Genomic DNA, 55,226 nt, shown 5'->3' with positions numbered 1-55,226 from the left:
CTGGGCCGATCGGTCAGTCCTCGCCGAGGATGCCGTAGACCTCACGCCGCGCATTGTTGAGAATCTCGCTGATGCGCTGCTGCTGGTCGGCGGTGGCGGTGTGCGCGGATTGCGCGACCGCGCCGAACAGCTGGCCGATGGCCGACCGGAGGTTCATCTGACCCGGGTCGGCGCCTTCGGCGATCTCGTCCCACGGTGCGGTCTCGATTTTCTCCGCCGCCGCGCGTCCCGCTTCGGTCAGCTCGAAAAGCTTCTTGCTGCCGTCGGTTTCGGTTGCGGTGATCAGGTCTTCGTCGGCCAGCAGTTGCAGCGTCGGGTACACCGACCCAGGGCTGGGCTTCCAGATTCCATTGCTGCGCTCGGCGATCTGCTGGATCATCTCGTAGCCATGCATCGGCCGTTCGGCCAGCAGCGTCAGGATGGCTGCCCGCACGTCACCGCGCTTGCCGCGACCGGGGCCGCCGCGACGCCATCCGCCGCGTCGCCCGCCCGGGCCGAAGCCGAACCCGGGGCCGAAGCCCGGCCCGAAGCCGGGGCCAAAACCCGGGCCGAATCCAGGGCCAAAGCCCTGATCGCCGGCTTGGTCGCGGAGGTTTTCGAAGAATTCCCGTCGGGCGTGTCGCCGGGCGCCATGCAGGGCGCGCCGTTGCCCGGGGCCTTGCCCAGGTCCGAAGCCGGGGCCGAAGCCGAATCCGAGGCCGGGGTGACCGGTGAATCGTCCGTCGGGGGGAGTGAATGGGTTGCTCATTGTTGTAGTCCTCAATGTTCTCGGGGTAGCGCTCCGTCTGGTGCGCCTCGGAATATCACGATATATCGTAAACGATCGCGATGCAACGATTGATCGGGTCGGAGCTCGGCAAATCGCCATCCCGTTGGGCCTGGCCTATACGGAATGCTCCGAGCGGACCTCGTTTGTATCCGACGGGCGACGGGTACGAACTCGGTGATGAATGCAAAGAACCCCAATGTGACGTTCGACAGCCACCCCGACAGTGCGGCGGAGCCTGCGCGGCACGACGGTGACCGGAACCGGCCGGTGTGGCCGTGGGTGAACTGGGGTTTAGCCCTGTCGACGGTGCCGGCCGCCGCGATCGTCATGCTCTTCGCGCTCGGCGCGGTGATGAGCACCGACGGATGCACCGACCGCACCTGCCCCAACCTGGGCCACGGCGGGATCGATTTCGGTGTCGCGTTCTACGGCGCGCCGATGGTGGCTTTTGTCGTCATCCTCATCACGTTTTTCACGGCCAAGCGCCGCGGCGGCATCGCGGTGCCCCTGTGCGGATGGGCGCTGCTGGTCGCCGATGTGGCGCTGATGGCTGCCACCGTCGCGAGCTAGCCGAACCCCAAATTTAGCGCGGCGGGGAAAAGCCGCCTGTTTGCTGTCCCTGCGCCGGTTCGGGCGAAGCCTGTTGTGGCATGCTCGCTGGCGGTGCGGCGGGCCAGCCGGACGGCCCGGGAAACTGGGGTGCGGCTGTCCAGGGGCCGGTCGGTGGTGCCGTCGGGGGCATGGCAAGACGCAGGCGTGCCAGCTCGCGGCGGTGCCGTTCGGCCAGGACGGCGGCCAATAGCAGCTCGGGCGGAACTCCGGGCGGGGGCGGCGGCGCGATCCGGGACACCACATCACCGGCGATTCGGGATGCCATCTGCACGCGCAGCTGGGGGTCGAGTTGACGTGCCCGGGAAAGGAATTGGCGTGCGACTTCGGCTTGCCCGGCATCCAGGTTCGACAATTGCAGCGACGACGCCCACCACGCCAGCGACGGCGGCATCGCCGGTGGCGGCCCGAGTCGCGGCCCGCGTTCACTGACAACGACCGTGCCGGCGAAGATGTCGCCGACACGTTTGGCCTTGGACGAAAAAATGCTGCAGATGACTGCGGGGCTGCCCGCGAGCATCCAGATCTCCACCACCGAAGCCAACGCACGAAAAAGGGCCTGCCGGAAGCGTTCTGGGCCGCCGTCGTCCGACACCACCCGCAGGCCCATCACGATCTTGCCCACCGAACGTCCCCGGGTGGTGGTCTCAAATGCCATCGGATATCCGACCATCACCAGGACCGTGAAGATGATCAGCACGGCCTCGCTCAGCGCGTCGTCGAATTGCGTCAGCGTGGTCGCCCACAGCATCAGCCCCAACACGTATAAGAGGAAAATCACGGTGATGTCGATCAGCGTGCTCAGGGCTCGCACCGGCAACTGGGCGATCTGCACGTCCAGCACCACTGCGTCCCCGGTCACCACCTCCGACATAACACCGAACGGTACAGGTGTTGAGCGGCTGCAGTCGGCGACCCCGAAACGGCGATTAGGCTGCGCAGGGTGGACGTCGACGCATTCGTGCTGACCCATCGCGGAACCTGGGACCGGCTTGACCGGTTGATCAAGAAGCGCAGGTCGCTGACGGGCGCGGAAGTCGACGAACTAGTCGAGCTTTACCAGCGCGTGTCCACCCATCTCTCGATGCTGCGTTCGGCCAGCACGATCGGGTCGGATTCGCTGATGATCGGTCGGTTGTCAAGCCTGATCGCGCGTGCGCGCTCCGCGGTGACCGGTGCTCATGCGCCACTCAGCAGCACATTCACCCGGTTCTGGACGGTGTCCTTTCCGGTGACCGCGTACCGCGCCTGGCGGTGGTGGTTGGGCACCGCGGCGGCCTTCTTCGCCGTCGCGGTGGTCATCGCATTCTGGGTGGCGTCCAACCCCGAGGTGCAGGCCGCGGTCGGAACACCCAGCGACATCGACCAATTGGTCAACCACGATATCGCCGACTACTACAGCGCACACCCCGCATTGGCGTTCGCTCTGCAGGTCTGGGTGAACAACTCCTGGGTTTCGGCCCAGTGCATTGCGTTCTCGGTGCTACTCGGACTGCCGATTCCGATCGTGCTGTTCCAAAACGCCGCCAACTTGGGGTTGATCGCGGGCCTGATGTTTCACGCCGGCGAGGGCGACATCCTGCTGGGTTTGCTGCTTCCGCACGGGCTGCTGGAGTTGACCGCGGTATTCCTCTCCGGGGCGGCGGCGATGCGGCTGGGGTGGTCGGTGATTTCGCCCGGAGACCGGCCCCGCGGACAGGCGCTCGCCGAACAGGGCCGGGCCGTCGTGTCGGTGGCGGTGGGGCTCGTCGGGGTGCTGCTGGTGTCCGGGTTGATCGAGGCATTGGTGACGCCGTCGGCGCTGCCGACGTTTGTTCGCGTCGGTATCGGGATCCTCGCCGAGGCGGCGTTCTTGACGTATGTCATCTACTTCGGGCGTCGAGCCGTGAAAGCCGGGGAGACCGGCGATGTCGACGATGCACCGGATGTGATCCCCACTCGCTGAGCCGACGTCTACAGGCGCCCAGTCGCTTTCATCGCCAGGTAGCGGTCGGCCAGGGCGGGTGCGAGTTCGGTGGGCGGCGCATCGACGACTTCCACTCCGCCTTGACGCAGCCGTGTCGCGATCGCGCGGCGGTCATTGCGGGATCGTTCGGCGGCCGCGGCGTCGTAGACCGCTGCCGCATCCGAACGCCCGCTGGCCATTTGGTCTACCCGCGGGTCGGAGACCGCGGCGATCATCAGATGGTGCTTGCTGGACAGCTGGGGCAAAACCGGGAGCAGACCCTCGTCGAGAGCGGTGGCGTTGAGGTCGGTCAGCAGTATCACCAGCGACCGCCGCCGGATGCGCCGGTTGACGGCGGCGACCATTGCGCGCCAATCGGACTCGACGAGCGTCGGTTGCAGCGGCGCCATCGCGTCGACGAGCTGGGCGAGCAGCTCGGTGCGCGACGCGCCGAATACGGCGGCCCTGCTCACCCGATCGTGGGCGAGAAAGTCGACATGGTCGCCGGCCCGCGACGCGAGTGCGGCCAGCAGCAGTGCGGCGTCCATGGCCCAGTCCAGACGGGGCCATCCCGCTGGGTCTGCCGCGGTCGGGTCGACTCCGACTCGGCCCGCCGCCATACGCCCGGTGTCGAGCACGATCACCACCCGCCGGTCGCGTTCGGGCCGCCAGGTTCGGACCATCACATCGGCGCGGCGCGCGGAAGCCCGCCAGTCGATCGACCGCACATCGTCGCCGACGACATACTCGCGCAGCGAGTCGAATTCGGTTCCCTGTCCCCGTATCAGGGTTGGCAGCAGCCCGTCGATCTCGCGCAATTTGGCCAGCCGCGAGGGCAGGTGTTTGCGCGACAGGAAAGGTGGCAGCACCCGGACCTGACCGGCGACGGGCTGCGAGCCCTGCCGCCCCGCCAAGCCCAGCGGCCCGATCGATCGGGCGGTGACGACTGCGGCCCGCTGGTCGCCGCGGCGGACCGGCCGCAGGTGAGTCTGGAGGTGCTGACGTTGCCTGGCGGCGATTTTGACCGCGTGAATACGCGGTTCGGCACGCGCGCTGGGCGGCCAGCCATCGCGGATCTGTCCGCGGAAGCGGCGGGGGCCGTCGTTGTGGATCTCCAGGTTCACATCCACCGATTGGCCAAGCCGGGCCGAGCTGTCCGGTGAACGGATATAACGCAGTCTGCGGGTGCTGGCCGCCAGCGCGATGTCGACAGCTACCGCTGCTGCCAGCACCACAAGCAGCACCTCGAAAACCTTTGCCGGCCAAGGAGAGAGCGCGATCGGCAGGACGCAGATCAGCGCCGCGAGGCCGGTGCGTCCGGTCAGGATCACTAGCGGGGCACCGGAACCGACGCCAAGATACCGTCGAGCACTCCGTCCGCCGTCGCGCCCTCGAGCTCGGCCTCGGGACGAAGCATCACCCGGTGCCGCAGTGTGGGGCGGGCCATCGCCTTCACGTCGTCGGGCGTGACGTAGTTGCGTCCGGACAGCCACGCCCAGGAGCGTGAGGTGCCCAGCAGGGCCGTTGCCCCACGCGGTGACACACCTAGCTGTAAGGCGGGCGAGGAGCGGGTGGCTCCGACGATGTCGACGATGTAGCCGAGCACCTCATCGGCGACCAGAACCTGTTGCACCGCTTGGCGACCGGCCGCCAGCTCGGCGGGCCCGGCCACCGGTTTGATCGCGGACAGGTCGCGGGGATCGAAGCCGTGCGCGTGGCGGCCGAGGATGGCGATCTCGGAATCACGGGATGGCAGCGTCACGTTCAGCTTGAGTAGGAAGCGGTCGAGTTGTGCTTCCGGCAACTGGTAGGTGCCCTCGTATTCGATGGGGTTCTGGGTGGCGGCGACGATGAAGGGGTCGGGAAGCGGCCGGGATTCACCGTCCACGCTGACCCGCCGCTCTTCCATGGCCTCGAGCAGTGCGGCCTGCGTTTTGGGCGGGGTGCGGTTGATCTCGTCTGCCAGTAGCAGATTGGTGAATACCGGGCCCGGCCGGAACGCGAACGCGGCGGTGCGTGCGTCGTATACCAGTGAACCGGTGACATCGCCGGGCATCAGATCGGGCGTGAACTGTACCCGCTTGAATTCCAATCGCAATGCTGCGGACAGTGCTCGGACCAGTAGTGTCTTCGCCACTCCCGGAACACCTTCCAGCAGCACGTGTCCGCGACACAGCAGCGCGATCACCAGGCCGCTGATCACCCCTTCCTGCCCGACGACGGCCTTGGCGAGTTCACCGCGCAAAGCCAGCAGTGCATCTCGCGCCGAGTCGGCGTCCGGGGATGGTGCGGTAACGGCTTGCGAGGTGGACGGGGATTGTGTCACGAGTTGGTGACCTGCCTTTCGATTTCGTCGAGCGCACGTGCGAGTTGGAGCAGGTCGTTGTCGGTGCCCGGCGGTGGGCCGAACAGCTGATGGGAAACAAATCCCGCGTCGATCCCGGTGCGCTGGGCGACGGTCATCGTCACCGCCTGCGCTTGCGCACCGGTGCCCAGGCCGAGCCTTGGCAGCAGCCGTTGCAGTGTCGCGGTGCGCAGTGCGGCGGCGGCGCGATCGCGGGCCCGGCGGGATCGGTACAGCCGGCCGCGGCCCTCCACGGTCTCCGATGCGCGGACCACGACGGGCAAGTCCTCAGCCACCAGCGGGCCGGGACGGCGGCCCTTCCATAGGGCAACTAGCAGTACCACCACCCAGAGTTGCCAGACGATCCAGTTCACGTTATCCGGAATCAGGTCGAAAATTGAAGTCGTGGAAGAGCTTTCACCTTCTATATGGGTGGGCGCGTACCAGATGAGGCGTGGCCGGTCGCCCGCGAGGTTCATCGCCAGGGCGGCGTTGCCCGCCTGCGCCAGGGCCTCGTTGGTCATGAAGTCGCTGCTGCCGACCGCTGTGACGGTGCGCCCGTTGTCCCGGAAGCGGATCAGTATCCCGTCGTAGCAGCGGGTGATTACCCGGTTGTCTTTGACGTCGAAGGTGTCGCTCGGCCCGAATCGAACCGATCCGGCCCGAGTAGCCTCGCGCAGAGAGCAATTCGGATCGCTGTCAAAGCCGCTGGCGCCGGAGGTGCGCACGCCCGGCAGCAGCGCCTCGCGGGTCCGCGCGGTCGGCTCGACCAGGAGCACGTCGCCGGGTGCCTTGGCCAGCCGCTCCAGCATGTCTTCCGTCAGGTACTGGCTCTGCGCCAGCAGGATCAGTGTGTCGGGGCGGGCCGCCCGTTCGACGTCGGCGACGCTATCGGCCACCACAACGTCGACACCGCCGTCGCGCAGCAGGGCCACCAGCGCGTGGGCCCCGTCGGGTCCGGTCGACACCGGGTCCATGCGAGCACCCGGTCGCGGCGCGGTCAGGTACGCACCGATCCAGGCGATGAGCGCGAGCGCAACCAGCGCGAGCGTTACCCCGCGCCACGACCGCCGTCGTCCGCTGGTCGCGGCCACGGGCCGGGACGTGATCGTGGCCATCATCGCACCTGCGCCCACGATTGAACCGGGGCTTGATACCCGGCCGCGGCTGCAGCGGCAGGCGCCCGCATGCGCAAGTGGTCGTCGAGGTCAACGATCAGCTGATAGGCGGATTGGGTCCCGGGCACTTCGCCGTAGGTGACATCGTTGAACGCCGTTGCTGCCCTGGACAATTCGTCTGTCAGGTGGGGCAGCACCTCGCCGGCGTCGCGCGCCAGCTCGTTGGCGGTACGGCCGGGCGCGGGATTCAGTACACCGGTCTCTTCGAGCTGACGGGCGATGGCGCGCAATCTGTGACGAATGGCCGCGGTCCAATTCCCCTCTGCTGCATAACGTTCCGCGGTATCACGGTGTTGCGCCGCGGTGAGCTGGACGGCTTCGAACAGCCGGTAGTCGCCGCGTCGCCTACTGCGCATGGTGCGGCGAGCGATGTGGACGGCGACGATGACCGCGATGGCCAGCAGGGTAAGCAGTACCGCGGTGGTCAACCAACCGCCGGGTATCGAGGCGCTTGTCTGCAGCAGCCGGTACAGCATCTCGTTGATCCAATCGAGAAGCTGTTGCATCGCGGACGCCTTGGTGTATATCGGTTTGCTGAGTTCGTCCTGTGCGGCTTGATGTGCGGCATCGCGGTCGATGTCGATAGAAGGCACTGTCGTCGCCGCTCAGCCCGGAAAGGGCCGGGTCAGCCAGAGGCTGTCGGTCGAGTCGGCTGCGTAGCGGCCGCTCGCGGCGCCGGATTGCAGTACCAAATCGAATGCCTCGGCACGGATGCGACGGTCGGTGTAGAGCAACACGACGACGCCTGCGTTGAACGGCGCCGTGATGATCTGGCCGATCGCCGATCCGACGGACGCGATCGCGGTGCCCAGCAGCAGGATTCCGGTGGACGGCATTCCGGCGAGCATCACCTGGCCGACGATGCTGAACGGTGCGCTGATCGCGCCGGACACGACACCGACCACGATGAACGTCAGCACCCGGATGCCCAGTACCCTCCAGAAGCCATTGCGAAGCAGCGCAAAGGATCTGGTGATCGCGTCGAGTACCGGCAGTCGCTCCAGCACGATCAGCACCGGTGCGAACAGCACGATCATGTACAGATACACCATCAGCGCGATCATGGCGATGAATAGCGGGACACCCAGCAGCACCGCCGCGGCCGCATTACCGATCGCCGCAATCAGCGCGATGACCACCGCCGACAGCCCGAACAGAACCCCGATGACGGCAGCCTCCAGCAGCGCGAGGCCGAGCAATGGAACCAGCCGCCCCCGGATTCTGACCCACGTCTCACCGATCGTGATCGGTGCCCCGAATACCGCGCGCCCGACGATGACGGTGAGCATTCCGGACAGCAGCATGCCGCCCAGCCAGGTGACCAGGACGCCGACCCCCATCGAACCGAACCACGCGCCGACGACTCCCCAGTTCATGTCCGCTGATCGGTCGCTCCTAAGCCCGCCGAAGGCGGCGATCGGTCCGACGGTGGCGATCAACGAAATGATCTGCATCGCCACGACGACTATCGCGGTCAACCCCAACGTGGCCTTCGGGTTGGTGCGGATGTAGCCGACCGCGCCGTTGAAGATGTCGCTGAGGCTCAACGGGCGAAGGGGGATGATTCCGGGTTTGATCGCTCCCGGGGCCAGCTGGGGCGAGCCGTACTGCGGGCCGCGCGATGGTCCGTAGCCGGGGGGCGCGCCGTAACCGGGGGGCGGGCCGTAGCCAGGTGGGGGCACATAACCATAGGGCGGGCCGTAGCCGGGCGGCGGGTAGCCGGATGGCGGCCCGTAACCAGGGGGCGGGTAGCCGGATGGCGGGCTGTAACCAGGCGGGGGCCCGTAGCTGGGCGGCGGACCGCCGTCGGCGGGCGGCATGCCGTAGGCCGGTGGCAGAAAGCCGTCGGGTGTGGGCCTTCCCGGCGGGGGACTACCCGGATAGCCAGGTGGTAGCGCGCTCACCGTGTCCGGCAGCCGTCGTCGTTGGTCATGGGCTCCATCCTGTCGACGGTCGGGGCATTTCTCAATCTTCCCCGGTTTCGCGCCCAGCCCCCCGCTGGCCTGCGCAGTCTCCGCGCCGTCCGGGCGCGTAGCGTCTCCAGCATGGCGGAACTCAAAGCCCGGCTTCGGGCGGACCTCACCGGGGCGATGAAGACCCAGGATAAGTTGCGGACCGCGACCCTGCGCATGTTGCTGGCCGCGATCCAGACCGAGGAAGTTTCCGGCAAGCAGGCGAGGGAACTCACCGATGACGAAATCCTCAAGGTATTCGCCCGGGAATCCCGCAAGCGTGGCGAGGCTGCCGAGATCTACACCCAAAACGGCCGCGGCGAGCTCGCCGCCAACGAGCACGCCGAGGCGCGAATCATCGACGAGTATCTGCCCGCGCCGCTCACCGAGGCCGAGGTAGCTGACGTGGTCGACACCGCCATCGCCCAGGTTGCTGAGGCGATCGGCGAGCGCCCCGGCATGAAGCAGATGGGACAGGTCATGAAGGCCGCGACCACGATCGCGGCCGGCAAAGCCGACGGTGCCCGGCTCTCGGCGGCGGTCAAAGAGCGGCTTTAACCGCTCGCGGCGGGTGGTTTGCGTCCGTCGGACCCGGGTACCCGTGCTGCTATGACCAAGTTCGGCTATACCTTGATGACCGAGCAGAGCGGGCCCAAAGATCTTGTGCAATATGCGGTTTCGGCCGAGCAGCGCGGATTTGACTTCGAGGTCTGCAGTGACCACTTCTCGCCGTGGCTGACGTCACAGGGGCATGCGCCCAACGCCTGGGCGGTGCTGGGCGCCGTGGCACACGCTACCGAGCGGGTGGACCTGTACACCTATGTCACCTGCCCGACGATCCGCTATCACCCCGCGGTCGTCGCCCAACAGGCCGCCACCGTGCAGATCCTTGCCGATGGGCGGTTCACGCTCGGATTGGGTAGCGGGGAGAACCTCAACGAACACGTTGTCGGCAAGGGCTGGCCCACCATCGATCGGCGCCAAGACATGCTGCGCGAAGCCATCAAAATCATCCGCGAGCTGTTCGGCGGCCGGCTGGTGAACTGGCGCGGCGACTATTTTCAGGTTGACTCCGCGCGGCTGTGGGACGTGCCCGAGATTCCGGTCGGTCTCGGCGTGGCGATGAGCGGCGCGAAGAGCGTCGAGAAGTTCGCCAAGCTCGCCGATCATCTGATCGCGGTGCAGCCCGACAAGGACCTGGTGGACTCCTGGCATATGGCCCGGCAGGCCGCCAACGGAACCGAAGGCGGCCGAGTGGTCGGGCAGATACCGGTGTGCTGGGATCCCGACCGTGACGCCGCGATCGAACGCGCGCATGACCAGTTCCGCTGGTTCGGCGGTGGGTGGGCGGTCAACGCCGACTTGCCGACGCCGGCCGGTTTCGCCGGCGCGACCCAGTTCGTGCGTCCCGAAGACGTCGCCGATGCCATCCCGTGCGGACCGGACCTGGACGCGATCGTGAACGCCGTCCGGCCCTACTGGGAAGCCGGCTTCACCGACATCGCGCTGATCCAGATCGGCGGTCAAACACAAGATCTGTTCCTCAAAGAAGCGGCAGAACCTTTACTAGCGGCGCTGCGGTCGGAATCGCCCTAGCCTGGCTATCCGCGAAGACCATCCGTGAAAGGAGAATACGATGCCAAACGAACTGCAGGGCAAGACAATCGCCATTCTTGCGACTGACGGCGTGGAAAAGGTGGAACTCGAACAGCCACGTGCGGCTCTGAAACAGGCCGGCGCCCGGGTCGAAGTTCTCTCGTTGAAGGCCGGGGAAATCCAGGCGCGCGAGCACGATCTCGAACCGGCGGGACGGTTCACGGTCGACCGTGCGGTCTCGGCCGCCTCGGTGGACGAGTTCGACGGTCTGGTTCTTCCTGGCGGCACGGTGAACCCCGACAAGCTGCGCATGGACGCGACCGCCGTCTCGTTCGTCCGTGACTTCGTGGGCTCGGGAAAGCCGGTCGCAGCCATCTGTCACGGGCCGTTGACGCTGGTGGAAGCGGGGGTAGTTTCCGGACGAACCCTCACCTCCTATCCCAGCATTCGGACCGACCTGCGCAATGCGGGCGCGCGTGTCGTCGATGAGGAAGTCGTCATCGACGGCAATTTGATCACCAGTCGCTCGCCGGCAGACCTGCCGGCCTTTTGCGCGACCCTCATCAAGCAATTCGCGCACGCTGCAACGGGTTAAGCCAGCGGCAGGCGGGTTGGCCGTTTCAACGCATTGTTTGTGGGAATTATCCACAAACAATGCCGTGATCGCCACGGTGATTACCCGAGAGGCCCACCGTTGACCAGCACGTATCCCCTCACTCCTGACCTTTTGGCGGTGCCTGCGGTGTATCAGCCTCAAGACGACTCTCGATTGCTGGTTAGCGCAATGCAATACAGCGGATTGATCCCCGGTCGCCGAGTCCTAGATCTGTGTACGGGAAGCGGATTTGCCGCGATCGCCGCGGCCGAAATGGGTTGTGCCAGTGTCACGGCATTCGACATCTGCCCGCATGCGGTGCATTCGGCCGAAGGCAACGCGATTATCGCGGGAGTCGACATCGACGTTCGGCAAGGCTCACTGATCGCCGCCCTGGGGTGCGCGCCGTTCGAGGTGGTGGTGGCCAACCCGCCTTACGTGCCGACTCCGCCGGAGGACGACATCGACATCGTCACGCCGGGTATCGGCCCGTCGTGGGCATGGAATGCCGGTTCCGACGGGCGGCTGGTGCTGGACCCGCTCTGCGCGTCGGCGTCAAACCTATTGTGCGACGGCGGTTCCCTACTGCTAGCGCAGTCGGCTCTGGCTAGTGTGCACCGTTCGCTGGACTGCTTGCGATCGACCGGATTGGACGCCGAAGTGGTTGCCTGCCAAAGAATTCCATTTGGCCCCGTGCTGATGCAGCGGGCCGGCTGGCTGGAGGAGATTGGCCTGGTGCGGCGCGGCTGCCGGGAAGAGGATCTGGTGGTGATCCGGGCGGACAAGCTATGAGCGGGACGCGGGTGCGCGTGGTGCCCAAAGGCCCGATCCTGGTGCAGGGGCCAGTGCGCATTGAAGTCGATGACGGCGCCGTCGTCGAATCCGACCGATTCATGGTGGCCATCTGCACCTGCGGGCGGAGCAGGGAATTTCCGTTGTGCGACACCAGCCACCGGCGCTGCCGGCAGGTCGAAGGCGTTGGCGCAAAGCCTAATTGAGGGCTAATTGAGCGGTCGCCGCAGCGACGAGTGATCCTGTTTCCAGGATGTCAGCATCTTGTCCGCCAGGCGATCTTCGACCACCGTCAATGCGCGCATCCCGAAAATGACGTCGTGGTCCAGCTGGGGATCGTGTGCGACGAGATCGCCGACCACATCGAGGCGTACCACCTGTTCGTGCACGGCGTCGGCCTCGACATGTTCGCGGTAGAACGCGCCGCAAGCCCGCGGTGCGCCCATCCGTTCCAGGGCTTCGGCAATTCGTCGGGAGCCGGGCGACGACGTGATCTCCGTGGCGGCGAAATGCCCGATGGCCGCACCACGCAGCCGGCGGTGCAAACCGAACAGCGACATCAAGTTCACCACGGCAAGCGCTTCGGCGGGGACGGCGTCGAGGTAGCCCAGATAGGTTTCGTCCAGATCGGCCGCCGTCAACAGATCCGCGAACAGCTGCTGGTGTGCCCGCTGACGCTGCCCGGCGCCGTACTCGTCGAATTCGATGGCCACGAATGCCGCCTTGGCGCCGCCCGTCAGCCGGGGAATCGCCCAGGCGTGCGGATCGCCCTCTTTGAGGTGATACATCGATCGATGCACGAAGTATTCGCGCATCTGCTCCCACGTCCCGGTGTCGCGCAGGTAGTAGGAGGGGCCGGTGCCGTCAACGGGTTCGACGGAAATCGCTTCCATCTCCACAGCCGAGGTGCGGTTGGGTTCGATGGGACCGACGTCGCGGCGCACACCGGCGAGAAAGGCACGCTCGAGTTCGGCGCGCAGGTGCAGCAGGTCGGGGTTCCACTCCCAGGCCGGGTCGACGCCGGCAAAACCCCGGTAGTGCAGCTCGTAACACATGCACAAGGCCAGTTGCAGGTCGAGGCCATAGGGATCCGAATCGCGCACGGATGCGCTGACCCGCGCGAGATGATCTCCGGACGGAGGTCCGGCCAGCGCGAGTTGCACAGCCGTGGACAGCGGGCCGTGTGCAGCCGGTAAGGCGGGTTCGAGCGTGGTAGACGCACGGGTCACGCCGTGGGATACCACGATCGGAGTTGCCGCAAACGGTGTAAGCGCGCCGGCTTGACGCCACGCTAGCGGCCGCCGGACCAGTGATCGACCCCCGCAGACCCTGTCGGGAGCAGGAACGTGATGTCGACCGTGGTTCCGGTGGGGGTGCTGTCGATTTCCATCGTGTCGCTGATGGCCCTCATCAGGATGAGGCCCCGTCCGCTGTTGCCCGGGTTGATCGCCGGCGGTTTCCAGGAACCGTGGTCGGTGATGCGGGCGCGGACTTCGCCGTCTACGGTTTTCACTTCGAGCAGGGTAATCCCGATGCCGTGCCCGCGGTACGCGTGCTCGACGCAGTTGGTGCACGCTTCGTTGACCACCAGCACGATGTCGTCGACCAGTTCCCGCGGGACGTCAGCGGCTCTGAGCCAATCGGCCAGGCGATGCCGAATACTGGCCAATTCGTCTGCGATGGAGTTTGTTTCGATCCGCAGCGGCGCCTGCTGGTGTCGGTATATCACCATCGCCACATCGTCATCGTATCCCGTTGCCGGAGCCAGCTCACGAAGCACCGCATCCGCGACGGCATCCAGTGGCAACGCCATCGTCTCCACCAAAACATCTGCTGCGCGAATGATTCCGTCGTCAAGTGACTCGTGCTTGCGTTCGACTAGGCCGTCGGTGAACACCATAAGCGTCGAACCGGACGGCAGTCGCCGGGAAACCTGCGGGCGAGGTTCGTCGCGCAGGACCGCGAGCGGCACCGACCGGGCATCCGTCAAGACCGTGGTGCCCGACGGTCCGGCGACAACCGCCGGCATGTGACCGGCGTTGCTGTACTCCAAGACGCCCGATTCGGTATCCAGGATCGCCAGAAAAACGGTGGTGCAGTAGGCATTCGGAATGAGCGATGCCGCCAGGTCGAGTTGCTCGAGCAGCAGCGCGGGTTGGGCACCGTTGATCAGCAGGGCCCGCGCCGAGCTGCGCAACTGACCCATGATCGCGGCGGCCGGAAGCCCCCGACCCACGCAGTCGCCGACGACGATGCCGATGCGGTGATCGCCGATCGGCAGCACGTCATGCCAGTCGCCCCCGATTTCCAACGGCGGGACGGCGGGTTCGTAGCGCATCGCGAAGCCCGGCGGCGGCTCCACCGGTGGGAGCATCGCGCGTTGCAATGTCAGCGACGTCTCGCGGGCGCTCTCGAACTGCCGGACATGCTGCATGGCCAGACTGAGGTGACCGATCAGCACCGTGAGCAAGAGTCGATCCTCTGCGCTGATCCAGCGCGGTGCACCGAGCTCCAGCCACAAGGCGAGGTCTCCGCTGCCGGACAACACCGCGACCAATCCCTGCGTCTTGCCGGGCTTGTTCGGCCGTTCGATGGTTTTGGCGGTCAGCGGCAGCTGTTGGCGCGCGTCCTGAAATACGTCGCGCAACCAGGGATCCATTCCGCGCCAAGTTGTTTCGGCGGGCTCGCCTGCCACCTGAACGGAAGGCTCGCCGTCGCCGGACGGCCAGGTCACGGCGATCACGCGCTGTACGCCAATCGCCGTACGGCATTCGTCGAGGGTGATCGCCAACAGCTCTGCAACGCTTTTGGCTATCGCCACCGCGGTGGCCAGGCGCAGGACCGCGCTCTCTCGCGCGGCGAATGCCCGTTCCGCGGTGACGTCGCGAATCGTCCCCACGAAAACCGATTGGTCGGTGTCGGTTTCCTTGACGGCGTTAATGCTCACCATCACCCAGGCAAGATGCCCGTCTCGATGTCGAATCGGAGTCTCGTACTGGGTGCCGCCCTCGCTCCGGACGCGGGATTGGTGTTCTCGCGCGGTCTTCTTGTCGACCAGCCATGGATGCGGCCACCGGTAGGGCAAGCCCTCGGCCGGATAGCCGAGAATCTCGATGAAGGCGTTGTTCATCTCGATGATGGAGCCTTCCTGATCCGCGACGAAGAAACCCTCTTGCAACGAATTCACCAGGGCCGTGCGGAATTTGTCGCGGTCGGCAAGCCCATCGGCGCGGGCACGTTGTTCGGCGTAGCGCTTGGTGCCGTCAAGGAAGCCCCGAGTCGCGACGTCGAGCGGTGCCAGCGTCTGTAACAGGAATTCCAGTGCGACCGGTGCGTCGATTTGGATGTCCCTTGACAGTTCGAGGACTAGCCGGACGTGGTTCTCGATGATGTCGAGCATGCTGATTTGTTCTTGCAATGCCCGGCGGCCGAGCTCGTGGGCGACGGTCAGGATGTCATCGTCGCTCGCGTCCAAATAGGTTCGCAGCGCGGCGAGATATTGAGTGTGGAACTCCTCTGCAGTGGTCATGTCGAGGTTCCCCGGTGACGTGCGGCGAGCACCATGGCGTCGTCGGTTTCCTTTGCGTGTTTAGTCAGAATGTGGTCGGCGATCACCGTGGCGGAAGCGGCGAAGTCGATGTGGTCCAGATGATCCTCGGCGATACCGTCGCTGGCTAGGACGATCAAGTCGCCGACCCGCAGCGAAACCACCTGGGCAGGCCGGATTTCCGGGATTCGATAGCCGACGATGCCGGCGGCGAGGCGCGCACTGGATCGAATGTGGACGCCGGTCACATCCTTGGAGACGAGGTGGGCGCTGACGTTTCCGACCCCGGTCCAGGTGAGTGTATTGGCCGCGAAATCCACCCGCGCCAAGGTCATCGCGACTCCTCTGGTTCCGTCCAACACGCGATGACAGAGCTGCACCAGGACTTCCAGCCGCTCGCCCGCGGACCGCTGCAACGCATCGACGGCGCGCGTCGCGGCGGCCGCGGCGTCAGGACCGTGACCGAGGCCGTCGATTACACCGAACAGCGCGGCACCGTCGTCGATACCGGTCGCGATCTTGCGGTCGCCGCTGGTGTTCTCGCCGGGTAGTGGGCGCCCCACGTTCGCCCACTCGATCGGTCCTAGTCGTCCGTTTTCACGCACGGCCGGGAACCCACTTCCACATCTCGATGACCGTCCCCTTGCCGAGTGCGGATTCCACGATCAGTCGGTCCATCAAACGGCGCGCCCCCGGCAAGCCCATGCCCAACCCGCGACCGGTCGAGTACCCGTCCTCCATCGCCCGCTCGATGTCGGCGATGCCCGGACCGTCGTCCTCGGCGCGAACCACCAACGCCTGGCGGTTCTCGCGCTCGGCCACCATGACCCGTACGACGCCGCGACCCGCGTAGCTGGTGATATTTCGTGCGATTTCGGAGATGGCGGTGGCGATCATGGTGACGTCGGTAAGCGTGAAGCCGAGGTCTAGCGCGAGCTGGTGTCCTGCTTTGCGGGCGTCGACGATGTCGTCGGGGTTGTTGATGTCGACGACGATGTCACACGCCACCGTCGCGCCCGATCGTTGATTTCCTCAGCCCGCGTTGACGATTCAGCAACGCGATGCCTTCTTCGAGATCCAGGGCGGTGTGCATGTCATCGAAGGTCAGCCCCAGCTGGACCATCGCGAATGCGACTTCTGGGGACAGACCCACGATCACGGTATTGGCGCCGCGCAGCCGGGTCATGTGCGCGATCGTCCGCAGTGACCGGGCGGCGAATGAATCCATCACGTCGATGGCGGTGACGTCGACGATGATGCCCTGCGCGCGGAACCGGCTGACCCGCTCCATCAGGTCGTACCGCAGTCGTTCCGTGTCGGAGTCGGAAAGGGCCGCCTGCACGGTGGCGATGAGAATAGAGCCCTGTTTCAGGATGGGTACTGGCATCTGGCGCCCGCGTTCGTTCTGCTCACCCGGTCTGCTCGCCGGTGCGCGTGACTTCGTAGCCCAACAGGCGCTCGGCTTCCTCGATACCACCCTGCAGGTCACCGACGGCGTTCATCTTCGACAGGTCCAGGCCGATCGTCACCAGCGTCAGGGCGATTTCCGAGGATAAGCCGGTGATGATCACGCTGGCACCCATCAACCCGGACGCGTCGACCGTCTGTACCAGGTGGTTTGCCACGGTGGAGTCGATCGTCGGCACACCGGTGATGTCGATGACCACGACCTTTGCGCGGTTGGCGCGGATGGCCCGCAGCAGCTGTTCGGTCACCTGACGGGCGCGCTGACTGTCCAGCACACCGATGATGGGCAGAATCAGCAGCTGCTCACGCACCTGCAGCACCGGTGTCGAGAGCTCGCGGATGGCTTCCTGCTGCTGGCGGATGATCCGCTCACGTTCCTGCACGAACGACACGCCCACGGTATTGGCGATGCGGTTGGCCGCCGGCTCGTAGGCGTCCAGCACCCGGTTGAGCATGTCGAAGTCGGTCTGGTACTTCTCGAACAGCGAGCGGGCCAGGACGTCGCGCAGCAGCAGCACGATACCGAGCACCTCGTCCGTCTCCACCCCGCGCGGAATGATGCGTTCCGACAGGTCGCGGGCGTAGTCCTGCAGCGCCTCGACGCTACCCGTCTCGAGCACCTCGACGTAGTTGTCGTAGACGGCGGTAGCCTCGGAAAAAATCTCCTCGGGCGTCATCGCGGTCAGCAATTCCGCCTCGGTGATCCGGCGGGCCCACTCCTCGCGCAACGCGGTGCGGTTCTGCCGCAAATGCTGAACTAACTGGGGAAGAAGACCTTCGCTGGAGATACTTGCGGTCGTGCCGGTGCTGCTGGAATCTGACATCTGGCCTCCCGGGTGCCACGTCGCGCTCCGCAGTGCGCACGTTCTATGGGGAGACTAGCCTGATTGGACGCGGGGCAGGTGTTGAGGTCTTCTTCTTCTCGCAGTTCGCATGGCAGGTTAGGCTTGCACCACAATTAAGGCCCGGACGAAGGATCGCCATTGTCAGCTCCTGATTCGATCACCACGTTGGTTGCGGACCACGATGGGGTCTCCGTGGTCAGTGTGAGCGGTGAAATCGATTTGGTCACCGCTCCGGCCCTGGAGCAGGCCATCGGCACGGTCGTAGCCGAAGGGCCGTCGGCGCTGGTCATCGATCTTTCCGCGGTGGAGTTCCTCGGCTCGGTCGGACTGAAGATCCTGGCGGCGACCTACGAGAAACTCGGCAAGTCGGCGGAGTTTGGCGTGGTCGCGCGGGGTCCGGCGACCAGACGCCCGATCCACCTGACCGGTTTGGACAAGACGTTCCCGCTGTATCCGACGCTGGACGACGCCTTGACCGGAGTGCGAGACGGCAAACTCAACCGCTGACGTCACTCCCACGTCGTAGCCTCGGCGATGGCGATATGCCCGTGAAGTCGAGCGAGGTAGCCATCGCCCGATAGCTATCCCGATGCGCCCGGTACGCGGCGCCGTGCCCGCCAGGTTGGGCCAGTAACGTCCGCAACCGAAGCACGGTGATTTCATTCAGCACATACCCGGCGTCGGTCGGCGCGGCGCTGAGTCGGTCGATCGCGGACCGCGCATCCTCGACGTCTTTGGCCAGCGCCTCGCCTCAGCAGTGTTTCCACGAGCGCGGCCGTGGCCAGTGCGCTCCAGATCCACCTGTCGACGTCGGCCAGATCATCGCGGTTGCCCGGGCCAAGTCGACGGCGGCGTCGACCTCGCGCAGCCGCGCTTTCTCCCGAGCGATATAGCTGTCGGCGAACGGAACGACCGACAAGGTGAACTGCTGGCCCAGGGCGCGGGTACCGGCCTGCGCCAGCTACGGCACACCGTCGGCGGGCCGACCTGTGTGGCGATGTCCTCTAACGGACAACGTCGGTGAGCAGCAGGATCACCTGCTGCCCGGCGCATGGTTTGCTGGCGTGCCCTGCAAACGCGGCCGCCGCGTTCGGTGCGATGATCGCGAACATGGATGTCGATCACCCGGAGGACGACCAGCGCTGGGATCGCGACACGCGTGGCGAAACCGAAACCGAGCGGCTGGATCGCAACTGGAACAGCCTGTTGCAGGAGCTGCGCGTCGTGCAGACCGGCGTCCAGCTGCTCACCGGTTTCCTCTTGACGCTGCCGTTCCAGCAGCGGTTCGACGTGCTCGACCACGAGATGCGGATCGCATATCTGGTGACGGTGGGATGTTCGGTGGGAGCGACGGTGCTGCTGATCGCCCCGGTCGGCATTCATCGGCTGCTGTTTCGGCGGCATCGCCTGCAGGTTCTCGTGTCGGCCGCGCACCGCTGTGCCTATGCCGGGCTGGCGCTGCTCGGGCTGGCGCTGACCGGGGTAACGGTCATCATCTTTGTCGCGGTTGCCGGGACGACGGCGGGCCTGATTGCGGGAGCGTGTGCGCTCACGCTGTTCACCACCTTTTGGTGGTTGTTACCGCTGTCGCTGCGCACCCACGGCGAATAGCAGTCAACGGCGGTGCGCGAGCGCCGCGATGCGGGTGGATTCCAGATGATCCAGGAGATCCTGCGGGTCGGCGAAGATCGGGGACGCCCCGGCCGCCTGCAATTCGCTGTCGGCGATGCCGCCGCTCAGCACTCCGATGCACGGTACCCCGGCGGCCTTGGCGGCATGTGCGTCCCAGACTGCGTCGCCGACGAACACCGCGTCCCCGGGTGCCACTCCGGCCCGGTCCAGCGCCACCTGCACGATTCCCGGCTCGGGCTTGGCGGTGTCGACGTCGCGGGACGATGTCGCCGCTGCGATCACGTCATCGCAGCCGAGCACCTTGCGCAGCATCTCGAGTTCGTCCTCGGGTGCCGAACTGGCCAGTACTACCTGCAGGCCCAGATTGGCGACGCGGCGCAGCAACTCCCGGGCGCCCGGCAACGGTGCCAGCAGGGACGAGAGCTGCCGGTAGTAGCGGCTGTGTGCATCACTGAGCCGTTCTTGCACATCCGCCGGGGCGTCGTCGGAAAGGGTGCGCACCAGCTTCGAGCCGTCCATCCCGATGCAGCGGTGGATGTGCCAGGCCGCCGCCGAGATGCCTTCCGACTCAAAGGCTCGCTGCCAGGCGTAGACGTGCAGATAGTTGGAATCGACCAGGGTTCCGTCCACGTCGAACAGGACAGCGGGAACAGTCATCGCTGCGGCATACCCGTCTGCAGGGCTTTGAACCGAACGCACCCCCCGAACGTGAACGGCGTTAGAACACGACGCATTTCGTGAGGGGTTGAGATGGATTATCCGGTTGACCACGCACCGACGACGCATCAGCGTGCCGGCGAATCGCTGAAAAACACCGCAAACGTTCCCGGCGTGGTCGCGGTCGCAGTCGCGGTGACCGCCTTGAGTTTTGGGCTGTATGAGTTGGCGGCGGGTGGCGGTGGCATAGCGGCGGTGGCCGTGATTCTGGCGGTCGTCTTCGGCGCTGCGGGCTTGGGATGGCAGATTCACGCCCACGAGGCCGAACTGCAGCTCGCCGCGGCGGGTTCGATCGCCCCGACGCCCCCGCCGAGCAGTTGATCATGTGCGCTCGGGCCTGCAGCGGGGTGCCCCGCGCCCTCGATTGTCGGGTACGCAATTTTCTTCGGTTTGACCAGTGTGGGGGGCCCCAGATTGGGGTATCGACTTTGCCACGGGGGAGTACATCGGACGTGCGTCATCCCGCCCCATTCAGCAGGAAGGTATGCCCATGAAGACTGCCAGCGACTACGACGCGCGCCGAGTGACCGACATCGACAACCAGGAGCCGTCCGAGCTACGACAACTGGATCCCAACTTGTCGGGGCCATCCACGGCAGTGGTCGACGAGGACCCCAACGATGTGCACTTCTTCGAGCTGCCCGGCGCGGATTTGTCCGGTGAAGAACTGGCCGTGACGGTGATTCCGCAGCAGTCCGACGAGTTCACCTGCACGAGCTGCTTCCTGGTTCAGCACCGACACCGGATGCTCCTGTCCAGCTCGGGGCTGCCCATTTGCACCGATTGTGCTTAGCGCGTCGAGAAATACAATCGATGGATGCACGGCGTACTAGTTTTTGACGGCCGGTGTGGGGTGTGTACCCGGGCGGCCAACGCGCTCGTTCGGTGGGATCGGACTGGCATGCTGCGCATCGAACCGATGCAAGCACCCGGGATGGCCGACCGGCTCGGGGTTACCGACGACCGAATGCTGGAATCGGCATGGTGGGTGGACTCTTCCGGCGCGATCTTCGACGGAGCGCACGCGATGAATGCCGCTCTGGCCGCGTCACTGGGCACCCGCGCCCCGCTCTGGATCTACCGAATCCCCGGCGTTGGCGCGGTGCAGAACGCCATCTATCACTGGGTGTCGGCACACCGCTATCGCTTCCGCGGTGCGACGCCGCTGTGCGAGGCCGAGCCGCAGCGGTGCGCGTAGTCATCGGGAGAATCCGGCGAACGGCTTCAGGCCACCCGGGTTGCCCGCACCGCGACCCGCAGACCTACGCCTGACCTCCCTTCGGTGGCGGCGTCAAACGCCGTGTGGGCGTGAGCTTTTCGATGCGAGAGCTGATTGCCGTGCTGAACACTGTTGCGTGAAGGCGAGTTCAGCAGCGTCGACGACAAGGCGGAACGGATAGTGCGGCGCTCGATCAGGCTTGCAGCCCGAGCACTGAACCCGGTGCGGCACCGCCCTCGCACATCACGCGCCGTCTAGTCTTGCGCCCATTCCCGCCCGCATATCCGGCACTGCCGGGTGACTTTCGACCAGTCCGGATCACCCTCGTCGGGCTGGCGAACCAGATGGGTGGACAGATCGCCGCAGCCGGGACAGGTGCAGGTCGCGAGGTACGGCTCGACGGGTTGGGTGTTCATCAGGTGCAGGTTTTCTGCCCGCGAGAACGGCACGATCGCCAGCAGCTCCGGGCGGGATCCGGCCTTCGGCCTGTCGAACCATAAAAGGCCACAAACCACCGTCGCCACGGCGCCGAAAATGGCCACGATGACCAGCGGGATATTCCAGGGCCAGTTCGGTGGGACCGGGGTGAACGCGAGGAACAGCATCACGGCGGAGATCAGGAAACTGATAATCGTGCCGGGTTTGGCGAATCGATAGCCGCCGACCTGCATCGCCTCCCATGCGTCGAGCTCCTGCTGCCGTTGGGCGATCTCCAAAAGGGTTGGGTGGTAAGGAAATTCATCGCTTGCCCGACGATCGGGAAGGTGGGCGACGCGCAGGCGAGTATCCCGCTGCTGGGTGATCGACCTGACCGATGCCATGCGGTCCAAGTTTAATGCGGGGCGCCCACCTCGGCGAGGTGACGCTTGTTGCGGCTCGCCGCACAGGCCGGCGTCCCGCGGCGTGCTAGCCACGCATACCCGGGTGCAGAACCCGGGTCTTGCAGTGGTCGGGGTGGCGGGATTTGAACCCACGGCCTCTTCGTCCCGAACGAAGCGCGCTACCAAGCTGCGCCACACCCCGCTTGAAGCCTCGACAGCCTATCGCACCCGCCCGTCGACTGCCCAAACCGCTGGCTGAGGGCTAGGTCCAGCCGCTGTTGCGCTCGAATTCGACCAGTGCCTCGGCGGGACCGGTGAGGTCGAGCCCCTGCGCGCCGACCCACTCGTCGCTGAAATAGGTGTCGGCATAGCGGTCGCCGCTGTCGGCGATCAGCGTGATCACCGAGCCACTGCGGCCCGCGGCGACCATCTCGGCCAGCAGGCCGAACGCGCCCCACAGGTTGGTGCCCGTCGACGGTCCCACCCGCCGCCCCAGCACGGCGCTGACGTGGCGTGCTGCGGCGATCGACGCGGCGTCGGGCACCGCGACCATCCGGTCCACCACATCGGGCAGAAACGACGGTTCCACCCGCGGCCGCCCGATGCCCTCGATGCGGGACGACGCCGGGATCACGAGGTCGTATTTCTCTTGGGCGTAGGCGGGAAAGAACGCGGAGTTCTCCGGGTCGACAACGCACAGCCGGGTGGCGTGTCGCCGGTAGCGGATGTAGCGGCCGATCGTCGCGCTGGTTCCGCCGGTGCCCGCGCCGACCACGATCCACTCCGGGATCGGGTGCCTCTCCTCGCGCATCTGCACGAAGATCGACTCCGCGATGTTGTTGTTGCCGCGCCAGTCGGTGGCCCGTTCGGCGTTGGTGAACTGGTCCATGTAGTGGCCGCCGGTCTCCTGGGCAACGCGCTGCGCCTCGGCGTACACCTCGCTGGAGTTCTCCACGAAATGGCAACGGCCGCCTTGTGATTCGATCAGTGCCAGCTTGGAGGTGCTGGTGCTCGCCGGGACCACGGCGACGAACGGCAGGCCCAGCAGCGACGCGAAATACGCCTCGGATATCGCCGTCGAACCCGACGACGCCTCCACGATGGTGGTGTGCTCGCCGATCCAGCCGTTGCACAGGGCATACAGAAACAACGAACGCGCCAGCCGGTGCTTGAGGCTGCCGGTGATGTGAGTCGACTCGTCCTTGAGATACAGCGCGACGTCGAGGTCCGTGGACCAGGCCGAAGGCAGCGGGTAGCGCAACAGGTGAGTGTCGGCGCTGCGACGGGCATCGGCCTCGATCAGCCGGATCGCATTGTCCGTCCAGCTTCGTGACAGGCCACGGACTGCGATCTGGGTCTGATCGTTCAACGCAGCGATGCCGCGGGCTGTGAGCGGCCCAGGTTGCTGCTCGAGTCTCGTCCACCCATCGGGGCGGCGATCAACGTCAGCAGCGTCGCTTCGGGCCGGCAGCAGAAGCGCACCGGCGCGAACGGGGACGTGCCCAGCCCCGCCGAGACGTGCAACTGCATGTTGGCGCCCCAGCGTGACGGCCCCTTCGCCCGGGTCCGGTCCAGGCCGCAGTTGGTCACCAGCGCGCCGTAGAACGGCAGGCACAGCTGGCCGCCGTGCGTGTGTCCGGCCATCACCAGCTGGTAGCCGTCGGCCGCGAAGCGATCCAGCACCCGGGGCTCGGGCGAGTGGACCAATCCCAGCCGCAGATTCGCCGCCGGGCTGGCCGGACCCGCGATCGTCTCGTAGCGGTCGCGGTCGATGTGCGGGTCGTCCACGCCCGCCGCGGCGAGATGCAGGCCGGCCACCTCGAATTCGCGGCGATTGTGGGTGAGGTCGAGCCAGCCACGCTCGGTGAACGCCGCCCGCAGATCCTGCCAGGGCAGTGGTTCTCCCTTTATCCGGTGGGACGGGTTGGTCAGGTAGTGCAGCGGGTTCTTCAGGCGCGGTCCGAAGTAGTCGTTGCTGCCGAAGACGAAGACACCCGGTCGCGAGAGCAGATCCCCCAGCGCCTGGACGACCGCGGGGACCGCTTTGGGGTGGGCCAGGTTGTCGCCGGTGTTGACGACCAGGTCCGGTTCCCAGCCGGCCAGCTCACGCAGCCACGCCTGCTTGCGGCGCTGGCTGGGCAGCATGTGCAGATCGCTGATATGCAGCACTCTTAGCGGTGTGGAACCCGGCGACAAGACGGGCATCGTTATCTCGCGCAAGACGAACGCGTTCCGCTCGACGACCGCGGCATAACCGACGCCGGCGACGGTCGAACCCAGCGCGACGGCACCGGTGCGGATCAGGGCGGGCAACACATCAGCCATGCCCGCAGTTTACTGCGGGCCGCTGAATCAGGAGCGTGTGTCGCGCCGGTGCGCGCCTATGGTGGCGGCTGCCCGGGTGGTGGCGGTGGCGCCAGCAGCGGGATGGTGATCGGCGGCAGCCCGGGGATTTCCACGACCTGCGAACCGATCGGCAGCGGCACACCGTCCGGCGGCGGCGGCGGGGGCGGCGGGATGCCGTTACTGACCTGAATGGTGACGACAGAGCCGGGAATCGTATTGCCGGCGGGCGACGTCCCGACTACCTCGCCCAACTTCGCTGTGCTGTTGACCGAATTGGTCTGGTCGGCGACCTGGAAGCCCGCCTCCTTGAGGCGTGAGCGTGCGGCGTCCACGTCCATGCCGGCGACGCTCGGCACCCGTGAGCCCGGTGAGCCTTCGACGTAGCGAGGATCGGTCGGCGGCAACTTGATGTCGCCGAAGCTCAGGGCGATCGGCTTCATTGCGGTAAACCAGGTCCGCGCCGGCTCGTTACCGCCGTACAGGTCGCCCTCGCCGCAGTGGCGCAGCGGGGCCGAGCACAGGTCCGTCGGGGAGGTGGAGTCGTCGTAGATGTAGTTCGCCGCCGCGTAGCGGCTGGTGAAGCCGACGAACCCGGAGGAGCGGTGGGCCTCGGTGGTGCCCGTCTTACCGGACACCGGAAGGTCCCATCCCGCGGCGCCGGCCGAACCGGCCGCGGTCCCGCCGCCTGTAGCGTCCTTGCTCATCGCGTTGGCCAGGGTGTTCGCCAACCCTTCGGGCACCACCTGGTCGCAGGTCTGGGTGGTCACGGCGACTTCGTTGCCATTGCGGTCGATCAGTTTGTCGATGGGGTTGGGCGGGCACCACACACCGCCCGAGGCCAGCGTGGCCGCGACATTCGACAGCTCCAGGGCGTTCACCTCGATCGGGCCGAGAGTGAACGACCCGATGTTCTGGCGTTTGACGAAGTCGGCCAGGCTCTCGTTGCTGTCGGGGTTGTAGTCGCGGGCGGTGCCGGGATCGGCGTAGGACCGCAACCCGAGTTTGACCGCCATGTCGACCGTGCGCGTCACCCCGACCTGTGAGATCAGCTTGGCGAACGCGGTGTTGGGCGAGGTGGCCAACGCCTCGGTCACGTTCATCGAGCCGCGGTAATTGCCGGCGTTGACCACGCACCAGGTGTCCTTGGGGCAGCCCTTGGCCCCACCGCTACCCAGGCCCTTGGACTGGAACCGCGACGGCACCTCGAGCGTGGCGTTGATGCCCATACCCATGTCCAGCGCGGCGGCGGTGGTGAAGATCTTGAACACCGATCCCGCGCCATCGCCGACGAGCGAGAACGGCTGCGGCCGCATGGTTTGGCCGGCATCGACGTCGAGTCCGTAGGTGCGGTTGCTGGCCATGGCCATCACCTTGTGCGAATCCTTGCCAGGCCTGATCACACTCATCACGCTCGAGATGCCCGGCAGGGTCGGACTGGCGAATCTGTCGATGGCCGCCTTGACCGGGATCTGCACGTCCGGGTCCAGCGTGGTGCGGATCAGATAGCCACCCCTGGCCACCTGTTCCTTACTTATGCCCGCGCGCGAGAGGTACTCCTGGACGTAGTCACAGAAGAATGCGCGGTCGCCGGCCGCGATGCAGCCGCGGGGCAGCTCGTTGGGCTGCGGCAAGATTCCCAACGGCGTTGCCTTGGCCGCACGCAGCGCGTCGGTCTCCTGCGGCAGGTTGTCGATCATCGTGTCGAGGACCAGGTTCCGCCGGGCCAGCGCCCCGTCGGGGTTGGTGTAGGGGTTGAGCGTGCTGGTCGACTGCACCATGCCCGCCAGCAGCGCCGCTTGCTCCCAGTTCAGATCCGCCGCGTTGATACCGAAGTAGGTCTGCGCCGCGTCCTGCACGCCGAACGAGCCGTTGCCGAAGGAGACAAGGTTGAGGTAGCGGGTCAGGATCTCCGGCTTGGTGAAGGTCTTGTCGAGCGTGAGCGCCATCCGGATCTCGCGCAGCTTGCGGGCCGGGGTGGTCTCGACGGCCGCGCGCTTTTCCGCATCGGTCTTGGCGGTCACCAATAGTTGGTAGTTCTTGATGTATTGCTGCTCGATCGTCGAACCTCCCCGGGTGTCGACATCGCCGGACGCGTAGCCGGCCAGCCCAGTCAGCGTGCCTTTCCAGTCCACGCCGTTGTGCTCGGCGAATCGTTTGTCCTCGATCGAGACGATCGCCAGCTTCATCGTGTTGGCGATCTTGTCGGTGGGCACTTCGAACCGGCGCTGCTCGTAGAGCCACGCGATGGTGTTGCCCTTCGCGTCGACCATCGTCGAGACAGCGGGTACCTGTCCCTCGAGCAGTTGGGCCGAGCCGTTGGCCACTACTTCGGAGGCCCGATTGGACATCAGTCCCAACCCGCCTGCCAAGGGAAACATCAGCGCCGTAACGACCACACTGGCCAGCGCGCAGCATCCAGCCAGCTTAAGAATCGTGAGAGTTGCCGGCGGGCGGTCTGACATGCGTACTACAGTAACCGCCCCTTGTCGCCCGACACGCCGTCGATCCGCGCAACGGATCTGGAACGCGTGACCAGCAGCTTTGCTGTGCATCGGGATGGGATGTTTTCGATCGCGTTACATATCAGCCACCCAAAAGGGGTACTCAATCTCATGACTGGGCTTACGCTCAATGACAAGACGGCACGCCCGTCCCAAAAAAAGCGTTATCAGACTGTTGCGCAATTGGCCCGTGACCACCTAACTTATACAGACGGTGAGATTCAGGTAACACCGATCAGCACGATGTGGTGCGGATCGCCAGCAACGGTCTGCCACCCAAGGAGGGCGGTCGTGAATAGCGACCGGGAGGAAGGGAACAGCTCGTGTCAGGAACACGACCGGCGGCGCGCCGAACCAACATTGCGGCAGCACAGGGGGTACTCCGCAGTGTAGAGGCTGAAGATCGAATCGCCTGGGTGTCCCAAGCGCTATGTCGGACCACTGACCCCGATGAGCTGTTTGTTCGGGGCGCCGCTCAGCGTAAGGCCGCGGTGATCTGCCGCCACTGCCCGGTGATGCAGGAATGCGGTGCGGATGCGCTGGACAATAAGGTCGAGTTCGGCGTCTGGGGCGGCATGACCGAGCGGCAGCGCCGGGCCTTGCTGAAGCAGCATCCCGAGGTGGTTTCCTGGTCCGATTTCTTCGACAAGCGCCGGAACCGAGGCGTCAGCTAACGCCCGTCGGGGTGGGCTGGTAGGCCCGAACTCGCTATTACATTTCTGTTACAGCGTTGAGCAGATTTACCGCGTGTCCAATAGCGATGCTAACGCGAACTCGCTTGTGTGAGATGGCAATTCGCCGCAATTAGTAGGCGCGTGTGCAATCGTCACCAGCCGCCCCATTTTTTGGCAACCGCTCAGCGGTTCGCGGCGCCGACCGCATCGCTCCTGGCAGAGGTGTTTTTTGACGGGTGTTCAGCCGTCCACAGTGCGGGCCACATCGTCGCCGACCGCGGTGATCTGATCGGCCAGCGCACGCAGGGCTTCCAGATCCGACACGTCGAACGGTAGTGACGGCACGCCGACGACCGGCACATTCGGGTTCGCCCCGGTGAATCGCGACAGTAGCCGGATCTCCCGCTTGGCGGTCTGGCCCCGGTCGGCGTGAATCGTGAGGACGGCCGTGGCCAACGCGGCGGCCTCGGGGTCTGCGCCAGTCTTCAGGGACTCGATGCCGTCGATTGCCCGCTCCACCGGCAATACGCACAACATCGGGTGGGTGCGATTCAGGATGAGGCCCGCCAGCGGCATGCTCTCCTGCGACAGCCGGTCGACGAAGAAGGATGCCTCGCGCAGCGCGTCGGGTTCGGCTGCCGACACCACTACGAACTGGGTGCCGCGCCGTTTCAGCAGCGAATAGGTGCGATCGGCCTTCTCGCGCCAACCGCCGAACGTGGCTTCCAGTGATTGCACGAAAGATCCGATGTCACTGAGCAATTGCGAACCCATAATGGTCGACAGTGCCTTCATCGCCAAACCCATTGCGCCGGTGACCAACCGCCCGATGCCCCGGCCCGGCGCGAGCAGCAGCCGCCACAGCCGGCTATCCATAAAGCTACCCAACCGTTTTGGCGCATCCAGGAAATCCAGCGCATTGCGTGACGGCGGAGTATCCACCACGATCAGATCCCAGCGGTCCTGCGCCAGCAGTTGGCCCAGTTTCTCCATTGCCATGTACTCTTGCGTGCCAGCGAGCGACGTCGCCACGGTCTGGTAGAACTGGTTGTTCAGCAGCGCTTGTGCCCGCTCTGGGCCGGAGTATTGGATCACCATTTCGTCGAATGTGCGGCGCATGTCGAGCATCATCGCGTGCAGCTCGCCGGAGACCTCGGGCGCCAGCGGGACCCGTTGCGGAGTATTGCCGAGATCGTTGACCCCCAGCGCTTGGGCCAGTCGTCTAGCAGGATCGATCGTCAAAACGCATACAGTGCGGCCGTATTCGGCTGCACGTAACGCCATCGCGGCTGCGGTAGTCGTCTTCCCTACACCGCCGGCGCCACAGCAAACCACGACCCGATTGGATCGATCGGCCAGGATTGCGGCCATATCAAGTGCTTTCGGTGTGACGCTCATCGAACTCCTTGCTGAGCAAGCGATTCCGACAGTTCATAGAGGCTGCCCAGGTCGACGCCGTCGGAAATTGCCGGCAACTCCAATCGCGGCACGTTCAAGGCGTCGAGCTGTTGCGCGGTCTCCGCGCGTGCCGTGATGCGGGTGGCGTGCTGGATGGTTTCGGTCAACAAGCCGGCGAAGTCGGTATCGCTGAGCTCAATGCCGGCCGTCTTCAACCCGGCTCGCACCGAGTCCGCGTCGACATCGCCTTCGGCGGCCTTTGCCAGATCGCCAGGCTCCAGGTACATCGGAATGTTGCGATTGACGATGACGCTGCCGATCGGCAGGTCCAGCTCGGAAAGTTCCTCGATGGCTTCCATCGTTTCCTGCACCGGCAGGGTTTCCAACAGCGTCACCAGATGAATGGCGGTCTGGTCGGAGTGCAGCAACTTCACCACGCCGTCGGCCTGCGAGTGCACCGGACCACCCTTGGCCAAGTCGGACACCGCCTTCGTGGTGTCCAGGAAGCGTGGGATCCGACCCGTCGGTGGCGAATCGACAACTATCGCGTCATAGACCGGGAGCTTGTTTTTGTCGAGGCGCACTACCGCCTCTTTGATCTTGCCGGTGAGCAACACGTCCCGCAGGCCCGGTGCGATTGTCGTCGCGAACTCGACCGCTCCGATGCGGCGCATCGCGCGTCCCGCGATTCCGAGGTTGTAGAACATGTCGAGGTATTCCAGGAACGCGGCCTCGATGTCGATCGCCAACGCGTTTACCTGGCCGCCCCGTTCGGCGGTCGCGATCTTGACCTCTTCGTAGGGCAACGGCGGAACGTCGAAGAGTTGCGCAATTCCTTGGCGACCTTCCACTTCGACGAGGAGGACTTTGCGGCCCCCCGCCGCCAGGGTCAGCGCGAGCGCGGCCGCGATGGTCGATTTGCCCGTCCCGCCTTTGCCGGTAACGAAGTGCAGTCGGGCCTTCGACAAGCGTGCCGGCCAGCCGACGGCAGCGCTGCCGCGAGAAATGGTTGCCACCATCGCATGCTAGCCCGAGCCCTTCTCGGCCCCGGCAAATCGGGTACCTACATCGGATCGCCTTCTACCGGGCTGGCCAGTGGTGTTCAAGTCCGACCGATAAGCTCGCGTCATGAGCCAACCGACCCCATGGGAATACGCCACGGTTCCGCTGTTGACGCACGCCACCAAACAGATCCTCGACCAATGGGGTGCAGACGGCTGGGAGCTCGTGGCGGTGCTGCCCGGGCCGACCGGCGAGCAACATGTCGCCTATCTGAAGCGCCCTAAGTAACCCTAAGTAAGAGGACTCGGCCACATGAACGCTTCGGCCCGGCTAGGGCAGCTCGGTGTTTCGCTTCCGGAGTTGGTTGCACCGCTGGCCTCCTACGTGCCCGCGGTGCGGACCGGCAATCTGGTCTATACCTCGGGTCAGCTGCCGATCGTGGAGGGAAAGTTGGCCGGGACCGGCAAGGTCGGCGCCGGCGTGAGTCCCGAGGATGCCAAGGCGATGGCGCGGGTCTGTGCGCTCAACGCGCTGGCCGCGGTGAACTCGCTGGTGGGTATCGACGCGGTGACCCGGGTGGTCAAGGTCGTCGGGTTCGTCGCCTCGGCCTCAGGCTTCAACGGCCAGCCCGGCGTCATCAACGGCGCATCCGACCTGCTCGCTGAGGTGTTCGGCGAGCAAGGCACGCATGCGCGCTCGGCGGTGGGCGTATCCGAGCTGCCACTGGATGCGCCAGTCGAAGTCGAATTGATCGTGGAGGTCGGCGAAGGGCCGTGACCGAAACCGGTGAGCCGCTGATCCATCCCGCATACGGCAGGTTGCGGGCGGTCACCGACACTGCCTCGGTTCTGCTGGCCGACAACCCCGGCTTGCTGACGCTGGAGGGCACCAACACCTGGGTATTGCGCGGACCGCGCAGCGACGAGTTGGTCATCGTGGATCCGGGGCCCGACGACAACGAGCACATCGCCCGGGTCGCGTCGCTGGGCCGAATTGCTTTGGTCCTGATCAGCCACCGGCACGGTGACCACACCGATGGCATCGACAAGTTGGTCGAGCTCACCGGCGCGACCGTGCGTTCGGCCGGCAGCGGGTTCCTGCGCGGACTCGGCGGTGAGCTTGTCGACGGCGAGGTCATCGATGCCGCCGGCCTGAAGATCAAGGTGATGGCGACGCCGGGCCATACCGCCGATTCGCTGTCATTCCTGCTGGACGACGCGGTATTGACGGCGGACAGCGTGCTCGGCCGCGGCACCACCGTCATCGACAACGAAGATGGCAGCCTGGCCGATTACCTGGAGTCGCTGCGGCGGCTGCGCGGCCTGGGCCGACGCACGGTGTTGCCCGGGCACGGTCCCGACCTGGCCGACTTGGAGTCCGTCGCCACCGGTTACCTGACGCACCGCCATGAGCGCCTGGAGCAGGTGCGCGCTGCGCTGTGGGACCTGGGCGGCGACGCCACCGCCCGTGAGATCGTCGAATACGTCTATGTCGACGTCGACGAGAAGCTTTGGGACGCAGCCGAATGGTCCGTGCAGGCGCAACTGGACTATCTGCGCCGAGAGTGAACGCCGCCGAGATCGGACACCGTCGCCGAGACTGAGGTTTCGCAGGAGAAGTGCGAGTCGAGGCCTGCACAATTTCAGGCTCGGGCGCCGGCCGGGACGACGTCCGCGCTTACCTCGCTCGGCGGGCCAGTCTCTCGGAGTCCGAGATCAGCACGCTCTTGCCCTCCAGGCGGATCCACCCGCGGTGGGCGAAATCGGCGAGCGCCTTGTTGACCGTTTCCCGGGATGCGCCAACCAGCTGGGCGATCTCCTCTTGGGTCAGGTCGTGGGTCACCCGCATCGCGCCACCCTCCTGAGTCCCGAAACGCTGGGCGAGCTGCAGCAGCTGCTTAGCCACCCGGCCGGGCACGTCGGTGAAGATGAGGTCGGCCAGGTTGTTGTTGGTGCGACGCAGCCGTCGGGCGAGGACCCGGAGCAATTGCTCGGCGATTTCGGGCCGATCGGCGATCCACGCCCGCAATGCGTCGCGGTCCATCGATACCGCGCGCACCTCGGTGATCGTGGTGGCGCTCGAAGTCCGGGGTCCCGGGTCGAAGATCGACAATTCGCCGAACATGTCCGACGGGCCCATGATCGTCAGCAGATTCTCCCGGCCATCGGGTGATCGGCGACCGATCTTGACCTTCCCCGCGACGATGATGTACAGGCGATCGCCTGGTTCCCCTTCCGCGAAAACGGTGTGTCCACGCGGGAAGTCGACGGGTTGTAATTGCTTGGTCAGTGCGGTGACTGCGCCGGGTTCAACCCCTTGGAAGATTCCTGCCCTTGCCAGGATCTCGTCCACTTTGCCTCTTCAGCTTTCCAACGAAGTGATATGGGTACCTACCTAGTCCGTGTGCCGAGTCTAGAGGTAGGCCAACGTGCCAACGCTACACACGATTGACGTGTCTAGTCGCCCCAAATTGGGGATTTGCGCCCGAATGCGCGTGTACTCGCATCGGTAAAGCGCGCGCGGGTGGATCGGTGAAGGCATTCGCGAGCAGCGATTCGGCGCGATGGCGACCGCCGGGCGGTGGCGACAGCGCGAGCTGCTGAGCCTGCCGACGATGCAGGTATTCCAGTGCCTCGGGCATTCCTTCTCGGGCCAGTGTGTGCATATCCATGGCCTGCGCTTGTTGCAGAAACTCGTCGACGTCGGTCGCCGTGATCGACTCACGGGCGAGCTCCCTTTCGAGCCGCCCCAGGCCGAGCGCGGCGAGCATCAACAGCCCGGGTACGCAGGCCACCAGCAACCATGACACAAGGAGAGTAAACATGGCCAAGGTCTCAGGGAGATCACGAAATCAGTACTCTGTCGTAGGTGACAGTGGCAAGGCCGTCTGGGCGCTCGAAATCCACGCCGGCTACGCCCGATTCCAAGCCTGATTCCGCACTCGCCGGGCGCTGGTCTTCCGAAACTCGAGTTGGCTTGGTGCGTCGCGCGCGCCGGATGAATCGCACACTGGCACAAGCATTTCCGGACGCGCATTGCGAGCTGGATTTCAGATCGCCGCTGGAACTGGCGGTGGCGACCATTCTTTCGGCGCAAAGCACCGACAAACGGGTGAACCTGACGACGCCGGCATTGTTCGCGCGATATAAGTCGGCATTGGATTATGCACAGGCTGATCGCGACGAGCTGGAAAGCCTCATCCGTCCCACTGGCTTCTTCCGCAACAAGGCGAGTTCGCTGATCGGTTTGGGGCAGGCCCTGGTCGAACGGTTCGACGGCGAGGTCCCGTCGACCATGGACGAATTGGTGACGCTGCCCGGCGTCGGGCGCAAAACCGCCAACGTCATCCTGGGGAACGCCTTCGACATCCCCGGGATCACCGTCGACACCCATTTCCAGCGGTTGGTGGCCAGATGGCGCTGGACCTCGGAAAAGGATCCGGTCAAGATCGAGCACGCCGTCGGCGAACTGGTTGAACGCAAGGAATGGACCCTGCTGAGTCATCGAGTGATCTTCCATGGCCGCCGGGTGTGCCACGCGCGCAAGCCGGCGTGCGGAGTCTGTGTGCTGGCCAAGGACTGCCCGTCGTTCGGCCTCGGGCCCACCGAACCGGCGCTGGCCGCGGCCCTCGTGCAGGGCCCCGAAGCCGAGCATCTGCTCTCCCTGGTCGGGCTGTAACGCGGCCGGGACGTTGACCCCGAAAACTCGCTGGACCATCGCGATCTTGGCCGTGGTGGTCGCGCTGGCGGCGGCGCTGATCGCGCAACTGCGCGACGATTCTCCGCCAACCGCACCGAACCGGCCCGCTACGCCAAGGCCCGATCGCGAACACCGCGACGCCGACACACCGGCCGCGCTGGCCGGCCCCCGGGAGCGGGCGAACCTGCCGCCATGCCCCGCGCCGGGCAACGGTTCCGGCCCCGCCGCCCTGCGGAGTGTGCGGGTCGAGTGCGCCGCCGATGGATCCACCGTCGACGTCGCTCGCGCGCTGGCCGGACGCCGGGTGGTCATCAATTTGTGGGCGTACTGGTGCGCGCCGTGCGCGGCCGAACTGCCCGCGATGGCCGAATATCAGCGACGGGTCGGCTCCGAGGTCTTGGTGGTCACCGTGCACCAAGACGAGAACGAGACCGCGGCGTTGCTGCGGTTGGCGGAGCTGGGGGTTCGGCTCCCGACCTTGCAGGACGGGCGGCGGTTGATTGCTGCGGCACTCAAGGTCGCAAATGTGGTGCCCGCGACGGTAGTGCTACGACCGGACGGTAGCGTTGCGCAGACGCTGCTGCGGGATTTCGCGAGTGCCGACGAAATTGCGGCCGCGGTCGGAAACGACGGATGACCGAGTTCCGCGGTCCAAAACAGGCTGGGCAGGTGGACCCCGACAAGGAGGCGCCGGTGAGTGCTGGGGGTGCCGCCCGAGCGCAGGGGACGGTTCCCCTCACGCCCGACGTTTGCCCGTCCTGGTTGCGTCCGTTGGTGGACAACATAGATCAGATCCCGCAGGCCTACCGGCGCCGCTTGCCGCCCGACGTGCTGGCGATGGTGACCGCGGCCAGGACAGCGGCATCCGCCGACCGCGACGCCGCTGTGCTGGTTCTGTTTTCGGGACCCGAGTCCGGACCGGCCGACGGCGGTGTGCCCGACGACGCCGACCTGTTACTCACCGTGCGGGCGTCGTCGCTGCGGCACCACGCCGGCCAGGCGGCCTTTCCCGGCGGCGCATCCGACCCAGGCGATCGCGGGCCGGTTGCCACCGCGCTGCGGGAAGCACACGAAGAAACCGGGATCGACATCACCCGGCTACACCCGCTGGTCACGATGGAACGGGCATTCATCGCTCCGTCGCAGTTCCATGTCGTCCCGGTGCTGGCCTACTCGCCCGATCCCGGACCGGTCGCCGTGGTCAACGAGGCCGAAACCGCGGTCGTGTCGCGGGTTCCGGTGCGCGCGTTCATCAATCCGGACAACCGGCTGATGGTCTACCGCGGCGACCTCGGCAACCGTTGGGCCGGTCCGGCGTTTCTGCTCAACCAGATGTTGGTTTGGGGATTCACTGGCCAGGTGATTTCTGCGGTCCTCGATGTCGCCGGCTGGTCAAAGCCCTGGGACACCAACGACGTCCGTGAACTCGACGACGCCATGGTGTCGGTCGGCAAGCAGGGCGGCGCGCGATGAACTCGATGAGCCCATCGCAGTGGTTGGACGTCGCCGTTCTCGCCGTCGCGTTCATCGCGGCCATCTCGGGCTGGCGTTCGGGTGCGGTGGGTTCCCTGTTCTCTTTTATCGGCGTGCTGCTCGGCGCGATCGCCGGTGTGCTGCTGGCGCCCCACATCGTCAGCCACATCGCCGCGCCCCGCGCCAAGCTGTTCGGCGCGCTGTTTCTGATCCTCGCGCTCGTCGTCGTCGGAGAGGTCGCCGGCGTGGTGCTCGGGCGGGCGGTTCGCGGCGCAATCCACAGCCGCGCAATCCGAACCGCCGACTCGGTCATCGGGGTGGGGGTGCAGCTCGTCGTGGTGCTCACCGCCGCGTGGCTGCTGGCGACACCGCTCACCCAGTCGAAAGACCAACCCGAACTCGCGGCGGCGGTCCGGGGTTCACGGGTGCTCGCCGAGGTCAACGACATCGCACCGCCGTGGCTGAAGACGGTTCCCAAACGCCTGTCGGCACTGCTGAACACCTCCGGGCTGCCCGCGGTACTGGAGCCGTTCAGCCGCACTCCGGTGATCCCGGTCGAATCACCCGATCCCGCCCTGGCCACTAATCCGGTGGTTACGGCCGCGGCGCCCAGCGTCGTCAAGGTGCGCAGCCTGGCGCCCAGCTGCCAAAAAGTGTTGGAGGGCACTGGATTCGTCATCGCCCCCGATCGGGTGATGACCAACGCTCACGTGGTGGCCGGGTCCAGCAGCGTTCAGATCTACGCCAGCGGTAATCCGTTGGACGCCACCGTCGTTTCCTATGATCCGTCGGTCGACATCGCCATTCTCGCCATCCCCAACCTGCCGCCGCCGCCGCTGGCCTTCAGCGAAACCGAAGCGAAAACCGGTGCCAGCGTTGTGGTGCTGGGCTACCCCGGCGGCGGCAACTTCACCGCGACCCCGGCCAGGATTCGCGAGGCGATCAAACTCAGTGGCCCCGACATCTACCGGGACCCGACGCCGGTTACCCGTGACGTGTACACCATCAGAGCCAATGTGGAGCAAGGCAATTCGGGCGGACCGTTGATCGATCTCAGCGGTCACGTACTCGGTGTGGTCTTCGGCGCGGCGGTCGACGATCCCGACACCGGGTTCGTGTTGACGGCCGGTGAGGTGGCCGGCCAGCTGGCCAAAATCGGTGACACCCAACAGGTGGCCACCGGCAACTGTGTGAGCTGATCCGCCCTCAGTGCACCTGTTCGAGAAATCGCATCAGGTGCTTGTTGATTTCCTCGGGCGCCTCTTCGTGGCTGTAATGCCCTGCGCCGGAAATGGATACGTAGCGACCCTGGGTGGCGTAGCGCTGGCTGTGGTCAACCGGATCGGCCAACACGTAGGGATCGGCGTCGCCGCGCAGGTGTAGCAGTGGCACCCCCAGCTGCCGCGACATCGATTTCATGAATCGCCGTCCTTCGCCGCGTAGCTGACTGCGCACCGCCCAGCGCTGGTATTCCAATGCGCAGTGCGCCGCCCCCGGAATTTGGATCGCCGTGCGCAGATAACCGATCGTCTGTGAGAAGTCTTCGGATGCAACCCATTTAGCGGAGCTCCGGCTGGCGACGAGATGCTCGATCTCGGCGCCGTTATCGCGGGTCAGCAGGCGCTCCGGCCACAGCGGGATCTGATAGCGCAGCAAGGTCGGCAGCAGTGCGGAGCCCTGATCGCGGCGTGTCAGCGCCGATCGCCGCAACGCGGCGGGGTGTGGCGAGCTGATCAGCGCGATGGCGCGCACCAGCCGTGAATGCAGCAGCGCGGTCGTCCAGCAGGGCAGCCCGCCATCAGCGTGGCCGACCAACGTCGCCGATGAATGCCCAAGCGCGCGAATGAGCCCTGCCGTATCGCCGGCGAGCGTAAAGCCGTCGTAACCGCGGGGCGGTTTGTCACTGCCGCCGTAGCCGCGCAGGTCGACCGCGACGACTCGGGCATCGGTCAGCCCGCACAGCTGATGACGCCAGGACCACCAAAACGACCCGAAACCATGCAGCAGCATCACCAGCGGTCGTGCCGTCGCCCCCACCGGCGTACTGGTGTCGGGCGGCAGCGCCTCGACGACGTGGAATCGAATGCCGTTGGCGTGCACGTCCAAATGGCGCCACGGCCCGTCGATGCGCACCACCGACGGATCTGGTGCTGCCATCTACCAACCTGAGGGATCGGTGGGGCTGCCGTTTTCGCGCTTGGCGTGCTTACCGGGCGCGTCGGTCAGCTCCAAGGTCGCGGGGGCCGCCTTGTCGTGGCCGGGAGTGAGCGCACTGCGCGTCTCCTTGACCGACTCGATGGTTTCCCGCGGGCCGCGAATGCGGCGCACCTTCAGATAGCCCAGCAGCGCCAGGACGGCCCCGACCACGACCATGATCGCGAACACGATCAGGAAGGCCACCCAGCGCCACAGCCAGTTGTCGAGCAACTCGGCGAGGAAGAAGAAGAAAAAGAACGTGGAGTAGAACAGCACCACCAGCGCGGCGATGAAGAAGACGCTGCCCGTGAGGCCCTTCTTGATGTCGCGGACGATCTCGGCGCGGGCCAGCTCGACTTCGGCCCGCACCAGCGTGGACGCCTGCGTCGTCGCGTCTTTGATCAGCTCACCAATCGACGGCTCGCCGTGGCTGGCATGCGGGTCGGCCAACGGAATCGTGGTCAGCGTGCTCGGCACACCGTTTTTGCGATCGACTTTGCTCACAGACGGTCCTCTCGCTGTCGTCGCGGTTTATGTTGCCATGCGCCGCGATGCCAGACGAGGCCAGCCGATGACCGCGGCGCCCGGCAACCAACGGGCCCGGTCAATTGACGGGGCGCCGCTATTCGCGCAGAACGAGGTGCACGCGGGTGATCATTTAGACTGGCGCAGCTGTTCTCCGACATCTGGCAGCTGACGGGAGTTGCGCATTGCAGAGGGCACATCGGTGCTTTATAGCGGTGCTGGTGGCCGTGCTGTTGGTTCAGCCGGGTTTGCCTGCAAACGTCGCGGCTGCCGACGACCGGGTCCCGATGGGTGGCGGCGCGGGGATCGTCATCAATGGAGACACGATGTGCACGCTGACGACCATCGGCGGCGATGCGGCCGGCGAGCTGATCGGTTTCACCTCCGCGCACTGTGGCGGCCCGGGCGCACAGGTCGCCGCCGAGGCCGCCGAAGGCAGGGGCACGCTGGGAACGATGGTTGCGGGCAACGATGCCCTCGACTACGCGGTGATCAAATTCGATCCGGCCAAGGTGCTGCCGGTGGCCAACTACAACGGCTTCGTGATCAACGGCATCGGTCCGGAGCCGGTGTTCGGTCAGATCGCCTGCAAACAGGGTCGTACGACCGGCAATTCGTGCGGCGTCACCTGGGGACCGGGCCAGGATCCGGGGACCATCGTCATGCAGGTCTGTGGCCGGCCGGGTGACTCCGGGGGGCCGGTGACCGTCGACAACCTGCTGGTCGGGATGATCCACGGCGCGTTCAGCGACAACCTGCCGACCTGCGTGATCAAGTACATCCCGCTGCACACTCCGGCCGTGGTGATGTCGTTCAACGCCGCCCTGGCCGACATCAACGCCAAACACCGGCCCGGCGCCGGCTTCGTTCCGATACCCGCCTGAGGCCTTCCGCGCCTGCCTTACTTGGCTTCCCTGATTGCGTCGAACACACCGGGATCCAGCAACGTCGACGTGTCGCCGAGCTCGCGGTTTTCGGCTACATCGCGCAGCAGCCTGCGCATGATCTTTCCGCTGCGGGTCTTCGGCAGCTCCGGCACCACGTGAACCTCCCGCGGCTTGGCGATCGGCGAGATCTCCACTGCCACGTGTCCGCGCAACTCGGTGATGGTGCCCTCGTGCGCCTCGTAGTGCGAGCACAAAACGACGAACGCGCAGATGGCCTGACCGGTGGTGTCGTCGCTGACACCGACCACCGCGGCCTCGGCGACCCCGGAATGCCCGACGAGCGCCGACTCCACCTCAGCGGTCGAGATCCGGTGCCCGGACACGTTCATCACGTCGTCGATGCGGCCCAGTACCCAGATCGCGCCGTCCGGGTCGAAGCGGGCGCCGTCCCCGGCGAAATAAAATCCCTGCTCGGCGAATTTGGACCAGTAGGTGTCCCGGTAGCGGTTGGGGTCACCCCAAATCCCGCGCAGCATCGAAGGCCACGGCTTGTCCAGGACGAGATACCCGGTGACATTCTTGGCGGCCTCGGGGTCGGGGTGCAGCGGCTCGCCGTGATCATCGACGATCTGGGCCGAGATTCCTGGCAGCGGCGTCATAGCCGAACCCGGTTTGGCCGCAGCGACTCCCGGCAGCGGCGAGATCATCGCCGAACCCGTCTCGGTCTGCCACCAGGTGTCGACCACCGGAACGTTGTCCGCGCCGAAGACAGTGCGGTACCAACGCCACGCCTCGTGGTTGATCGGTTCCCCGACCGATCCCAGAAGCCGCAGGCTGGACAGGTCGTGGGCGTCGGGGATCTCCCGGCCCCACTTCATGAATGTCCGGATCAGCGTGGGTGCCGTGTAATAGATTGTGACGCCGTACTTTTCGATGATCTGGAAATGCCGGTTTCGGTCCGGGCTATCGGGTGTGCCCTCGTAGAGAACCTCGGTGATGCCGTTGGACAGCGGACCGTAGACGCCGTACGTGTGCCCGGTGACCCAACCGATGTCGGCGGTGCACCAGAAGACATCGGTCTCCGGCTTGACGTCGAAAATGGTGTACATCGTGTAGGCACTCTGGGTCAGGTAGCCGCCGCTGGTGTGCACGATGCCCTTAGGCTTGCCGGTGGTGCCCGAGGTGTACAGCAGGAACAGCGGGTGCTCGGCCTCGAAGGGTTGCGGATTGTGTTCGGGCGACGCGGAATCCACGACATCGTGCCACCACACGTCGCAGTCGTCGTTCCAGGAGACGTCAATTCCGGTGCGCCGCACCACCAGAACGTGCTCGACGGGACTGTCGGGCGCTCCGACCGCTTCGTCGGCCGCGCCCTTCAGCGGTGTCGGCTTTCCGCGCCGGTACTGCCCGTCGACGGTGATGACGAGCTTGGCTTGGGCATCGTCGATGCGGGCCCGCAGCGCCGGGGCGGTGAACCCGGCGAAGACCACGCTGTGCATGACGCCCAGCCGCGCACACGCCAGCATCGCGATCACGGCTTCCGGGATCAACGGCATGTAGATGGCGGCTCGGTCACCGGCGACCAGGCCGAGATCGGTCAGCGCGTTCGCCGCTTTGCAGACCTCGGCCTGCAGCTCGGAGTAGGTGAGGTCGCGGCTGTCGCCGACCGGCTCGCCCTCCCAGTGGATCGCCACCCGATCGCCCAGACCCGCCTCGACGTGGCGGTCCACGCAGTTGTAGGCGACGTTGAGCTTGCCGTCGGGAAACCACTTTGCGAAAGGCGGCTGCCAGTCCAGCACCTCGGTGAACGGCGTCGCCCACGTCAGCCGGCCGGCCTGCTCGGCCCAGAACGCCAGCCGGTCCTCCTCGGCTTCGCGGTAGAGGTCCGCACTGGCGTTGGCCTGCTCGGCGAATTGCGCCGGCGGCGGGTACGCGGCTGGGCCTTCGGTGTGTGTGGCGGTCACTGGCTTCTCTCCTATGTCGAGGGCCGGGGTTCGAGCTCGTCAACCGTTTGTGAGCCTAGACCCGCCAGTTGAACGCGTGCGCTTCAATCCGGGGGTAAACCGGGTCGTCATGCCGCATAATCACCGTTGTGCCGGAAGCTCGCGGGCAGTGCGTCCGCCGTCTACTTCTCAGCTTTGCCGCGGCCGCAACGAATTCCGCGATGGCCGCTGTACTGGCGCCCCACGCGTGGGCGGTTCCGGCGGGCGAGCAGGCGCTGCCCTGCAGGTCCGAACAGGTCGCCGTGACTGCCTCCCCGACGCAGGGCGCAGTGGGCCACCGCGCGCTGACCCTGACGTTCAGCCTCGCCGGCGGTGGAGAGCCGTGCACGCTCACCGGCTACCCGTCGGTCGAGACGGGCACCGGCGGGCCGGACCTGCATGCCAAGCCCACGCTGCGCGGTTACATGGGCGGCTTACCGAGCGATGTCGATGATCCGCCGACGGTCACCTTGTCATTGGCCGGGCAGGGACAGGCCATCGTGGAAGGCATGGCGGTCGACGGCAAGGGCAACCCGTGCCCCAGTTACACCGCGCTGCGGGTCAACCCGCCTGACACGGTCATCGTGCTCACCGTGCCGGCCACCATCGACGCCTGCGAGTTGCAGGTACATCCCGTGACTGTCTTGGAGTAACGCCTACGGCCCGGCAGCCACCACGCAGTAAACGCGCGGTGGAACGGGATAGCTGACCCCTTTGGCGTCCGCGGGGCATTGCGTCTTGTCGGTGCTGCCGTCGATGCGCTGGACGACTTTGACTTGCGCGAATCGTCGGTCGTCACAATCGGCCGGCGTCAGCTTCTTTGACTTGCCGTCATCCATCTTCATGTAGCACTGCCCCTGTTTCAGGTTGGCGGCAAAGCAGAGTGTGGAGGACTCGTTGCTGAATACCTCATAGACCGAGTCTTCCCGCCGGCCGTCGGGACATGTCGCTGTCGGTCCGCCCCGGGCGACGAGTTGGTACGTCGCGTTCGGGTCGGCGCAGTCGGTGGGTGATCGGTTGTGAAACTCCAACCGCAGATCGAATTCGGTGAAGCATTGGCCCATTTGCGGCTCCGCTTGCGGTTCGGTGCGGGTGCCGGATTTCTTGGCCAGCCCCGACGCGGCGCTGGCGAAGTCTCCGACGAGTCCCAACACCAGGACAACCGCGCCGATCGCGATCAAGGTCGTGGACGACCCGCTCGCGCGCGGCGGCGGCGCGGCACGGGGCGGATAACCGGCATAGGGATGTCCGGGATAGGGGCCCAGATATCCCGGCGGCGGCCCCGGCGGATACGGATAGCCGGGACGCGGTCGCTTACGGCTGCGGGAGCGCTCCCGTAGGCCGATCAGCAGACAAGTCAATCCGATCAGGGGAACGCCCAGCGCGAAGGCCAACTCGCCCGCCACGTAGGCGGCGCCGCCCGCAGCGAGAACCGTGACCCCCATGGCCAAATCCTAGGTTGTCGGGTGGCTGCCGCACTTCACCGGCGCTGCACAGCCAGTCCTTCCACGGTCGACGCCGCCGCAGGCCCTAGGGTCGCTGTCATGCGTTGGATGCGGGCCTGGCCGGCTGTCGCTGCCGTCATCGCGTTGACGGTCGCGTCGCTGTCCGGCTGCGGAGGGGGCGTGCTGAGTCCTGAACTGGTGGTGGTGAACGGGGGCGAACCGCCCAACCCACTGATCCCGACCGGCACCAACGACAGCCTCGGGGGGCGGATCCTGGATCGGCTCTTCGCCGGCTTGGTGTCCTACGATGCCGACGGCAAACCATCGCCGGAGGTGGCACAGTCGATCGAGACCACCGACAACGTCAACTACCGGATCATCCTCAAACCGGGCTGGAAGTTCACCGACGGCTCGCCGGTGACAGCCCACTCATTCGTCGACGCGTGGAACTACGGAGCGTTGAGCGCCAACGCCCAACTGCAGCAGGACTTTTTCAGCCCGATCCTCGGATTCGACGACGTCGCCGGTGCGCCGGGCGAAGGCAAGCCGACCACGATGTCCGGGTTGCAGGTCGTCAACGATCTGGAATTCACCGTTCGCCTGCGGGTGCCGACGGTCGATTTCACCTTGCGGCTCGGCCACAACGCGTTCTACCCCTTGCCGGACAAGGCATTTCGCGACATGTCGGCATTCGGCCGCAATCCGATCGGCAACGGGCCCTACCAGCTTGCCGACAGCCCAGACGGCCCGGCCTGGGAGCACAACGTGAAGGTCGACTTGAAACCGAACCCCGATTACCACGGCAACCGAAAACCCCACAACAAGGGCCTGAGGTTCGAGTTCTACGGCAACCTGGATACCGCTTACGCCGATCTACTGTCCGGCAATCTCGATGTCCTGGACACGATTCCGTCCAGCGCACTGACGATTTATAAGCGCGACCTGGGCGGCAACGCCGCCAGTGGGCCCGTCGCGGTCAGCCAATCGCTCGACACGCCACTGCGGTTGCCGCATTTCGGGGGTGAAGAAGGCCGGCTGCGGCGGTTGGCGCTGTCGGCGGCCATCAATCGCCCGCAGATCTGTCAGCAGATCTTCAACGGCACCCGCAGCCCGGCGCGCGATTTCACCGCCCGATCCCTTCCGGGATTCGACCCGAACATCCCGGGCAACGACGCGTTGGACTTCAACCCCGAACGGGCACGGCAACTCTGGGGGCAGGCCAACGCGATCTCACCGTGGAGCGGGCGGTACGCCATCGCGTACAACGCCGACAGCGGGCATCAGGAGTGGGTGGACGCGGTGGCCAACAGCATCAAGAACGTGCTGGGCATCGACGCCGTCGGCGCACCGCACCCCACCTTCGCTGGCTTCCGCACCCAGATCACCAACCGCACCATCGACACCGCGTTCCGCGCCGGCTGGATCGGCGACTACCCGTCGATGATCGAGTTCCTCGCCCCGCTGTACGCGACCGGTGCGGGATCCAATGACGTCGGGTACTCCAGCCGGGAGTTCGACGCCGGGCTGGCGGCCGCCGAGGCCGCACCCAGCCTGCAGCGGGCCGACGTGCTCGTCAACGTTGCGCAACGAATCTTGTTGCGCGACATGCCCGCTGTTCCGTTGTGGTATTACATCGCCGTGATCGGCTGGTCGTCAGCGGTCCATGACGTCAAGGCCACCTGGAACGGGCTGCCGGACTACGAGAATGTCGTCAAGGCCTAAGACATGGGGTGGTACATCGCGCGCAGAATCGCCGTCATGGTGCCCGTCTTCCTGGGCGCCACATTGCTGATTTACGGCATGGTCTTCCTGCTGCCCGGCGACCCGCTCGCCGCGATCGCCGGAGACCGACCGCTGACTCCGGCCGTGGCCGCACAGCTGCGTGCGCGCTATCACCTCGATGATCCCTTCCTCCTGCAATATCTGCGCTACATCGGCGGCGTTCTGCACGGCGACCTCGGTCGTGCCTATTCCGGGTTGCCGGTCAGTTCGGTTCTGGCACATGCATTTCCGGTCACAATCCGGCTGGCGCTGATCGCGCTGGTCGTGGAAGCTGTGCTGGGAGTCGGGTTCGGTGTGATCTCGGGCCTGCGCACCGGCGGGCTATTCGATTCCACCGTGCTGATCACCGGCCTGATCATCATCGCGATCCCGATCTTCGTGCTGGGCTTTCTGGCCCAATTCGTGTTCGGGGTCCGGCTGGGCATCGCGCCGGTCACGGTAGGCGAACGGGCGACGTTCGCACGCCTGCTGTTGCCCGGAATAGTTTTGGGCTCAGTGTCATTCGCCTACGTGGTGCGGTTGACCCGATCGGCGGTCGCGGCTAATGCGCATGCCGACTATGTCCGCACCGCCACCGCGAAAGGGTTGTCGCGGCCCCGGGTAGTGACCGTGCACATCCTGCGCAACTCACTGATCCCGGTGGTGACGTTCCTGGGTGCCGATCTCGGTGCGCTGATGGGCGGAGCCATCGTGACCGAAGGCATCTTCAACATCCACGGCGTCGGTGGCGTGCTCTATCAGGCCGTCACCCGGCAGGAGGCGCCGACCGTGGTGTCGATAGTGACCGTGCTGGTGCTGATCTATCTGATCACCAACCTGCTGGTCGACCTGCTCTACGCGGCTCTGGACCCGAGGATCCGCTATGGCTGAGCACTCCGGCTTCTGGGGCGAGGCCTGGCGCCGGCTGCACCGCCGGCCGAAGTTCGTCGTCGCCGCGCTGCTGATCCTGCTGATCCTTCTCGTCGCGCTGTTTCCGGCGCTGTTCACCCACGCCGATCCGAGCTACGCCGACCCCAGCCAAAGTCTGGTCGGCCCCTCGACGGCGCACTGGTTCGGCACCGACCTGCAGGGCCACGACATCTACACGCGCACCGTCTATGGGGCGCGGGCCTCGGTGACGGTCGGGCTGGGTGCCACGCTGCTGGTATTCGTCGTCGGCGGGGCGGTCGGCGCGCTGGCCGGCTTCTACGGGGGCTGGGCCGACGCGGTGGTCTCGCGGATCACCGACGTGTTCTTCGGCCTGCCGTTGCTGCTGGCCGCGATCGTGCTCATGCAGGTCCTGCACCACCGCACGGTGTGGACGGTGATCGCCATCCTGGCGCTGTTCGGCTGGCCGCAGGTGGCCAGGATCGCTCGTGGCGCGGTGCTGGAGGTCCGGGCCAGCGACTACGTACTCGCGGCTAAAGCGCTGGGGTTGAGCAGGTTTCAGACGCTGCTGCGACACGCCTTGCCCAACGCCGTTGGTCCGGTCATCGCGATGTCCACCATTGCGCTCGGCGCCTTCATCGTCACCGAGGCCACGTTGTCCTACCTCGGCGTCGGGCTGCCCACTTCCGTGGTGTCGTGGGGCGGTGACATCAACCTCGCACAGACACGGCTACGCGCCGGCTCACCGATCTTGTTCTATCCCGCCGGCGCACTGGCGATTACGGTGCTGGCGTTCATGATGATGGGTGACGCTTTGCGTGACGCTCTGGATCCGGCGTCACGGGCGCAGCGGGCATGAACCGCACCGGCGACGATGCAGTGGGGGCACCTCCCGGTTGCGGGAGAGAGCGGTGCCCATGAGCCTCGCGGAATCGCCGCTGCTGTCGGTCGAGGGCCTGGAAGTCAGATTCGGCGACCACGCCCCCGCAGTGTGTGGGGTAGATCTCAGCGTTATGCGGGGGCAGACCGTCGCCGTGGTCGGTGAATCGGGATCGGGAAAATCCACCACGGCCGCCGCGGTCCTTGGTCTGCTCGCACCCGGGGGACGAATTACGGCGGGCCGCATCACTTTTGACGGTCTCGACATCGCCTCGGCCGATCGCGAGACTGACACCCGGCTGCTCCGCTCGATCCGGGGCCGTCGCATCGGCTACGTACCCCAAGACCCGATGACCAACCTCAACCCTGTTTGGAAGGTCGGCTTTCAGATCTCAGAAGCATTGCGGGCCAACACCGATGGTCGTCAGGCGCGTCGGCGGGCGGTAGAGCTGCTCGCTCAGGCCGGTATGCCGGATCCGGAAAAGCAAGCAGGCAAGTATCCGCACCAGTTGTCCGGCGGCATGTGTCAACGTGCGCTGATCGCCATCGGGCTGGCGGGCCATCCGCAGCTGCTGATCGCCGATGAGCCGACGTCGGCTCTGGACGTCACGGTGCAACGGCAGGTGCTCGACCACTTGCAGCGCCTCACCGACGAACTGGGCACCGCGCTGCTGCTGATCACTCACGATCTGGCGCTGGCCGCCGAACGGGCGGAGCGGGTGGTCGTCGTGAACCGTGGGATGGTGGTGGAATCCGGTGCCGCACAGTCGATCCTGCGGGACCCGCAACACGAGTACACCCGGCGTTTGGTGGCCGCGGCTCCGTCGTTGACGGTCCGGAGTCCGGCGGGGGTACGGCCGGCACCGGCCGCCGAAGACATCCTCGTCGCCTCGGGCCTGACCAAGGTCTACCGGGAATCGCAGGGCGCACCATGGCGGCGGGCTCAGTTCCGCGCCGTCGACGCGGTGTCCTTCCGGCTGCGCAGAGCCAGCACTCTGGCCATTGTCGGCGAGTCGGGTTCGGGGAAATCGACGGTGGCGCGGATGGCGTTGGGTCTGCTCCAACCCACCTCGGGCACAGTCGTTTTCGATGGTATTCAGATCTCCGACGCGCTGCAGCGGGACGCGATGATGGCCTTTCGGCGGCGCGTGCAGCCGGTGTTCCAGAATCCCTACAGCAGCCTGGATCCGATGTACTCGGTGTTCCGCGCGATCGAGGAACCGTTGCGCATCCACCGGGTCGGCGACCGCAAGCAACGCGAGAAAACGGTGCGCGAGCTCGTCGACCAGGTGGCCTTGCCGTCGTCGGTGCTCGGCAGGTTGCCCCGCGAGCTCTCGGGCGGTCAACGGCAACGGGTCGCGATCGCACGGGCGTTGGCGCTGCGGCCCGAGGTGCTGGTGTGTGATGAGGCGGTATCGGCGCTCGACGTGCTGGTGCAGGCGCAGATTCTGGACCTGTTGGCCGCGCTGCAGTCCGAATTGGGTCTTGCCTACCTTTTCATCAGCCACGACCTGGCGGTCATCCGGCAGATCGCCGACGACGTGCTGGTGATGCGCGCCGGACGGGTCGTGGAGCAGGCCACCACCGAGCAGCTGTTCACCAGGCCCCGCCACGAGTACACGCGCCAATTGCTGGAGGCCATTCCCGGTGCGTTCACACCGCCCCGATAGGTTGGCAACCTGTGACGGCAGACCCGCTGGCCCCGCTGATGGAGCTTCCCGGCGTCGCCGAGGCCAGTGACCGGGCCCGCGACGCGCTGGGCCGCGCGCACCGTCATCGGGCAAATCTGCGGGGCTGGCCGGTAACGGCCGCCGAGGCTGCGTTGCGGGCGGCGCGCGCTTCGTCGGTGCTCGATGGCGGCCCGGTGCGGTTCGAGGACCTGGCGGACAGCTCGGGCGTCAGCGATCCGGTGTTCGGCGGAGCGCTGCGAGTGGCCCAGGCGCTGGAGGGCGGTGGTGGCGCGTTGGTCGGCATTTGGCGCCGCGCTCCGTTGCAGGCGCTGGCCCGGCTGCACATGCTCGCGGCGGCCGACCAGGTCGATGACGACCAACTCGGCCGGCCGCGGGCCGACCCCGAGATCGGGCCGCGTCTCGAGCTGCTCGGTGAGTTGGTGGCCGGTCGCACACAGGTGCCGGGGCCGGTGGTCGCCGCGGTCGCGCACGGAGAACTGCTGACGCTCAGGCCGTTTGGCAGCGCGGATGGCGTCGTGGCGCGCGCGGTGTCTCGATTGGTGACCGTCGCCAGCGGGCTGGATCCGCACGGGCTGGGGGTCCCCGAGGTGAGCTGGATGCGCAAACCCGGGGACTATCGTGCTGCCGCAAGCGGTTTCGCCGAAGGCACGCCCGCCGGCGTCGGGGCCTGGTTGGTGCTGTGCTGCCGGGCGATGCAGGCCGGCGCGCAAGAGGCACTGTCGATCGCCGAGTCGTTGCCGGGCAAGAGCTGAGCGGCGCCCGCGAAAGCGGTCCAGACATGCAGAGCGGGCGGCGTTCCGAAATATTCGGTGCGCCGCCCGCTAGCACGAAACTCGGTTACCAAGCGTGCATCTGTGGGGCTGCGTGGGTGGCCTCGGCGATCTTGCGACGCTTCAAGCTACAACCCCACCCAAGGAGTTGTTAATACTTATCTGCTTTTCGCAATTACGCAGGCCCGCAACACTTCTGCCATTATCGCGGCTATGACTCCGCGTGGGTGCCGAGTACCGTGCTGGGCGCCCGGATCAGGAGATCGAACCTTCTCTTCCGGATCGACCTAGGCCTCACCGGGCTTCCGTGGTTCCTTTGTACCCCTAGACCCTTAGCACAGCAAGGCCCAATTCTGCGAATGTTGCAAAGCGCCACCGAATGGGACGCGTGACGTGTTTGCTAGCGCTTGTCGCCGCGGCTAGATCGGCTAGATCGCGAAGCGGCGCAGCAGCGAGTAGGTCACCGCGCCGGCGGCCAGCGCGGTGATGCTCACCGCGGCAGTGGTGGCGATCGCGGCTCCCGACGGCGCCGGAATTCGGTCCCGCAGCGAGATCGGCCGGGAGAAATTCAAAACGGGCCAACCGCGTTCGGTCGCTTCCTTGCGCAACCCGCGGTCGGGGTTGACCACGCTGGGATGTCCGACGGACTCGAGCATCGGCAGATCGGTGATCGAGTCCGAATAGGCGTAGCAGTGTTCCAGCGGATAGCCCTCGCGGGCGGCCAGCTCCCGGATCGCTTGGACCTTGCCTTCGCCGTAGCAGTAGAAGGCGACCTCACCGGTGTACTTGCCATCCTCGACGACCATCCGGGTCGCCATCGCATGGGTGGCGCCGAGTGCGCGGGCGATCGGCGCGACGATTTCCTCGCCGGATGCCGACACCACGACGACGTCGCGGCCGCACAATTTGTGCGCGGCGATGAGGTCCGCGGCCTCGGCGAACACCAGCGGAGTCACGATGTCGTGCAGCGTTTCGTTGACGATCGACTTGATCTGAGCAACGTCCCAACCGGTGCACATGTTGGCCAAGTGGGTGCGCATCCGGTCCATCTGGTCATGATCGGCACCAGAGAGCAGAAAGATGAATTGGGCGTAGCTGGACTTCAGCACGGCCCGGCGGTTGAGCAGTCCCTGGTCGAAGAACGGTTTGCTGAACGCCAGGGTGCTGGACTTGGCGATGATCGTCTTATCCAGGTCGAAAAAGGCGGCGGTCCGGGCGTGCGGAGGGCCGGTTACGGCTGTCTGCACCGAGGTTTGCTGGTGCGCGTCCGGGTCGGAGACGGTCACCGACCCAGCATAGGTCGGTCAGTCGGTGAGTCGGGGGGTGCCGGCGAATTGAGCACCGACCAGCGGGTAACAGGCGAGGCCAACGGTGTTTTTGCGGCTCAATCTGTTTATTCGAATAAAACCGCTACTTGCGTCCTTCCCCACTGTCGTGTGTATAGTAAGCATTACTCGGCCTGAGCCGAGGGTGTATCAGCCCGACCCCCCGGGGCTGATACACGACGACCTCCGCCTCCTCCCCCCCTGGCGGGGGTCGTCCCTTTTCTGGGGTAATTTTCCCGGTATTCAGACCATCCGGCACAGCCACTGGCGCGTTGCGGGCACGGTGTTATCCATAGCCTCGACAAGCACTGACCCGAAGCCTTTGTGCACACTTGCGTCTCTCTCCACAAATCCGGCTTTGGGACTGGTGTCCCATCCTCTGCTGCCCGCACGGTGGTGGGGTGACTGTCACGACCGGCACCGAAGCGAGGCGTACCGCGGGCGTATTGGCGGTGCTGGCCGACGCGAACTTGCGTAACGAGGTGGACCGGGTGGCCGCCGCGGTGGGTGTTCGAGTGGTGCACGCTGGCGGTTCGGCGGTGGGTCGGAAAACCTGGTCGGCGGCCGCGGCGGTGGTACTCGACGCGGCGGCCGCGGATCGCTGTGGGCGTGCCGGTCTGCCGCGCCGTGCTCACGTCAGCGTGCTGAGCACCGCCGAACCCGCGACTGCCACCTGGACTGCCGCCGTTGCGGTCGGCGCTCAGCACGTGCTGAGCCTGCCCGAGCAGGAACACGAATTGATCCGCGAGCTCGCCGAATCCGCCGAATCGATCCGGGACGACGGGTTGCGCGGCGAGGTCGTCGCGGTGATCGGGGGTTGTGGCGGGGCCGGCGCGTCATTGTTCGCGGCCGCAGTGGCGCGGGCCGCGCCCGACGCGTTGTTAGTCGATCTCGATCCCTGGGGCGGCGGCCTCGATCTGTTGCTCGGCGGTGAGGCCACACCGGGTTTACGCTGGCCCGACCTGGCTCTGCAGGGCGGACGCCTCACCTGGTCGGCCGTGCGGGATGCGCTGCCGCGCCTGGACGGCATCAGCTTGCTGTCCGGCACGCGGCGCGGCTACGAGCCGGACGCGGCGCCGGTAGACGCGCTCATCGACGCGGGCCGCCGCGGGGGAGTCACCGTCGTGTGCGATCTGCCTCGTCGGCTGAGCGACGCCACCCAAGCCGCGCTGGATGCCGCCGACCTGGTCGTTGTCGTCAGCCCGTGCGATGTGCGGGCGTGTGCGGCGACCGCGGCGATGACGCCGGTGCTGGCCGCGATCAATCCCAACCTCGGGTTGGTCGCGCGGGGTCCGTCGCCGGGCGGATTGCGGGCGGCCGAAGTCGCTGACATCGCCGGATTGCCGTTGCTGGCGTCGATGAGGGCGCAGCCGCAACTGGCCGAGCAGCTGGAACACGGTGGTCTGCGCCTGGGCCGGCGATCCGCGCTGACGGCGGCGGCTCGCCGGGTGCTCGCCGTACTGCCGCGCGCGGGATCCGGGCCGAAGGCCAGGGCGGCGTGACCGGCTCGCTGATTGAACGGGTGCGCGAGCGGCTGGCCGCCGAATCGGCCCCGCTGGGTTCTTCTTTGAGGCCCAGCGTGGTGGCCGCCGCGATTCGGGCCGAATCCGGCGGGATGCTCGGCGATACCGAGGTCCTGGCCAACCTTCGGGTGCTACAGACCGAACTGACCGGCGCCGGCATCCTCGAACCGCTGCTGTGCGCCGACGGCACGACCGACGTCCTGGTCACCGCGCCGGACGCGGTGTGGGTTGACGCGGGAAACGGTTTGCGACGCAGCCACATCCGGTTTGCCGACGAGGCGGCAGTGCGGCGGTTGGCGCAGCGACTGGCGTTGGCCGCCGGCCGCCGTCTCGATGATGCGCAGCCCTGGGTCGACGGCCAGCTGACCGGTATCGGCGCCGGCGGCTTCGCCGTGCGGTTGCACGCGGTCCTGCCGCCCGTGGCTGCCGGCGGCACCTGTTTGTCGCTGCGGGTCTTGCGGCCGGCCACGCAGGATCTGGCGGCGCTGACCGCGGCGGGTGCGATCGCCCCTCGGGCTGCCACACTCGTGGCCGACATCATCGCGGCCCGGTTGGCGTTCCTGGTGTGTGGTGGTACCGGCGCCGGGAAAACGACGTTGCTGGCGGCCATGCTGGGTGCGGTATCGCCGACCGAGCGGATCGTGTGCGTCGAGGATGCCGCCGAGTTGGCGCCCCGGCATCCCCATCTGGTCAAGCTGGTCGCCAGACGCGCCAATGTCGAAGGCGTGGGCGAGGTTCCGGTGCGTCAACTGGTCCGGCAAGCACTGCGCATGCGGCCCGACCGCATCGTGGTCGGTGAGGTCAGGGGCGCCGAAGTGGTCGACCTGCTCGCGGCGCTGAATACCGGCCACGACGGCGGGGCGGGCACGGTTCATGCCAACAATCCCGGCGAGGTCCCCGCCCGGCTGGAGGCGCTGGGTGCGCTCGGCGGTCTGGACCGCGCCGCGCTGCACAGCCAGCTCGCCGCCGCGGTGCAGGTGCTGCTGCACGTCGCCCGGGACCGGCGAGGCCGGCGCCGGCTCGCGGAGATCTCGGTGCTGCGCCCCGTCGACGGGCGAGTCCGGGCAGTGACGGCGTGGCATGCCGACCAGGGGCTGACCGACGATGCGGATGAGCTGCATCGCGTGCTGCGAAGCCGGTTGCCGGCATGAACGGTCTCGCGCCTGCTGCCTTGCTATTGGCATCGGCGCTGTTGGTCTTTCCGTCGTCGCCGCGGCGGCGACTCGGCGCTGCGACGCCAGCGCGCCGACGAATCCTGGTTGGCGCCCGCGGGGCCGGCTACCTCGCCGCGTGCGCCGCTGTTGCGGCCGCGACGGTGCTGCCGCTGACGACGGCGATAGCCGCTGCAATGGTGACCGCCACGGCGATCTTGCGTTACCACCGGCGTCGTCACGTCCGGCGCGCCACCGAGGAGAGCCGGACGTTGGAAGCCGCCCTCGATGTGGTGGTCGGAGAGCTCCGAGTGGGCTCACATCCGGTGCAAGCGTTCAGTGTGGCTGCCGACGAAACCGTTGGCGCGGTTGCCATATCGCTGCGTGCGGTCGCGGCCCGGGCGCGATTGGGTGCAGATGTTTCGGCGGGCTTGCGCGCCGCGGCCCGCTCGTCGGCCCAGCCCACGCACTGGCATCGACTGGCCGTGTGCTGGCAGCTCGCCAGCGATCACGGGCTCGCGATCGCGACTCTGATGCGTACCGCACAACGCGATATCGTTGAGCACCAACAATTCTCGGCGCGAGTTGACTCGGGCATGGCCGGGGCGCGGGCCACCGCGACAATACTGGCAGGCCTGCCGGTGCTGGGAGTTTTGCTGGGCCAACTGATCGGTGCTCGCCCGTTGAGCTTCTTGCTGAGTGGGCACGCCGGCGGGTGGCTCTTGGTGGTCGGGTCGCTGCTGGCGTGCGGCGGCCTGCTGTGGTCCGACCGGATCATCCGGCGTGCGGGAGCCGTGGCATGAGCGCCGCGGCGGTATTGCTGGCCCTGGCGTTGTTGATCGGACCCGGTCCGTCGCTGGTGCGGGCGCGGGCCGGCACAACGCTTCCCACGCAACGGCTGCCGCCCGGGTTGCCCGACGTTTCGGATCGCGGGCCGGACCCGCTGGCCGTCGCATCGAGCTTCGACGTGCTGGCCGTGTGCCTGGCGGCCGGTATGGCGGTGTCGACGGCGGCGGCCGTGACCGCCGCGTCCGCGCCGCCGAAGCTGGCCCGGGTGTTGCGCCGGGCTGCTGACCTACTGGCGCTGGGCGCCGATCCCGCTGTCGCGTGGTCGATCTCGCCGGAGAAGACGGTTGACGTGCCCACCGATGCGCTACTGCGCCTGGCGCGGCGGTCGGCGTCGTCGGGTGCGGCGCTGGCCGGCGGCCTCGCCGAACTGGCCGACCAGTCTCGACGCGATGCCGCGCACGCCGCGGCGGCGGCTGCCGAGCGGGCGGGCGTACTGATCGCCGGGCCGCTCGGGCTGTGCTTCCTGCCGGCCTTTGTCTGCCTGGGCATTGTCCCGGTGGTGGCGGGGCTGGCCGGAGATGTCCTGCAGTCAGGATTGCTGTGAAGGGCGAGCCGAGACCACAACAGAGAGGACACATTGGTGATCAACATGTTTCGCGTATTGATGGCGCGGTTGACGGTCCTGGCCACGGACGAATCGGGGATGTCTACAGTCGAATACGCCATCGGCACCATCGCCGCGGCCGCCTTCGGCGCGATCCTCTACACCGTCGTCACCGGCGACTCGATCGTGTCGGCGTTGACCAACATCATCGGTCGCGCACTCAACACCAAGGTCTAGCCGGTTGTGCCGGCTCGAGCACCGTGGAAGCGGCATTGGCGATCGCCGCGCTGGTGGTGGTGCTGGTGCTTTGCCTGGCCGGGGTCACGGCAGTGTCGATGCAGGTGCGCTGTGTCGATGCGGCCCGCGAGGCCGCCCGGTTGGCCGCGCGTGGTGACGAACGCTCGGCGGTCGACGTGGCGCGCCGAATCGCGCCGGCCGGAGCGCGCGTGCAGGTGCGCCGCGACGGCGAATTCCTGGTCGCTACGGTCGCCGCGCGCTCAAAGATTCTGCCCGCGTTGGACATTAGCGCCAAGGCGGTCTCGGCGACGGAGCCGTCGGGATGACCGCGGCTCGGCGACAGTGCTCGCGGCAGCCATGGTTGCGGTGCTGCTGTGCGTTGCGGGCGCCTGCGCCTACGTCGGCGCGGCGGTGGTGGCACGCCATCGCGCGCAGGCGGTTGCCGATCTTGCCGCGTTGGCCGCCGCGGCCCGGTTGCCCTCCGGAGCGGAGGCGGCCTGCGCCCGGGCCGGTGCGGTAGCCCGCGCGATGCGGGTCGAGGACGTCGGATGCCGGGTGGACGATCTCGACGTCGTCGTCACCGTCCGCGTGGCGGTGGTGTTTGCCGGGGTCGCTCAAGCCGCCGCGCGGGCCGGCCCGGCCGACGCGGCCTGATCAGCCGTTGTCGTCCGCGGCTTTTGGCATGCCGACGCCGGCGAGCTCGTCGTCGCTGGGCAGGCGCAGGGAGACCAGCCCGACGAAGGTATCGGGTTCGAGTTCGACCCGGTTGGCTGTCACGTGCACGGGGACCCAATCGCCGTCGAAGCCGCGCATCCGGAGCATGCGGCTGGTTGTCCCTTTGCTGAATTCCTTGGTCATGGCCGACATCTGGGGCGCGTCATCGGGATGGACGTGCGGCCTGTCCTTGTCGGCGCCCCGCCAGTCGTAGAAGTCGCAGGGCTCGTCGAGCCATTTCAGCAGCGTCCAGTTCTTGAGGTCGACAAGTGCTCGGTGTACTCCAGCCTGCCGCAGTCCGTTGAGGATTCGCAGCGCCAGGTCATCGGTGGAGACCACCGGGCCCTTGAGTTCGGTGCGCCAGTTCATCGCCCGCGCGACGAGGTGATCCCGTCCGTCCGGTCCGGGCTCCATCGCGCTGCGGCCAACGAACCCTATCCGGATGGGTGTCCCTTGCCAATCGGTGAGATCCCAAGTGCTGCACAGTGTTAGCCCTGGCTTGGCTTTGACGGCCATGGCCAGCACCTTGGTTTCGTTCGGATTGAGTTCGCGCGACGGAAGATCCTCGGCAAACGCTCGGCCGAAGGTGACTTCGACGTCGGGATTCTTACCGCTGATGGCGAGTGACTCGCGGGTGTCGGTGGCCACGCCCAGGGTCAGGTCCCACTTCAGTGGGCCGGCGGTGGGTAGCTCCGGTGGCTCGATGTCGGCGGGTCCGGTCCAGACGTGCACACCGTG

Annotated in this window: 61 protein-coding genes, 1 tRNA gene and 2 pseudogenes (1 of these 64 only partly in view); 35 read left to right on the top strand and 29 right to left on the bottom strand. The window is 66.4% G+C overall.

The features are described 5' to 3' along the window. Positions 1-13: 13 nt before the first annotated feature. Positions 14-748 (bottom strand): PadR family transcriptional regulator, encoded by a 735-nt coding sequence (locus OK015_RS28345; RefSeq protein ID WP_268128266.1) that lies wholly within the window; start codon positions 746-748, stop codon positions 14-16. A gap of 198 nt (positions 749-946) precedes the next feature. Here OK015_RS28345 and OK015_RS28340 point away from each other — a divergent pair, with 198 nt between their 5' ends. After that, positions 947-1,339 carry a hypothetical protein gene (locus tag OK015_RS28340; protein WP_268128264.1) on the top strand — a complete coding sequence of 131 codons (393 nt, stop codon included), beginning with the start codon at positions 947-949 and terminating at the stop codon, positions 1,337-1,339. Positions 1,340-1,352: 13 nt separating this feature from the next. Here the strand turns inward: OK015_RS28340 and OK015_RS28335 are convergent, their stop codons facing one another. Further along, positions 1,353-2,252, bottom strand: coding sequence for an RDD family protein (locus OK015_RS28335; RefSeq protein ID WP_268128262.1), 900 nt, complete (start codon positions 2,250-2,252; stop codon positions 1,353-1,355). A gap of 69 nt (positions 2,253-2,321) precedes the next feature. Between OK015_RS28335 and OK015_RS28330 the strand changes: the two genes are divergently transcribed. Further along, positions 2,322-3,323 (top strand): stage II sporulation protein M, encoded by a 1,002-nt coding sequence (locus OK015_RS28330; protein ID WP_268128260.1) that lies wholly within the window; start codon positions 2,322-2,324, stop codon positions 3,321-3,323. Positions 3,324-3,331: 8 nt separating this feature from the next. On the opposite strand, the gene OK015_RS28325 is transcribed toward OK015_RS28330, so the two are convergent. From OK015_RS28325 to OK015_RS28305, 5 genes are read right to left on the bottom strand one after another with little or no spacing between them, the layout of a single operon-like run. Continuing rightward, positions 3,332-4,654, bottom strand: a complete 1,323-nt coding sequence (locus tag OK015_RS28325; RefSeq protein ID WP_268128258.1) for a DUF58 domain-containing protein — start codon at positions 4,652-4,654, stop codon at positions 3,332-3,334. Further along, on the bottom strand, positions 4,654-5,751 hold the full coding sequence (locus tag OK015_RS28320; protein WP_442791335.1) for an AAA family ATPase: 1,098 nt from the start codon (positions 5,749-5,751) through the stop codon (positions 4,654-4,656). Before OK015_RS28320 ends, OK015_RS28325 begins: the two co-directional genes overlap by 1 nt. Further along, complete coding sequence (locus OK015_RS28315; protein WP_268128254.1) at positions 5,646-6,785, bottom strand: DUF4350 domain-containing protein; 1,140 nt, start codon at positions 6,783-6,785, stop codon at positions 5,646-5,648. Before OK015_RS28315 ends, OK015_RS28320 begins: the two co-directional genes overlap by 106 nt. Further along, positions 6,785-7,438 carry a DUF4129 domain-containing protein gene (locus tag OK015_RS28310; protein WP_268128252.1) on the bottom strand — a complete coding sequence of 218 codons (654 nt, stop codon included), beginning with the start codon at positions 7,436-7,438 and terminating at the stop codon, positions 6,785-6,787. Before OK015_RS28310 ends, OK015_RS28315 begins: the two co-directional genes overlap by 1 nt. Before the next feature lie 12 nt (positions 7,439-7,450). Continuing rightward, complete coding sequence (locus tag OK015_RS28305; RefSeq protein WP_442791178.1) at positions 7,451-8,749, bottom strand: DUF7847 domain-containing protein; 1,299 nt, start codon at positions 8,747-8,749, stop codon at positions 7,451-7,453. A 141-nt stretch (positions 8,750-8,890) separates the two neighbouring features. Between OK015_RS28305 and OK015_RS28300 the strand changes: the two genes are divergently transcribed. From OK015_RS28300 to OK015_RS28280, 5 genes are all read left to right on the top strand, one after another. Then, positions 8,891-9,355 carry a GatB/YqeY domain-containing protein gene (locus tag OK015_RS28300; RefSeq protein WP_268128250.1) on the top strand — a complete coding sequence of 155 codons (465 nt, stop codon included), beginning with the start codon at positions 8,891-8,893 and terminating at the stop codon, positions 9,353-9,355. Between the two features lie 51 nt (positions 9,356-9,406). Next, positions 9,407-10,393 carry an LLM class F420-dependent oxidoreductase gene (locus OK015_RS28295; protein ID WP_268128249.1) on the top strand — a complete coding sequence of 329 codons (987 nt, stop codon included), beginning with the start codon at positions 9,407-9,409 and terminating at the stop codon, positions 10,391-10,393. 40 nt (positions 10,394-10,433) lie between these two features. After that, positions 10,434-10,988, top strand: coding sequence for a type 1 glutamine amidotransferase domain-containing protein (locus tag OK015_RS28290; RefSeq protein ID WP_268128248.1), 555 nt, complete (start codon positions 10,434-10,436; stop codon positions 10,986-10,988). 99 nt (positions 10,989-11,087) lie between these two features. After that, entirely contained in the window at positions 11,088-11,780 is a 693-nt protein-coding gene (locus OK015_RS28285) for a HemK2/MTQ2 family protein methyltransferase (RefSeq protein WP_268128246.1), read from the top strand. Beyond that, a complete protein-coding gene (locus OK015_RS28280) occupies positions 11,777-11,986 on the top strand; it encodes a CDGSH iron-sulfur domain-containing protein (protein ID WP_268128245.1) in 210 nt (69 codons plus the stop codon). The genes OK015_RS28285 and OK015_RS28280 overlap by 4 nt, the downstream gene beginning before the upstream one ends. 3 nt (positions 11,987-11,989) lie before the next feature. Here OK015_RS28280 and OK015_RS28275 read toward each other — a convergent pair whose 3' ends face one another. From OK015_RS28275 to OK015_RS28250, 6 genes are all read right to left on the bottom strand, one after another. After that, positions 11,990-13,009 (bottom strand): iron-containing redox enzyme family protein, encoded by a 1,020-nt coding sequence (locus OK015_RS28275; protein ID WP_268128243.1) that lies wholly within the window; start codon positions 13,007-13,009, stop codon positions 11,990-11,992. A 62-nt stretch (positions 13,010-13,071) separates the two neighbouring features. After that, positions 13,072-15,309, bottom strand: coding sequence for a SpoIIE family protein phosphatase (locus OK015_RS28270; RefSeq protein WP_268128241.1), 2,238 nt, complete (start codon positions 15,307-15,309; stop codon positions 13,072-13,074). Beyond that, a complete protein-coding gene (locus tag OK015_RS28265; protein WP_268128240.1) occupies positions 15,306-15,932 on the bottom strand; it encodes a SpoIIE family protein phosphatase in 627 nt (208 codons plus the stop codon). Before OK015_RS28265 ends, OK015_RS28270 begins: the two co-directional genes overlap by 4 nt. Continuing rightward, the gene (locus OK015_RS28260) at positions 15,925-16,335 is read right to left on the bottom strand and encodes an anti-sigma regulatory factor (RefSeq protein WP_268128238.1); all 411 of its coding nucleotides are present in this window, start codon (positions 16,333-16,335) and stop codon (positions 15,925-15,927) included. The genes OK015_RS28265 and OK015_RS28260 overlap by 8 nt, the downstream gene beginning before the upstream one ends. Further along, positions 16,325-16,714 (bottom strand): STAS domain-containing protein, encoded by a 390-nt coding sequence (locus tag OK015_RS28255; RefSeq protein WP_268128237.1) that lies wholly within the window; start codon positions 16,712-16,714, stop codon positions 16,325-16,327. The genes OK015_RS28260 and OK015_RS28255 overlap by 11 nt, the downstream gene beginning before the upstream one ends. Positions 16,715-16,736: 22 nt before the next feature. Then, positions 16,737-17,618, bottom strand: a complete 882-nt coding sequence (locus OK015_RS28250) for an STAS domain-containing protein (protein ID WP_268128235.1) — start codon at positions 17,616-17,618, stop codon at positions 16,737-16,739. A gap of 159 nt (positions 17,619-17,777) precedes the next feature. Between OK015_RS28250 and OK015_RS28245 the strand changes: the two genes are divergently transcribed. Then, the gene (locus OK015_RS28245) at positions 17,778-18,146 is read left to right on the top strand and encodes an STAS domain-containing protein (protein ID WP_268128233.1); all 369 of its coding nucleotides are present in this window, start codon (positions 17,778-17,780) and stop codon (positions 18,144-18,146) included. Positions 18,147-18,749: 603 nt separating this feature from the next. Then, positions 18,750-19,250 (top strand): DUF6328 family protein, encoded by a 501-nt coding sequence (locus OK015_RS28240; RefSeq protein WP_268133172.1) that lies wholly within the window; start codon positions 18,750-18,752, stop codon positions 19,248-19,250. Positions 19,251-19,253: 3 nt separating this feature from the next. On the opposite strand, the gene OK015_RS28235 is transcribed toward OK015_RS28240, so the two are convergent. Then, a complete protein-coding gene (locus tag OK015_RS28235) occupies positions 19,254-19,928 on the bottom strand; it encodes an HAD family hydrolase (protein ID WP_268128231.1) in 675 nt (224 codons plus the stop codon). A gap of 93 nt (positions 19,929-20,021) precedes the next feature. Between OK015_RS28235 and OK015_RS28230 the strand changes: the two genes are divergently transcribed. From OK015_RS28230 to OK015_RS28215, 4 genes and pseudogenes are all read left to right on the top strand, one after another. Then, a complete protein-coding gene (locus tag OK015_RS28230) occupies positions 20,022-20,309 on the top strand; it encodes a hypothetical protein (protein WP_268128229.1) in 288 nt (95 codons plus the stop codon). A gap of 169 nt (positions 20,310-20,478) precedes the next feature. Next, complete coding sequence (locus tag OK015_RS28225) at positions 20,479-20,781, top strand: DUF4193 domain-containing protein (protein ID WP_268128227.1); 303 nt, start codon at positions 20,479-20,481, stop codon at positions 20,779-20,781. A gap of 24 nt (positions 20,782-20,805) precedes the next feature. Next, on the top strand, positions 20,806-21,186 hold the full coding sequence (locus OK015_RS28220) for a thiol-disulfide oxidoreductase DCC family protein (protein WP_268128225.1): 381 nt from the start codon (positions 20,806-20,808) through the stop codon (positions 21,184-21,186). 56 nt (positions 21,187-21,242) lie between these two features. Beyond that, positions 21,243-21,465, top strand: a pseudogene (locus tag OK015_RS28215) (cytochrome P450); the annotation flags it as partial. On the opposite strand, the gene OK015_RS28210 reads toward OK015_RS28215, so the two are convergent. The 5 genes from OK015_RS28210 to ponA2 all read right to left on the bottom strand — a co-directional run bounded on the left by OK015_RS28210 (position 21,462) and on the right by ponA2 (position 26,836). Beyond that, positions 21,462-22,028: a hypothetical protein gene (locus tag OK015_RS28210; RefSeq protein ID WP_268128223.1), complete on the bottom strand. Its 567-nt coding sequence runs from the start codon at positions 22,026-22,028 to the stop codon at positions 21,462-21,464. The pseudogene OK015_RS28215 and the gene OK015_RS28210 sit on opposite strands and share 4 nt — an antisense overlap. 125 nt (positions 22,029-22,153) lie before the next feature. Next, positions 22,154-22,230 (bottom strand) — tRNA-Pro (locus OK015_RS28205). Between the two features lie 60 nt (positions 22,231-22,290). Further along, positions 22,291-23,397 (bottom strand): PLP-dependent cysteine synthase family protein, encoded by a 1,107-nt coding sequence (locus tag OK015_RS28200; protein ID WP_268128221.1) that lies wholly within the window; start codon positions 23,395-23,397, stop codon positions 22,291-22,293. Then, complete coding sequence (locus tag OK015_RS28195; RefSeq protein ID WP_268128220.1) at positions 23,394-24,353, bottom strand: metallophosphoesterase; 960 nt, start codon at positions 24,351-24,353, stop codon at positions 23,394-23,396. The genes OK015_RS28200 and OK015_RS28195 overlap by 4 nt, the downstream gene beginning before the upstream one ends. Positions 24,354-24,409: 56 nt before the next feature. Next, entirely contained in the window at positions 24,410-26,836 is a 2,427-nt protein-coding gene (ponA2, locus tag OK015_RS28190) for a transglycosylase/D,D-transpeptidase PonA2 (RefSeq protein ID WP_268128218.1), read from the bottom strand. A 362-nt stretch (positions 26,837-27,198) separates the two neighbouring features. On the opposite strand from ponA2, the gene OK015_RS28185 reads away from it, so the two are divergent. Beyond that, positions 27,199-27,549, top strand: a complete 351-nt coding sequence (locus OK015_RS28185) for a WhiB family transcriptional regulator (RefSeq protein WP_268128217.1) — start codon at positions 27,199-27,201, stop codon at positions 27,547-27,549. A 240-nt stretch (positions 27,550-27,789) separates the two neighbouring features. Here the strand turns inward: OK015_RS28185 and OK015_RS28180 are convergent, their stop codons facing one another. Together OK015_RS28180 and OK015_RS28175 are read right to left on the bottom strand one after the other, a co-directional pair. After that, on the bottom strand, positions 27,790-28,947 hold the full coding sequence (locus tag OK015_RS28180) for an ArsA family ATPase (RefSeq protein ID WP_268128215.1): 1,158 nt from the start codon (positions 28,945-28,947) through the stop codon (positions 27,790-27,792). After that, a complete protein-coding gene (locus tag OK015_RS28175) occupies positions 28,944-29,966 on the bottom strand; it encodes an ArsA family ATPase (RefSeq protein ID WP_268128214.1) in 1,023 nt (340 codons plus the stop codon). The genes OK015_RS28180 and OK015_RS28175 overlap by 4 nt, the downstream gene beginning before the upstream one ends. Before the next feature lie 109 nt (positions 29,967-30,075). On the opposite strand from OK015_RS28175, the gene OK015_RS28170 reads away from it, so the two are divergent. From OK015_RS28170 to OK015_RS28160, 3 genes are read left to right on the top strand one after another with little or no spacing between them, the layout of a single operon-like run. Continuing rightward, entirely contained in the window at positions 30,076-30,237 is a 162-nt protein-coding gene (locus tag OK015_RS28170) for a DUF4177 domain-containing protein (protein ID WP_090607515.1), read from the top strand. A gap of 24 nt (positions 30,238-30,261) precedes the next feature. Further along, entirely contained in the window at positions 30,262-30,726 is a 465-nt protein-coding gene (locus tag OK015_RS28165; RefSeq protein ID WP_268128211.1) for a RidA family protein, read from the top strand. Next, the gene (locus tag OK015_RS28160; RefSeq protein ID WP_268128209.1) at positions 30,723-31,517 is read left to right on the top strand and encodes an MBL fold metallo-hydrolase; all 795 of its coding nucleotides are present in this window, start codon (positions 30,723-30,725) and stop codon (positions 31,515-31,517) included. Before OK015_RS28165 ends, OK015_RS28160 begins: the two co-directional genes overlap by 4 nt. Before the next feature lie 109 nt (positions 31,518-31,626). Here the strand turns inward: OK015_RS28160 and crp are convergent, their stop codons facing one another. Together crp and OK015_RS28150 are read right to left on the bottom strand one after the other, a co-directional pair. After that, positions 31,627-32,301 (bottom strand): cAMP-activated global transcriptional regulator CRP, encoded by a 675-nt coding sequence (gene crp, locus OK015_RS28155; protein ID WP_007772229.1) that lies wholly within the window; start codon positions 32,299-32,301, stop codon positions 31,627-31,629. Positions 32,302-32,386: 85 nt separating this feature from the next. Beyond that, positions 32,387-32,773, bottom strand: coding sequence for a hypothetical protein (locus OK015_RS28150; RefSeq protein WP_268128207.1), 387 nt, complete (start codon positions 32,771-32,773; stop codon positions 32,387-32,389). Positions 32,774-32,946: 173 nt separating this feature from the next. Between OK015_RS28150 and nth the strand changes: the two genes are divergently transcribed. From nth to marP, 4 genes are read left to right on the top strand one after another with little or no spacing between them, the layout of a single operon-like run. Beyond that, positions 32,947-33,627: an endonuclease III gene (gene nth / locus OK015_RS28145; RefSeq protein WP_268128205.1), complete on the top strand. Its 681-nt coding sequence runs from the start codon at positions 32,947-32,949 to the stop codon at positions 33,625-33,627. Positions 33,628-33,640: 13 nt separating this feature from the next. Beyond that, complete coding sequence (locus tag OK015_RS28140; RefSeq protein WP_268128203.1) at positions 33,641-34,285, top strand: TlpA family protein disulfide reductase; 645 nt, start codon at positions 33,641-33,643, stop codon at positions 34,283-34,285. After that, entirely contained in the window at positions 34,282-35,121 is an 840-nt protein-coding gene (locus OK015_RS28135; protein ID WP_268128202.1) for an NUDIX hydrolase, read from the top strand. Before OK015_RS28140 ends, OK015_RS28135 begins: the two co-directional genes overlap by 4 nt. Positions 35,122-35,126: 5 nt before the next feature. Next, positions 35,127-36,320 (top strand): acid resistance serine protease MarP, encoded by a 1,194-nt coding sequence (gene marP / locus OK015_RS28130; RefSeq protein WP_268128201.1) that lies wholly within the window; start codon positions 35,127-35,129, stop codon positions 36,318-36,320. A 7-nt stretch (positions 36,321-36,327) separates the two neighbouring features. Here the strand turns inward: marP and OK015_RS28125 are convergent, their stop codons facing one another. Together OK015_RS28125 and OK015_RS28120 are read right to left on the bottom strand one after the other, a co-directional pair. Continuing rightward, positions 36,328-37,278 (bottom strand): alpha/beta fold hydrolase, encoded by a 951-nt coding sequence (locus OK015_RS28125; protein ID WP_268128199.1) that lies wholly within the window; start codon positions 37,276-37,278, stop codon positions 36,328-36,330. Continuing rightward, the gene (locus tag OK015_RS28120; RefSeq protein WP_268128198.1) at positions 37,279-37,821 is read right to left on the bottom strand and encodes a phage holin family protein; all 543 of its coding nucleotides are present in this window, start codon (positions 37,819-37,821) and stop codon (positions 37,279-37,281) included. 206 nt (positions 37,822-38,027) lie between these two features. Here OK015_RS28120 and OK015_RS28115 point away from each other — a divergent pair, with 206 nt between their 5' ends. Beyond that, positions 38,028-38,726 (top strand): S1 family peptidase, encoded by a 699-nt coding sequence (locus tag OK015_RS28115; protein ID WP_268128196.1) that lies wholly within the window; start codon positions 38,028-38,030, stop codon positions 38,724-38,726. 17 nt (positions 38,727-38,743) lie between these two features. On the opposite strand, the gene acs is transcribed toward OK015_RS28115, so the two are convergent. Next, positions 38,744-40,693, bottom strand: a complete 1,950-nt coding sequence (gene acs, locus OK015_RS28110) for an acetate--CoA ligase (protein WP_268128194.1) — start codon at positions 40,691-40,693, stop codon at positions 38,744-38,746. Between the two features lie 200 nt (positions 40,694-40,893). Between acs and OK015_RS28105 the strand changes: the two genes are divergently transcribed. Beyond that, a complete protein-coding gene (locus OK015_RS28105) occupies positions 40,894-41,364 on the top strand; it encodes a DUF4232 domain-containing protein (RefSeq protein WP_268128192.1) in 471 nt (156 codons plus the stop codon). A 3-nt stretch (positions 41,365-41,367) separates the two neighbouring features. On the opposite strand, the gene OK015_RS28100 is transcribed toward OK015_RS28105, so the two are convergent. After that, positions 41,368-42,156 carry an LppU/SCO3897 family protein gene (locus OK015_RS28100; RefSeq protein ID WP_268128190.1) on the bottom strand — a complete coding sequence of 263 codons (789 nt, stop codon included), beginning with the start codon at positions 42,154-42,156 and terminating at the stop codon, positions 41,368-41,370. A 99-nt stretch (positions 42,157-42,255) separates the two neighbouring features. On the opposite strand from OK015_RS28100, the gene OK015_RS28095 reads away from it, so the two are divergent. The 5 genes from OK015_RS28095 to OK015_RS28075 are packed head-to-tail and all read left to right on the top strand — an operon-like array spanning position 42,256 to position 48,127. Next, on the top strand, positions 42,256-43,878 hold the full coding sequence (locus OK015_RS28095; protein WP_268128189.1) for a peptide ABC transporter substrate-binding protein: 1,623 nt from the start codon (positions 42,256-42,258) through the stop codon (positions 43,876-43,878). Between the two features lie 3 nt (positions 43,879-43,881). After that, complete coding sequence (locus OK015_RS28090) at positions 43,882-44,808, top strand: ABC transporter permease (protein ID WP_268128187.1); 927 nt, start codon at positions 43,882-43,884, stop codon at positions 44,806-44,808. Then, complete coding sequence (locus OK015_RS28085; RefSeq protein WP_268128185.1) at positions 44,801-45,664, top strand: ABC transporter permease; 864 nt, start codon at positions 44,801-44,803, stop codon at positions 45,662-45,664. Before OK015_RS28090 ends, OK015_RS28085 begins: the two co-directional genes overlap by 8 nt. Before the next feature lie 58 nt (positions 45,665-45,722). Then, complete coding sequence (locus OK015_RS28080; protein WP_268128183.1) at positions 45,723-47,354, top strand: dipeptide ABC transporter ATP-binding protein; 1,632 nt, start codon at positions 45,723-45,725, stop codon at positions 47,352-47,354. 11 nt (positions 47,355-47,365) lie between these two features. Beyond that, positions 47,366-48,127, top strand: a complete 762-nt coding sequence (locus OK015_RS28075) for an oxidoreductase (RefSeq protein ID WP_268128182.1) — start codon at positions 47,366-47,368, stop codon at positions 48,125-48,127. 446 nt (positions 48,128-48,573) lie between these two features. On the opposite strand, the gene OK015_RS28070 is transcribed toward OK015_RS28075, so the two are convergent. After that, positions 48,574-49,431 carry an HAD-IB family hydrolase gene (locus tag OK015_RS28070; protein ID WP_268128180.1) on the bottom strand — a complete coding sequence of 286 codons (858 nt, stop codon included), beginning with the start codon at positions 49,429-49,431 and terminating at the stop codon, positions 48,574-48,576. Positions 49,432-49,922: 491 nt separating this feature from the next. Between OK015_RS28070 and ssd the strand changes: the two genes are divergently transcribed. The 7 genes and pseudogenes from ssd (at position 49,923) to OK015_RS28035 (ending at position 54,428) form a co-directional block, all read left to right on the top strand. Beyond that, complete coding sequence (gene ssd, locus OK015_RS28065) at positions 49,923-50,972, top strand: septum site-determining protein Ssd (RefSeq protein ID WP_268133171.1); 1,050 nt, start codon at positions 49,923-49,925, stop codon at positions 50,970-50,972. Further along, the gene (locus OK015_RS28060; RefSeq protein ID WP_268128178.1) at positions 50,969-52,144 is read left to right on the top strand and encodes a TadA family conjugal transfer-associated ATPase; all 1,176 of its coding nucleotides are present in this window, start codon (positions 50,969-50,971) and stop codon (positions 52,142-52,144) included. Before ssd ends, OK015_RS28060 begins: the two co-directional genes overlap by 4 nt. Beyond that, on the top strand, positions 52,141-52,947 hold the full coding sequence (locus OK015_RS28055; protein ID WP_268128176.1) for a type II secretion system F family protein: 807 nt from the start codon (positions 52,141-52,143) through the stop codon (positions 52,945-52,947). The genes OK015_RS28060 and OK015_RS28055 overlap by 4 nt, the downstream gene beginning before the upstream one ends. Continuing rightward, positions 52,944-53,537 (top strand): type II secretion system F family protein, encoded by a 594-nt coding sequence (locus OK015_RS28050; RefSeq protein ID WP_268128174.1) that lies wholly within the window; start codon positions 52,944-52,946, stop codon positions 53,535-53,537. The genes OK015_RS28055 and OK015_RS28050 overlap by 4 nt, the downstream gene beginning before the upstream one ends. Positions 53,538-53,582: 45 nt before the next feature. Further along, positions 53,583-53,774: a DUF4244 domain-containing protein gene (locus tag OK015_RS28045; RefSeq protein WP_268133170.1), complete on the top strand. Its 192-nt coding sequence runs from the start codon at positions 53,583-53,585 to the stop codon at positions 53,772-53,774. A 23-nt stretch (positions 53,775-53,797) separates the two neighbouring features. Then, positions 53,798-54,153 (top strand): annotated as a pseudogene (locus OK015_RS28040) (TadE family type IV pilus minor pilin); the annotation flags it as partial. Further along, a complete protein-coding gene (locus OK015_RS28035; protein ID WP_268128172.1) occupies positions 54,117-54,428 on the top strand; it encodes an Rv3654c family TadE-like protein in 312 nt (103 codons plus the stop codon). The pseudogene OK015_RS28040 and the gene OK015_RS28035, both read left to right, overlap by 37 nt. Here OK015_RS28035 and OK015_RS28030 read toward each other — a convergent pair whose 3' ends face one another. Next, positions 54,429-55,226, bottom strand: the 3' portion of a protein-coding gene (locus tag OK015_RS28030) for a PAS domain-containing protein (RefSeq protein WP_268128171.1). 240 nt of this gene lie beyond the right edge of the window; the window shows 798 of its 1,038 coding nt (coding positions 241-1,038); its start codon lies beyond the right edge, outside the window — the gene reads right to left on this strand; its stop codon occupies positions 54,429-54,431.

The sequence above is a fragment of the Mycobacterium sp. Aquia_216 genome (genome assembly GCF_026723865.1).
In the GTDB taxonomy this organism is placed as follows: domain Bacteria; phylum Actinomycetota; class Actinomycetes; order Mycobacteriales; family Mycobacteriaceae; genus Mycobacterium.
This window is presented reverse-complemented; position numbering and strand designations above follow the sequence as displayed.

What these genes read in the sequence shown, in the direction of transcription:
- OK015_RS28345 (WP_268128266.1), bottom strand. Translation starts at nt 748, where the DNA reads ATGAGCAACCCATTCACTCCCCCCGACGGACGATTCACCGGTCACCCC.
- OK015_RS28340 (WP_268128264.1), top strand. Translation starts at nt 947, where the DNA reads ATGAATGCAAAGAACCCCAATGTGACGTTCGACAGCCACCCCGACAGT.
- OK015_RS28335 (WP_268128262.1), bottom strand. Translation starts at nt 2,252, where the DNA reads ATGTCGGAGGTGGTGACCGGGGACGCAGTGGTGCTGGACGTGCAGATC.
- OK015_RS28315 (WP_268128254.1), bottom strand. Translation starts at nt 6,785, where the DNA reads ATGGCCACGATCACGTCCCGGCCCGTGGCCGCGACCAGCGGACGACGG.
- OK015_RS28300 (WP_268128250.1), top strand. Translation starts at nt 8,891, where the DNA reads ATGGCGGAACTCAAAGCCCGGCTTCGGGCGGACCTCACCGGGGCGATG.
- OK015_RS28295 (WP_268128249.1), top strand. Translation starts at nt 9,407, where the DNA reads ATGACCAAGTTCGGCTATACCTTGATGACCGAGCAGAGCGGGCCCAAA.
- OK015_RS28290 (WP_268128248.1), top strand. Translation starts at nt 10,434, where the DNA reads ATGCCAAACGAACTGCAGGGCAAGACAATCGCCATTCTTGCGACTGAC.
- OK015_RS28280 (WP_268128245.1), top strand. Translation starts at nt 11,777, where the DNA reads ATGAGCGGGACGCGGGTGCGCGTGGTGCCCAAAGGCCCGATCCTGGTG.
- OK015_RS28270 (WP_268128241.1), bottom strand. Translation starts at nt 15,309, where the DNA reads ATGACCACTGCAGAGGAGTTCCACACTCAATATCTCGCCGCGCTGCGA.
- OK015_RS28255 (WP_268128237.1), bottom strand. Translation starts at nt 16,714, where the DNA reads ATGCCAGTACCCATCCTGAAACAGGGCTCTATTCTCATCGCCACCGTG.
- OK015_RS28250 (WP_268128235.1), bottom strand. Translation starts at nt 17,618, where the DNA reads ATGTCAGATTCCAGCAGCACCGGCACGACCGCAAGTATCTCCAGCGAA.
- OK015_RS28240 (WP_268133172.1), top strand. Translation starts at nt 18,750, where the DNA reads ATGGATGTCGATCACCCGGAGGACGACCAGCGCTGGGATCGCGACACG.
- OK015_RS28235 (WP_268128231.1), bottom strand. Translation starts at nt 19,928, where the DNA reads ATGACTGTTCCCGCTGTCCTGTTCGACGTGGACGGAACCCTGGTCGAT.
- OK015_RS28230 (WP_268128229.1), top strand. Translation starts at nt 20,022, where the DNA reads ATGGATTATCCGGTTGACCACGCACCGACGACGCATCAGCGTGCCGGC.
- OK015_RS28225 (WP_268128227.1), top strand. Translation starts at nt 20,479, where the DNA reads ATGAAGACTGCCAGCGACTACGACGCGCGCCGAGTGACCGACATCGAC.
- OK015_RS28220 (WP_268128225.1), top strand. Translation starts at nt 20,806, where the DNA reads ATGCACGGCGTACTAGTTTTTGACGGCCGGTGTGGGGTGTGTACCCGG.
- OK015_RS28210 (WP_268128223.1), bottom strand. Translation starts at nt 22,028, where the DNA reads ATGGCATCGGTCAGGTCGATCACCCAGCAGCGGGATACTCGCCTGCGC.
- OK015_RS28195 (WP_268128220.1), bottom strand. Translation starts at nt 24,353, where the DNA reads ATGGCTGATGTGTTGCCCGCCCTGATCCGCACCGGTGCCGTCGCGCTG.
- ponA2 (WP_268128218.1), bottom strand. Translation starts at nt 26,836, where the DNA reads ATGTCAGACCGCCCGCCGGCAACTCTCACGATTCTTAAGCTGGCTGGA.
- OK015_RS28180 (WP_268128215.1), bottom strand. Translation starts at nt 28,947, where the DNA reads ATGAGCGTCACACCGAAAGCACTTGATATGGCCGCAATCCTGGCCGAT.
- OK015_RS28175 (WP_268128214.1), bottom strand. Translation starts at nt 29,966, where the DNA reads ATGGTGGCAACCATTTCTCGCGGCAGCGCTGCCGTCGGCTGGCCGGCA.
- OK015_RS28170 (WP_090607515.1), top strand. Translation starts at nt 30,076, where the DNA reads ATGAGCCAACCGACCCCATGGGAATACGCCACGGTTCCGCTGTTGACG.
- OK015_RS28165 (WP_268128211.1), top strand. Translation starts at nt 30,262, where the DNA reads ATGAACGCTTCGGCCCGGCTAGGGCAGCTCGGTGTTTCGCTTCCGGAG.
- OK015_RS28150 (WP_268128207.1), bottom strand. Translation starts at nt 32,773, where the DNA reads ATGTTTACTCTCCTTGTGTCATGGTTGCTGGTGGCCTGCGTACCCGGG.
- nth (WP_268128205.1), top strand. Translation starts at nt 32,947, where the DNA reads ATGAATCGCACACTGGCACAAGCATTTCCGGACGCGCATTGCGAGCTG.
- OK015_RS28135 (WP_268128202.1), top strand. Translation starts at nt 34,282, where the DNA reads ATGACCGAGTTCCGCGGTCCAAAACAGGCTGGGCAGGTGGACCCCGAC.
- marP (WP_268128201.1), top strand. Translation starts at nt 35,127, where the DNA reads ATGAGCCCATCGCAGTGGTTGGACGTCGCCGTTCTCGCCGTCGCGTTC.
- OK015_RS28125 (WP_268128199.1), bottom strand. Translation starts at nt 37,278, where the DNA reads ATGGCAGCACCAGATCCGTCGGTGGTGCGCATCGACGGGCCGTGGCGC.
- OK015_RS28105 (WP_268128192.1), top strand. Translation starts at nt 40,894, where the DNA reads ATGGCCGCTGTACTGGCGCCCCACGCGTGGGCGGTTCCGGCGGGCGAG.
- OK015_RS28100 (WP_268128190.1), bottom strand. Translation starts at nt 42,156, where the DNA reads ATGGGGGTCACGGTTCTCGCTGCGGGCGGCGCCGCCTACGTGGCGGGC.
- OK015_RS28095 (WP_268128189.1), top strand. Translation starts at nt 42,256, where the DNA reads ATGCGTTGGATGCGGGCCTGGCCGGCTGTCGCTGCCGTCATCGCGTTG.
- OK015_RS28090 (WP_268128187.1), top strand. Translation starts at nt 43,882, where the DNA reads ATGGGGTGGTACATCGCGCGCAGAATCGCCGTCATGGTGCCCGTCTTC.
- OK015_RS28085 (WP_268128185.1), top strand. Translation starts at nt 44,801, where the DNA reads ATGGCTGAGCACTCCGGCTTCTGGGGCGAGGCCTGGCGCCGGCTGCAC.
- OK015_RS28080 (WP_268128183.1), top strand. Translation starts at nt 45,723, where the DNA reads ATGAGCCTCGCGGAATCGCCGCTGCTGTCGGTCGAGGGCCTGGAAGTC.
- OK015_RS28055 (WP_268128176.1), top strand. Translation starts at nt 52,141, where the DNA reads ATGAACGGTCTCGCGCCTGCTGCCTTGCTATTGGCATCGGCGCTGTTG.
- OK015_RS28050 (WP_268128174.1), top strand. Translation starts at nt 52,944, where the DNA reads ATGAGCGCCGCGGCGGTATTGCTGGCCCTGGCGTTGTTGATCGGACCC.
- OK015_RS28045 (WP_268133170.1), top strand. Translation starts at nt 53,583, where the DNA reads ATGTTTCGCGTATTGATGGCGCGGTTGACGGTCCTGGCCACGGACGAA.